Source organism: Aeromicrobium terrae (assembly GCF_008039565.1).
Taxonomy (GTDB): domain Bacteria; phylum Actinomycetota; class Actinomycetes; order Propionibacteriales; family Nocardioidaceae; genus Aeromicrobium; species Aeromicrobium terrae.
Map to the genome: position 1 here is coordinate 1 of NZ_VDUX01000003.1, position 56,167 is coordinate 56,167.

Sequence of the window (56,167 nt, forward strand, 5' to 3'; positions counted from 1 at the left end):
GCCCTGACGGGCGGCGGGACGACCGGCCAGGCCGGACTGCTTGGGCATCATCGCCGGGTTGGGCCGCGGCATGCCCGGGCGTCCGGGTGCCGGGGCGCCGCCCTCACGGGCAGCCGGCGGACGCGGCGGGCGGTCCTGCTGCATGCCCTGCCGCGACGAGAACGGGTTGTTGCCCGGACGGGCGCCGCCCGGACGGGGGCCGGGACGCGGGCCCGGCGCAGGCTTGGGTGCCGGGGCCTCCTCGGCCGCGGGGGCCTCGGGCTCGGCGGGAGCCTCCGCCTCGGCCGCGGGGGCCGGTGCCTCGACGACGGGCTCGGGGGCCTCGGCGACGGGCTCGGGCTGCGGGGCCTCCTCGACGGGCTCCGCCGGTGCGGCGGCGGCCTTCTTGGCCGGCGCCTTCTTGGCGGTCTTCTTCTCGCCCTGCTTGCGCAGCGCGTCGCCGTGCTCCTCGTTGAGGCGTCGGACGACGGGCGCCTCGACGGTGGACGAGGCCGACTTCACGTACTCACCCATGTCTTGCAGGGTGGCGAGGATGACCTTGCTCTGAACTCCGAACTCTTTGGCGAGCTCGTGGACTCTGACTGCCACTCTTCTCCTTCAGGGGGGTCCGACCCTGAAGAAGGATCAGACCACTAGTTGACGAACGGGCTCATGGGGACGTACTCATCGAGTGCTCATGAGCGGGTGCTCCGATTCCGGTCGTGGGACTGTCGTCCCGGGTGTGGTCCTGCTGGTCTGTCTGTGCTGATCACTCCGGACTGTTCCAGGTCTCGGCGAGGGCGTCGAGCGGCCCTGTGTCGAGCGGCCCCTCCACACGGAGGGCCCGGCCGAAGGCCCGGCGACGTCGCGCCTGCTCCAGGCACCGGGGATCGGGATGCAGGTGAGCACCTCGTCCCGGCAGCGATCCGCGTTCATCGGGGGTGACGACCCAGGCACTGGGTCCCCCGGTGGCCACGAGCCGCACCAGAGTGGTCTTGTCCGCACGTGATCGGCAGCCGATGCACGTGCGAAGCACCGCCATCGAGTCTACCCCGTCGGCGAAGCCGGATCGTCCACCGGTTCGGTGTCCGGCCGGATGTCGATCCGCCATCCGGTGAGCTTCGCGGCGAGCCGGGCGTTCTGCCCCTCCTTGCCGATGGCGAGCGACAGCTGGAAGTCCGGGACGATCACACGGGCGGCCCGAGCGTTGGGGTCGACGAGCGTGACGCCCTTGACCTGTGAGGGCGACAGCGCGTGCGCGATGAACTCGGCCGGGTCCTCGCTGAAGTCGACGATGTCGATCTTCTCGCCGTGCAGCTCGTGCATGACGTTGCGGACCCGCTGGCCCATCGGGCCGATGCACGCGCCCTTGGCGTTGACGCCCGGCACGGTGGCGCGCACCGCGATCTTGCTGCGATGACCGGCCTCGCGGGCGATGGCGGCGATCTCGACGGACCCGTCGGCGATCTCCGGAGCCTCGAGCGCGAACAGCAGCTTCACCAGGTTGGGGTGCGTGCGCGAGACCTTGACCCGCGGGCCGCGCATCCCCTTCTCCACCTCGTACACGTAGGCCTTGAGGCGCTCGCCGTGCGCGTACTTCTCCTCGGCGACGCGCTCGGCCGCCGGCAGCAGGGCCTCGACCTTCCCGAGGTCGAGCATGACGTCGCCGGGCCGACTCCCCTGCTGGATGACGCCGGAGACGATGTCACCCACCTTCCCGGAGAACTCGCCGTACTTCTGCTCGTCCTCGGCGTCGCGCAGGCGCTGCATGATGAGCTGGCGCGCGATGGCGGCGGCGAAGCGGCCGAAGTCGGCCGGCGTGTGGTCGAACTCCTCACCGTAGCGCGGTGCGGGCGGCTCGTCGTCCTCCTCCGCGCCGGGCTCGGACTCCTCGTCCGCGAGACGCTCCCGCGCCCACACCGTGACGTGGCCGGTCTTCTTGTCCAGCTCGACCCTCGCCTGGGCCAGGGCGCCCGGCGTCTTGTGGTACGCGGACAGCAGGGCCGTCTCGATGGCCTCCACCACGACGTCGAAGGAGATGTCCTTCTCGTGCTCCAGCTCGCGGAGGGCCTTGATGTCGATGTCCATGTCAGGCGTCCTTGGTCGTGGGCGGTTTGAGCTCGGCCTCGATGCGCGCGGTGGCGACGTCGGCGAGCGGGATCTGACGGCTCGTGCCGTCGACGGTGACCTCGACGGAGTCGTCGTGGGCCGCGGCGATGCGGCCGGTCAGCCTCGAGTCGTCGTTCAGCGTGATCTTCGCCAGCCGGCCGACGTTGCGCCGCCAGTGCCGCGGCAGCGTGAGGGGCCGGTCGAGGCCCCGCGACGTGACCTCGAGCGTGTACGGCTGCGAGCCCATGACGTCGGTGGCGTCGAGGGCACGGGAGAGCTCGCGGGACGTCTCGGCGATGGTGTCGATCGACACGCCGTCGTCGGCGTCGACGGCCACGCGGAGCACGCGACGAGCACCGGCCTTCGAGAGGTCCAGCGCCTCGAGGTCGAGCCCGAGCTCGGAGACACACTGCTCGACGAGCTGCTCGAGCGGGCCGTCCACCGGGTTCGTCATGGTCGGCCCTCCTCTTCTGTTGTCGGCACTGTGTCGCGGTCGGGGTGCAGTGTCCGGACCAGCGTAGCGAACGGCTGTCGTAGCCTTCCCGGTGTGATGAGCCGCCGGACGCTGCTGACCGCCGGGATCGTCGTGGCGGCCGCGGGAGGCGCGGCGGCGATCGGCCGGGCCACCAGCACGCTCGACGACGTCCTCCGCGCTCTCGGCGCCCAGCCGCACCCCGAGCCGGACCCGGGTGACATGGAGCGGGTCTCCCGCGCCGCGCGCGACCAGGCGGTGATCGTCGCGACCCTCAGCGCGGTGGCTGAACAACACCGTGACGCATCGGCCCAGGTCAAGCCGCTGATCACGCTGGCGAACGACCAGCTCGACGCTGTCGGCGGCAGCACCGCGAACACCGACGTCGCCGCGCCGGAAGGCGATCGGGGCACGGCTCTCACCGCAGTCGCGCGGCTCGCGGCGCGATCGGCCCGCGCCCGCGAGCAGGACGCCGTCACCGCGGAGTCGCCGGAGGTCGCACGGCTGCTGGCCTCGATGGCCGGCGGGTTGGCCCAGCTCGCCCGGACGCTCAGGCTCGCCGCGTGAAGCCCGAGGAGCAGCAGGCCCTTCAGACCTGGCTGGCGCTGGAGCACGAGGCGGTGTGGCTCTACGGACAGGTCGGCGCCCGTGTCCGCGACCTGGCCGGAGCGGCCCGGGCCTCGTACGACGCGCACCGCACCGAGCGCGACCACCTGCTCACCACGCTGCACGCCGCCGGAGCCACGCCGGTCGGGCCCCAGCTCACCTACGGCGACGAGCTCGTCAGCAACGTCAGGCAGGCTCGGGCGGCGGCTGCCGACCTGGAGCACCGGATCTGCGCGGCGTGCGTGACGGTCGTCGGCCTCGCGGGACGCGCTGGGCGCACGCGGGCCGTCGCCGGTCTGCGCGCCGCCGCTCTGGCCGCGATCGACTGGGACGCGGACCCCCAAGCCTTCCCCGGCTTGCGCTGAATCTCCCGCCCAACGGCCCGGCACCCCCTCCGGGCGCCGGCTAGCGGCAGATGCCGCGCACGTGCTCGGCCACCTGGGCGACCGGGACGTCGGAGCGCTCCCCCGTGGCCCGGTCCTTGACCTCGACCACGCCGTCCGCGAGCCCCTTGCCCACCACGACGATCGTGGGCATGCCCAGCAGCTCGGCGTCCTTGAACTTCACACCCGGGGACACCTTGGGCCGGTCGTCGTAGAGCACCTCGACGCCGGACGCGACGAGCTCGTCGTACAGCTGGTCGGCCGCGGTGAAGACGGCCTCGTCCTTGCCGGTGGCGACGAGGTGGACGTCGTACGGCGCGAGCTCGCGCGGCCAGACGATGCCCAGCTCGTCGTACGTGTTCTCCACGACGGCCGCGACGGCGCGGGAGACGCCGACGCCGTACGAGCCCATCGTGACCGTGACGAGCTTGCCGTTCTCGTCGAGCACCTGGAGGCCGAGCGCCTCGGCGTACTTGCGGCCGAGCTGGAAGATGTGGCCCATCTCGATGCCGCGGGCGAGCTCCAGCGGTCCCGAGCCGTCCGGCGCAGGATCACCGGCGCGCACCTCGGCGGCCTCGATCGTGCCGTCGGCGGTGAAGTCGCGGCCGGCGACGAGGTCGATCACGTGCGAGCCCTCGACGTTCGCCCCGGTGACCCAGCGCGTGCCCTCGACGACCCTGGGGTCCAGCAGGTAACGGATGCCGGAGTCGGACTCCGTGCCCAGGACCGCCGGCCCGATGTAGCCCTTCACCAGGGCCGGGTGGGCGGCGAAGTCCTTCTCCTCGAACGCGTGCACCTCGGCGGGCGAGACCTGCGCCTCGAGCCGCTTGGCGTCGACCTCGCGGTCGCCCGGGACGCCGATGGCGAGTGGCTCCCGCGTGCCGTCCGGGTGCTCCAGGATCACGAGGACGTTCTTGAGCGTGTCGGCGGCCGTCCACGGGCGGTCGTCCCGGGGGAACTGCTCGTTCAGGTGGTCGACGAGCGTGTCGATCGTGGGGGTGTCCGGTGTCTTCTCGGCGTGCGCGGCGGGCGCGTCGTCGAAGGGCACCGGATCGGGCGCGACGGTGCTGACGGCCTCGACGTTCGCGGCGTAGCCACCGGGCGAGCGGACGAACGTGTCCTCACCGGTCTCCGCGACGGCGAGGAACTCCTCGCTCGCCGATCCGCCCATGGCGCCCGACGTGGCCTGGACGATGACGTACTCGAAGCCCAGCCGGTCGAAGATGCGGATGTAGGCCTCGCGGTACGCCTGGTAGGACTTCTCGAGCCCGGCGTCGTCGACGTCGAAGGAGTACGAGTCCTTCATCACGAACTCGCGGCCGCGCAGGATGCCGGCGCGGGGCCGCGCCTCGTCCCGGTACTTCGTCTGGATCTGGTACAGGTGCAGCGGCAGGTCCTTGTACGACGAGCACAGGTCCTTCACGAGCAGCGTGAACATCTCCTCGTGCGTGGGGCCGAGGAGGTAGTCGTTCTCCTTGCGGTCCTTGAGCCGGAAGATGTTGGGTCCGTAGTCGGTCCAGCGGCCGCTGGCGTCGTAGGGCTCGCGCGGCAGCAGGGCGGGGAACCGCACCTCCTGCGAGCCGATCGCGTCCATCTCCTCGCGGACGATCTGCTCGACCTTGCCCAGGACCTTCAGCCCGAGCGGCAGCCACGAGTAGATGCCGGGGGCGACGCGGCGCACGTAGCCGGCGCGCACGAGCAGCCGGTGGCTCGGCACCTCGGCGTCCGCGGGATCGTCTCGCAGGGTTCGCAGGAAGAGCCGGGACATGCGCATGCCCGAAACCCTATCCGTCACAACAGGAACGACGAGAACGTGCCGGCCTCCTCGAAACCGACCGTCGCGTACGTCCGCCGGGCCGCGACGTTGTGGTCGTTGACGTACAGCGTGGTCACCGGCGCGATGCTGGCGCGGACCTCGCGCACCACGGCGGCGAGCGCCGGGACGGCCAGGCCCTGCCCCCGCAGGTCCGGGCGCACCCACACGCCCTGCAGCTGGGTGGCGTGCGCGGTGGCTGCGCCGACCTCGGTCTTGAACAGCACCTCGCCGTCCTCGATGATCGCGAACGCCCAGCCGAGCGTGATGAGCTGCGCGACCCGCGCGCGGTACCCCGCGGCGCCCGACGTCTCCGGATGGACGCCCACCTCCTCGGTGAACATGTCCACGCAGGCCGGGTAGAGCACGTCGAACTCGCCGATGGTGACTCGGCGGACCCTCGGGTCGGTGGGCACGGTCGGGTCGCGGTCCATCGTGAGGAACGGCTGGCAGGCGCGGGCCGAGCGGGCCGGACCCCAGCGCCCCTCGAGGCGCTTCCAGAGGGCGGTGGCCGTCTCGCGGGGGCCGACGACGGACGTGGGCCGCACGCCGGTGCGGAGCAGCTGCTCGGCGAACGCGTCGATGGCCGCCCGGGTCGCCTGCACCGGCACGACGTTCGCGCCCGCGTGGCAGGCGGACACCAGCTCGTCGTGCTCGAAGTAGCCCCAGACGCAGCCGCCCATCACGCGCTCCTCGAGGCCGGTGACGTCGACCCGGTGCCGCACGAAGACGTTGACCAGAGGGTCGCGGTCGAGCAGCTCCCGGAGGGCGGGCAGGTCGGCGGACCCGAGAGCGCGGACGTGCGTGGTGCCGAGCACGGTCACCTCCTGCCGGTATTGAGGACAGAGTAGGGCGTGTCTCCCCATCCGCGTGAAAGCGAGCACGACATCCGCGCCCGATCCGGCAAGGCAGAGGAGGGAGGCGCACCGGGGTTGTGCGTCGACCGACGAGAACGCCGCCGGTCGGGATGCGGGGGCGGGCTCGCGCCGCGGGGATGGGGAGGCGCGCCCTGCGGCCAGGCGCTCAGCTGACGCTCACTTCTGCGGATGCTCCCTCGGTGGTCTCCATGCCCTCGGCGATGCGCATGGCCTCCGCGATCAGGGTCTCGACGATCTTGCTCTCCGGCACGGTCTTGATGACCTCCCCCTTCACGAAGATCTGGCCCTTGCCGTTGCCCGACGCCACGCCGAGGTCGGCCTCGCGCGCCTCGCCCGGACCGTTCACGACGCAGCCCATGACGGCGACGCGCAGCGGCACCTCGAGTCCGTCGAGCCCGGCGGTGACCTCCTCGGCCAGCGTGTAGACGTCGACCTGGGCGCGGCCGCACGACGGGCAGGAGACGATCTCGAGCTTGCGCTCACGCAGGTTCAGCGACTGCAGGATCTGCAGGCCGACCTTGACCTCCTCGACCGGCGGAGCGGACAGGGACACGCGGATGGTGTCGCCGATGCCCTTGGCGAGCAGGTGGCCGAATGCCACCGAGCTCTTGATCGTGCCCTGGAACGCCGGGCCGGCCTCGGTGACGCCGAGGTGCAGCGGCCAGTCGCCGCGCTCGGCGAGCATCTCGTACGCCTGCACCATCACGACCGGGTCGTTGTGCTTCACCGAGATCTTGAAGTCGTGGAAGTCGTGCTCCTCGAACAGCGACGCCTCCCAGACGGCCGACTCGACGAGCGCCTCCGGCGTGGCCTTGCCGTACTTCTCCAGCAGTCGCTTGTCGAGCGAGCCGGCGTTCACGCCGATGCGCAGCGAGACGCCCGCGTCGGCCGCCGCCTTGGCGATGGCGCCGACCTGGTCGTCGAACTTGCGGATGTTGCCCGGATTGACGCGCACGGCGGCGCAGCCGGCGTCGATGGCCGCGAAGACGTACTTGGGCTGGAAGTGGATGTCGGCGATGACCGGGATCTGCGAGTGCTGGGCGATCTCCGGCAGGGCGTCGGCGTCGTCCTGGCTCGGGCAGGCGACGCGGACGATGTCGCAGCCCGCCGCGGTGAGCTCGGCGATCTGCTGCAGCGTGCTGTTCACGTCGCTGGTGAGCGTGGTGGTCATCGACTGCACCGAGACGGGGGCGTCGCCGCCGACGTCGACGGTGCCGACCTTGATCTTGCGGCTCTTGCGGCGCGGTGCGAGCACCGGCGGCGGCATGGCGGGAAGTCCGAGATCCGTCATTTCGGGGCCCCCGCGAAAGCGCGAGCGCGAGCCTCGACCGGCATCTTTGCTGAGACCAGGCAAGCGGTTTTGTGGGGTGAAATCATGAAAGCCTCACTGGGTTGACGATGTCGGCGTAGATCAGGACGACGCTCATGACGATGAGCACCGCCCCCACGCCGTAGGCGACGGGCAGCATGCGGGCGACGTCGACGTAGCCGGGGTCGGGCGCTCCACGCACCTTGGCCCAGCCGCGACGCAGCGCCTCCCACAGGGCGCCGGCGATGTGGCCGCCGTCGAGCGGCAGCAGCGGGATGAAGTTGAACAGCGCCAGGAACAGGTTCAGCGACGCGAGCAGGGTGAGCAGCCGGGAGGCCCGCTCCCCCCACGTGGGCTCGTCGACGGTGACGAGCTCGCCGGCCACGCGGCTGGCGCCGACGACGCTGATCGGGCCGTCGGCCGGGCGGTCGGCACCGAACGCGGCCTTCGTGACCTCGACCATCCGGTTGGGCAGGTGCCAGATTGCGGACGCCGTGGCGGAGATCTGGTCTCCCATGACGTCCACGACCGTGCCCGGACCCTCACGCTGGTACCGCTGCTCCGGCTCGACGCCGAGGAAGCCGACCTTCTCGGTCCGCTGCGGGTCGTCGAGCGACGCGCGGGCGATGACCGACGTCGCGACCCGGGACTCGACCCTGCGGCCGTCGCGGTCGACGACGATGTCGGCCTCGCGGTCGCCGTTCGCGCGGATCAGCCGGGTGAGCTGGTCCCAGGAGGTGATCTCGGTGCCGTTGAACGAGACGAACTCGTCACCGCGCTGGAGGCCGATCTTGCTGGCCGGGGTCTGCGGGTCGTCCGCGGTGCACGCCCGACCAGCCTCGGCGTCGCTGATGGCGCAGTCGGAGACGCCCTGGACGGTGGTGGTGGGCTTGAGCACCCCGAAGCCGACGATCACGATCGTGAACAGCACGACTGCGATGGCCACGTTCACCATGGGGCCGCCGGCCATGACGATGAGCTTCTGCCACCACGGCTTGCGGTAGAACAGCCGGTCCATGTCCTCGTCGCCGACGTGCTCGTACTCGGCGTGGCGGGCGTCCGCGACGAGCTGCGTGAACAGGCCGGTGTTGGTGGCGCGGACCTCGTGCGGGTCTCCGGCCTTCTCCGGCGGGAGCATGCCGACGAGCTTCACGTAGCCGCCGAGCGGGATGGACTTGATCCCGTACTCGGTCTCGCCCCGCTTGACGGACCAGATGGTGTTGCCGAACCCGACGAAGTACTGGGTGACCTTCACGCCGAACTTCTTGGCCGGGTACATGTGCCCGACCTCGTGCAGCGCGATGGAGACGGCGACCCCGATGACGAACAGGACCACGCCCAGGGCGTAGATCGCAGCGTTCATCTCGGTCCTCTCCCGCCCAGGGCCCGGGACCCCTGCCGGGATTCCACCAGGTCTCGGGCCCGCTCACGCGCTCGGGCATCGGCCCCGAGCACGCCGGCGAGCGTCAGCTCGGCGTGGGCGACGTCGGGATCCGACGTGTGCTCCTCCAGCACGGCTCCCACCGTGTCCACGATGCCAAGGAAGTCCAAATCCCCGGCCACGAACGCGTCGACGCACACTTCGTTGGCGGCGTTGAACACCGCGGGGGCCGTGCGGCCGAACTCCCCGGCCTGCCGGGCCAGCCGAACGGCCGGGAACGCGGAGTCGTCGAGCGGGAAGAACTCCCAGGTGGCGGGCTGGGTCCAGTCGCACGCCTGGGCGGCGCCGGGGACGCGCTCCGGCCAGGCCAGGCCGAGCGCGATCGGCAGCCGCATGTCCGGCGGGGACGCCTGCACCATGGTGGAGCCGTCGACGAACTCGACCATCGAGTGGACGACCGACGACGGGTGCACGACGACGTCGATGCGGTCGAAGGGGATGTCGAACAGCAGGTGCGCCTCGATGACCTCGAGTCCCTTGTTCACCAGCGTGGCCGAGTTGATGGTGATCACCGGCCCCATGTCCCACGTGGGGTGCGCCATCGCCTGCTCCGGCGTGACGTCGGCGAGCTCCTCGCGGGTGCGGCCGCGGAACGGTCCACCGCTGGCCGTGACCAGCAGGCGGCGGACGTCGTCGATGCTCTCGCCGCGCAGCGCCTGGGCAAGGGCGGAGTGCTCGGAGTCCACCGGGACGAGCTGACCGGGCTTCGCGGCACCGGTGACGAGCTCACCGCCGATGATCAGCGACTCCTTGTTGGCCAGCGCGAGGGTGGCGCCGGTGTCCAGGGCGGCGAGCGTGGGCTCGAGCCCCACTGCGCCGGTCATGCCGTTGAGGACGACGTCGCACGGCGCCCGTGCGGCCTCGACCGCGGCGTCCGGACCCGCCACCAGGCGAGGCAGCCGGTGGTCGCCCTCGGACCAGCCGCGCTTCTGCGCCTCCGCGTACAGGGCCAGCTGGACGTCCTGGGCCGCGCTCGCCTTGGCCACCGCGACGACCTCGACGTCGTGCTCGAGTGCCTGTCGTGCGAGCAGGGCGGGATCGCTCCCGCCGGTGGCGAGAGCGACGACCTCGAAGCGGTCGGGATTGGCCGCCACCACGTCCAGCGCCTGGGTCCCGATGGACCCGGTGGAGCCGAGAATGGCGGCACGCTTGCGCATGCCGCCATTCTCTCCTACCCGGTGTCGGGCGTCCCCCCAAGGCACCCTGCGCACCGGCAGGTCTTTACTTCACCTCCGACCTCAGCACGGCCCAGATGCCGATGGCCATCGGGATGATCAACCAGATGACCCCTGACACGCCGATCTGGGCCCACTGCTCGCCGGACGGTCCCGCGTCCTCGAACAGCGGGGTCTGGGCGAAGTTGAAGTCGATCCAGGGCTGGATCTTCTCGAACCAGTCCTGGGTGGCCGCCAGGAAGCCGAAGATGCCCGGCAGCACGAGCGAGTAGACGAAGTAGCCGACGATCGCTCCGGCGGAGTTCCGGATCAGGACGCCGAGCATGAAGCCCACGAGCAGGCCCAGGACGTTGGCGAGGATGATCTTCAGCAGGTCGCCCAGCGACGTGTCCCAGCGGATGTCGACGCCGGCGATCGACGATCCGACGACGTTGCCGACGGCGCCGATCGCGAACGCCACGAGCATGCCGGCGATGCCGACCGAGACGGCGGCGATCACCTTGGCCGTGATCACCTGCGTGCGGTGCGGCAGCAGCGTGAACGTGACCAGGCCCGTGCGCTGGCTCCACTCCCCGGTGACCGCGAGGATCGCGATGATCGGCAGCAGGACGGCCATGGGGACGCCGATGGCGGTGCCGAAGGCGCCGAAGCCGAAGTTGTCGTCAGGCAGGAACAGGATGACGCCGATCGTGGCCAGGAGGGCGGCGATCGCGATGCTCGTCATCAGCCAGAACCCGGAACGGGTGTCGAACATCTTGCGCAGCTCGACCTTGACGATCCGCGAGAGCGGGACGGTGGGTGCGGACAGGTCGAGGGTCGCGGTGGTGGCGCTCATGCCTGGGCTCCTTCGGTGCCGGTGTTCTCGCGCTGGGTGTCGGCCGTGAGCTCGAGGAACATCTCCTCGAGGCCGGCGCCGTCGGCGGGGCGCAGCTCGACGAGGGCGACCCCCGCGACTGCGGCGGCCTTGCCGACCTCCTCGGCGGGTGCGTCGGTGGAGAATCCCTCGCCGGACGGCGAGGCGGTGATGCCCGCGGTGGCGAGGGCGTTCGCGAGGGCGGACACGTCGCCGGCCTTCACGAACGTGCCGGCGGACTGCAACAGCTCGGCCTTGGTGCCCTGGGCCACGATCCTGCCCTGCCCGATGACGATGATCTCGTCGGCGATGACCTCGATCTCGTGCAGCAGGTGCGACGAGAGCAGGACGGTGCCGCCGCGGTTGGCGTACTCGCGGAGCAGGCTGCGCATCCAGTGGATGCCCGCCGGGTCGAGGCCGTTGGCCGGCTCGTCCAGGATCAGGATCTTCGGGTCGCCGATGAGCGCGGCGGCGATGCCGAGGCGCTGGCGCATGCCGAGCGAGTAGTTGCGCACCCGGCGCTTGGCCTCTGACTGGCTCAGGCTGACGAGGTCGAGCATCTCGTCGACGCGCGACGACGGGAGGCCCATCGTCATCGCGGTGAGCGTGAGCACCTCGCGGCCGGTGCGGCCGGCGTGCTGCGCCGACGCGTCGAGCAGGACGCCCACCTGGGTGCCCGGGTTCGGGATGTCGCGGAACTGCACGCCGCCAACGAGGGCCGTGCCGCTCGTGGCCGGGGTGAGACCCGCCATCACGCGCATCGTGGTGGTCTTGCCGGCGCCGTTCGGTCCAAGGAAGCCGGTGACGGCCCCGGGGCGGCACGTGAACGAGACGTCGTCCACGGCGCGGAAGCCGCCGTAGGTCTTCGTGAGGTGTTCGACCGTGATCATGGCCCCAGCCTGCCCGAACGAGGGGCACTGGCCCATCGGCCGACTGTCCAGAACCGGTAGCCGAAAGTCGCATCCCGCGATCGACCGGCGGCGGTGGCCCGCCACGGTGGCGCGACCCTAGCCTTGGTGCGTGTCGTCGACCCCCGACTACCAGCCCCCGCTGACGCGGTGGAGCCACGCCTGGCGCACGCTGCTGATGCTCGTCATCTCGGGGTTCGGCTGGGGCGAGCTCGCCGGCTGGCAGTGGAACCACGACCGCGGCTGGTTCGCGCTCGACCTCGGGCTTGGGGTGGTCGCGTTCGTGCTGGTCACCCGGCGACGCGAGCACCCGATGACCGTGGCGGTGCTGACGAACCTGATGGGTGCGGTGTCCGGGGCGTCGTCGGGGCCGGCCGTGCTCGCGATCGTCTCCGTCGCGACCCGGCGACGGTGGCGCGAGATCATCCCGATCTCGATCGTCTCGTTCGCCACCGGTCTCGTGCTCGAGGGCATCAACCCGGCGACAGAGACCATCTGGGCGCTGACCATCCCGATCATCGTCGCGATCACGGCCGTGGCCGTCGGCTGGGGCATGTACATCGGCTCACGGCGAGAGCTGCTCTCCACCCTGCGCTGGCGGGCCGAGGCGGCCGAGAGCGAGCAGGCCGCGCGCGTCATGCAGGCGCGCACCGCCGAGCGCGGCCGGATCGCCCGCGAGATGCACGACGTGCTGGCCCACCGCATCTCCCTGGTGACCATGCACGCCGGGGCCCTCACCTACCGCGATGACCTGACGCCGGAGCAGATGCGCGAGACCGCGCGGATCATCCAGGACGGATCGCACCAGGCGCTCGTCGAGCTGCGGGAAGTTCTCGGTGTCCTCCGGGAGGACCCGGGCGACGCCGACCCCGAGCGCCCCCAGCCGTCGGCGGCCGACATCCCCGCGCTCGTCGAGGAGGCCCGCGAGTCGGGCATGAACATCAACAGCGTCGTCGCGCTCGCGGACGGTGTGCCCGAGCTGATCGGCCGCGCCACGTACCGCATCGTCCAGGAGGCCCTCACCAACGCCCGCAAGCACGCACCGGACACCCTCGTGGAGGTCCGCGTGACCGGCGAGCCGCAGTCCGGCATCTCGCTGTCCGTCAGCAACCCCCTGCGGGTCGGTGCGAAGTCCACGACGCCGGACTCCGGGCTCGGCCTGCTCGGTCTTACCGAGCGGGCGGCACTCGCGGGGGGACGACTGCGGCACCAGGTCACGTCCGACCACCGGTTCGTGCTGTCCGCGTGGCTACCGTGGCAGGCATGACCCGAGTCCTGATCACCGACGACGACGCGTTGGTGCGGGCGGGCCTGGCCCTGATGCTCGGCGGCTCCCCCGACGTCGAGGTCGTCGGCGAGGCGTCGAACGGCGCCGAGGCGGTGGAGGCCGCGAAGGCCGGTGGCGTCGACATCGTGCTCATGGACCTGCGCATGCCCGTGATGGACGGCATCGCGGCCACCACGGCCATCACCGCGCTCGAGGACGCGCCTCGCGTCATCGTGCTGACGACGTTCGACGCCGACGAGTACGTCGTCCGTGCGCTGGCCGCCGGCGCGAACGGCTTCCTCCTCAAGGACACCCCGCCGGCCGAGATCGTCGACGCCATCGCGCGGGTGCAGGCCGGCGAGCCGATGCTGTCGCCCACCATCACCGAGCAGCTCATCCGTCAGGTCACGGACTCCACGCCGCACGACCGTCAAGCGTCGGCGGCGCTGATCAACGAGCTGCTCACCGAGCGCGAGCAGGAGGTCGCCCGCGCCGTGGGTGCCGGCTCGTCGAACGCGGAGATCGCGGCGGAGCTGCACATGAGCGTCGCGACCGTGAAGGCCCACATCTCGCACATCTTCACCAAGCTGGACGCGACCAACCGCGTCCAGGTGGCCATCCGGATGCACGACGCCGGGCTGCTCTGAGCCGGCTCAGGTGACGGGGCGGCCCTCCAGCAGCGCGCCGACGACGTCCGGGTGGGCGGCGCGCATCTCCTCGGCGTAGCCGGGCGGGTCGGCGGCGAGGGACGGAGCCGGGTCGCCGCCACCGGCCTTGATCATGACGGCGATCGACAGCTCGCCGTCCGGCTCGATCACCACGGCGCCCTCGGAGGCGGGCCGGGCCCCGAGCCGGGCGCACGCGCACACGGCGGTGACGCGGTCCACGCCCTCGACCCGCACCGCGACGTCGTGACCGGGCTCCACGCCGAGCGCCTTCAGCGCTCCGCCCAGGGCGGCGCTGCGCTCCAGCAGCTGCGCGAACGACAGGGCTCCGTCGTCGATGGAGCAGGCGAGCTCGTCGCCGCGGCCGTCGACGACGTGCCGGTCGAGCATCTCGAAGCCCAGCGACGCCATCAGCGGCCCTCGAAGACCGGCGGACGCTTCTCCGCGCGAGCCTCGGCCGCCTCGCGGACGTCGCGGCTCGCCCAGACGGCGCCGAAGGACTCCTGGATCTGCGCGTCGTCGGCGAAGCCGTTGAGGACGAGCTTGTTGTAGCCGACGGTCAGCGGCGCGAGGGCGGCGATCTCGTGCGCCCACGCGATGGCGTCGTCGAGCGTGCCGGCGCGGTCGGCGAGTCCGCACTGCAGGGCCTCGTCGCGGCGGACGGCCTCGGCGGCGAGCATCACGCGACGCGCCCGACCCGTGCCGGCCAGGGCCGCCAGCGTGCGGATCGTCCACGCGTCGACCGCCATGCCGTTCTTGGCGGTGGGCACCGCGAACTGGGCGGTCTCGTCGGCGACGCGCAGGTCGCAGGCGATGGCCAGCTGCGTGCCGGCGCCGATGGCCGGGCCGTTCACCGCCGCGATGATCGGCAGCGGCGCCTGTGCGAGGCGGTGCAGCATCCCGTAGAGCGCCTCGAGGAACTCCGGGCCGTACACGCCGCCGAGGTCGGCACCGGAGCAGAACACCGATCCCTGCCCAGTGATCACGACGGCACGCGCTCCCGCGTCCACCGCCTCGTCGACAGCTGCGTGGATCCGCTCGCAGAGCTCCAGGTTGAGGGCGTTGCGACGCTCCTCCCGCTGCAGCTCCAGCACCACGACGTCGCCGTCCCGCGTCACCTTCAGCACGCCGCAAAGGCTACCGGGGACCGCGTCGGCCAAATCGCCCCCGGCCGCCGATCGTCGGGAGTAGCCTCGGGCCACGCCATCCAGGTTGGAGACTCCCATGCCCTTGTCCCGTCGTGACCTCATCCGCTCCTCTGCCGTCATCGGCGGAGCAGTCGCCCTCACCGGAGCGCCGGCCTTCACGTGGCCGTCGACCGCTGACGTCGTGGCGCCGCAGTTCACGACCCTCGAGGCGACCCTGGTTCGTGGCCCGGCGGGTCCGCTCGGATACACCCCGGTGGTGACCGGTCCGGGCCAGGAGCACGTGGTCCGTGAGCAGATCTTCGCGAGCGCGGGCGCCAACCGTGCGATCGGCCGCACCACCATGCTGGCGTTCGCCCAGCTCACCGACGTGCACATCGTCGACCCGGAGTCGCCGCTGCGCCTGGAGTACGTCGACCGGCTCGACGACACGTACGGCGGCGGCCCGACCACCGGTGGCCTGCTCACCTCCAGCTACCGCGCCCAGGAGCTCACCACCACGCACGTCGCCGACTCGATGGTGCAGGCGATCAACCGGGTGGGTGTCGGCCCGGTCACCGGCGCCAACCTGTCGTTCGCCATCCAGACCGGCGACAACTCCGACAACTGCCAGTTCAACGAGGTGCGCTGGAACATCGACGTCCTCGACGGCAAGAAGATCACCCCGGCGTCGGGCAACAAGAGCACGTACGAGGGCGTCATGGACGCCAAGAACAAGGACCGCCACTACTGGAAGCCGGTGACGCCGGCCGGGCAGCAGCCCGACTTCTACAAGAGCAAGTACGGCTTCCCGGACGCCGCCGGCCTGATCGAGGCGTCGCAGCAGACGTACACGCCCGAGGGACTGAACATCCCGTGGTACGCGGCGTTCGGCAACCACGACGGGCTCGTGCAGGGCAACTTCCCGCTCGGCATCGCGCTGCGCGCCGTGTCCACCGGCCGGCTCAAGGTCGACGCCCTGCCGCCCGGCCTCTCCGAGGCCGACGTGTTCTCCGCGCTCAACCAGGGCAAGATCGACCCGCTCCTCGGCGCGATCTCGCCGGCGTCGGCCCGCATCGTCACCCGCGACCACAACCGGCGGCAGCTCACCCGCCGCCAGGTGGTCAACGAGCACTTCAACACCACCGGCACGCCGAAGGGCCACGGCTTCACGGCGAAGAACCGGCTGCACGGCACGGCGTACTACACGTTCGACGCCGGGCCGATCCGCTGCATCGTCATGGACACGGTGAACCCGAACGGCTACTACGAGGGGTCGCTCGACCAGGCGCAGTTCGGCTGGCTGAAGGGCGTGCTGGCGCTGTCGAAGACCAAGTACGTCATGGTCTTCAGCCACCACACCGCCGAGAGCATGGTGAACCCGATCATCGGCACCGGCCTCAACGCCCAGCCGCGCGTCCTCGGCGGCGCGGTCGTCGACCTGTTCCTCGCGAACCCGAACGTCATCGCCTGGGTCAACGGCCACACGCACCGCAACCAGGTGACGCCGCACAAGGCGCCGAACGGGCACAGCGGCTTCTGGGAGATCAACACCGCGTCGCACATCGACTTCCCGCAGCAGTCGCGTCTCATCGAGGTGTGCAAGAACGGCGACGACACGCTGTCGCTGTTCGGCACCATGCTCGACCACGCGGCGCCGTTGTCGCACGGCGGCAGCTTCGCGACCTCGCTGCACATGGCGGCGCTGTCCCGCGAGCTGTCGGCGAACGACCCTCAGCTCGACGTGGCCACCGCGCGCGGCGCGGACGGCGACCGCAACGTCGAGCTGCTGCTCAACGACCCGTTCGCGTAGGTCGGTCCACCGGCCTCACGCGTCGAGGGCGGCCAGCTGGCCGCAGGCACCGTCGATGTCGCTGCCGCGGGTGTCGCGCACCGTGGTGGGCACGCCCTTGGCGACGAGGCGGCGGACGAACTCCTGCTCGTCCTCGCGACGGGACGCCGTCCACGGCGAGCCCGGTGTGGGGTTGAGCGGGATGAGGTTGACGTGCACCCAGCCCCAGTCGCCGTACGACAGCAGGACGTCGGCGAGGAGGTCGGCGCGCCAGGCCTGGTCGTTGATGTCGCGCATCATGGCGTACTCGATCGAGACGCGGCGCTTGGTGGTCCGGGCGTACTCCCAGGCCGCCTCGACGGCCTGGTGCACCGACCAGCGGGTGTTGATCGGCACGAGCTCGTTGCGCAGCTCGTCGTCGGGCGCGTGCAGCGAGAGCGCGAGCGTGACCGGGATGCCCTCGGTGGCGAGCTGGTTGATCCGCGGCACGAGACCGACGGTGCTCACCGTGATGTTGCGCGCGGACATGCCGAGGCCGTCGGGCGCCGGGGCGACCATCTGCCGCACCGCCCCGATGACGGCCTTGTAGTTGGCCATCGGCTCGCCCATGCCCATGAACACGACGTTCGAGAGGCGTCCGGGACCGCCGGGCACCTCGCCGCGTGCCATGACGCCGGCGGCGTCGACGACCTGCTCGACGATCTCGGCCGTGCTCATGTTGCGCTGCAGGCCGCCCTGGCCGGTGGCGCAGAACGGGCACGCCATGCCGCAGCCGGCCTGGCTGGACACGCAGATGGTGGCGCGGTCCGGGTACCGCATCAGCACCGACTCGACGAGCGCGCCGTCGAACAGCCGCCACAGCGTCTTGCGCGTGGTGCCGCGGTCGGCCTCCAGCGTGCGGACCGGGTCGAGGAGCGTCGGCAGCAGGTCGGCGACGATCTTGTCGCGGGTGGCCGCCGGCAGGTCCGTCATCAGGGCCGGGTCGCGGACGAGCCGGCCGAAGTAGTGGGTGGCCACCTGCTTGACCCGGTACGCCGGCTCCCCCAGCGCCTCCGCAGCCGCGGCGCGCTCGTCGCGCGTCAGGTCGGCCAGGTGGCGAGGCGGCTTGGCCCGGCCGCGCGGCTGCTCCATGACGAGCGGCAACGGCTTGCGGGAAGGGCCGGTGGTCATCCGTCCATGGTCGCAGACGCGCCCTGACGGATCACCCGGGCGACGAGGTCGAGCTTGTCGAGCACCGTCGGAGCCAGGACGAACGGGTAGAGGTCGCCGGCGCCCATGCTGCGGTTGATCTGGTTCAGCGCCGTGCTCATCGGCACCCAGACCCCGGTGACGAGGTCGCGGAACGACGAGAAGGCCGACCGGTCGACGGTGGACAGGCCGTACGCCCGGGCGGTGTCGACGGTGTCGCTGATGTGCATGACGTGCGCGAACGTCTCGGCGAAGTCCTCGAACGGGTGCATCGTGGCGTAGGCGGAGATGTACGACTCCTCCCACCCCTCCGGCGGCCCCTCGGCGTAGTGCCGGTCGATCGCGGCCTGGTAGTCGACGGAGTCGTCGCCGAACAGGGCGCGGACGTCGTCGAGCAGCTCGCCCTCGACGAGAACGGACTCGTAGTAATGGCCGATCTCGTGCCGGAAGTGGCCGAGCATCGTGCGGTACGGCTCGGCCATCTCGGCGCGGACCCGCTCACGGTGCGCGTCGTCGCCCTCGGCGAGGTCGATCGTGATGATGCCGTCGGCGTGACCGATGACGACGTTCTCCCCCACGCTGGACAGCAGGTCGAACGCGAGGCCGCCCTCCGGGTCGTCCTGGCGCGTGACGATCGGCAGGCCCAGCACGTCCAGCTCCACCACGAGCCGTCGCTTGGCCGCCTCGGCGACCGGGAACTGCGCGATGCCCTGGAGGTCCTCGTCGGACGGCCGTGTGCGGGTCAGCGAGCAGCTGAAGCACTCACCGCCCGGCTCGCTCGCGAGCCACGTGCAGCCGGACAGCAGGCGGTTGCTGCACGGCTCCCAGACCGTGCCCGACGCGTCGCGGTACCGGCCGTCGTCGAGCGGGACGATCTCCTTCTCCGTGCGGGAGAACGCCAGCGGGGTCTGGCACGACACGCAGACCGAGTTCTCGAAGTACAGCGGGTGCGAGCACACCCGGCATGTGAAAGCACGCACGGTCCAACCTCAGGAGACGTCGACGAGGTAGTGCAGGATCAGCCAGGCCACGGGCGCGACCGCGATCAGCGAGTCGAGCCGGTCCATGAGGCCGCCGTGACCGGGGAGCAGGTCACCCATGTCCTTGATGCCGAGGTCGCGCTTGATGAGCGATTCCGACAGGTCGCCGAGGGTCGCGAAGACCACGCCGGCGACGCCGAGGATCGCCCCGGCCCACCAGTCGCCGTCGAGCGCGAGGGTGACGGTGAGGATGCCGGCGGCGATGCCGACGACGAGCGACCCGGCGAAGCCCTCCCAGGACTTCTTCGGGCTGATGGTGGGCGCCATCGGGTGCTTGCCGAACAGCACGCCCGCGATGTACCCGCCGATGTCCGAGGCGATGGTGGCGACGATGAACGCCACGACGCGCCACGCCCCGTCGTCCTCGACCAGCATGAGCATGACGAAGACGCCCATCAGGTACAGGTACGACAGCGCAAAGATGCCGGCACTGGTGTCGCGGACGAACCCGTCGGCGCCCTCGGAGAGCCGCCACACCAGGGTGGCGACCACCGTGAGGGCCATGGCGACGGCCGCGTCCTCCATGCCCCCGTAGAACGCCGTGGCCAGCATGACTGTGCCGCCGGTGAGGACGGGCAGCACCGGGATGGCGATGCCGGCCGTGGTGAACGCACGACCGAGCTCCCACAGGCCGACGCCGAGGGCGACGACCACCACGACGACGAACAGGTCCTTGACGAAGAACAGCGTCAGCACGACCAGCAGGCCGAGACCGACGCCGACGCCGATCGCCGCGGGCAGGTTGCGGCCGGCGCGGCTGGTCTTCTCCAGCTCCTGCGGCGGATCAGCCGGCTCGGACGGCGCCGCGTCGGCGTCGTCAGACCTCAAGGAGCTCGGCTTCCTTGTTCTTCAGCAGCTCGTCGATCGTGTCGACGTGCTTCTTGGTGAGCCCGTCGAGGCGCTTCTCGGCGCCGACGTTCTCGTCCTTGCTGATCTCGGAGTCCTTCTCGGCCTTGTCGAGCGCCTGCTTGGCGGCACGACGCAGGTTGCGCACGGAGACGCGGCCCTCCTCGGCCTTCGACTTCGCGAGCTTGATGTACTCCTTGCGCCGCTCCTCGGTGAGCTCGGGCAGCGTCACGCGCAGCACCTTGCCGTCGTCGCTGGGGTTGACGCCCAGGTCGGACTCGCGGATGGCCTTCTCGATGGCCCCCTTGGCATTGGCGTCGTAGGGGCTGATGATCACGGTGCGCGGCTCCGGGACCTGGAAGCCGGCCAGCTGCTGCAGGGGCGTCTGCTGCCCGTAGTACTCGGCGGTGATCTGGCTGAACATCGCCGGGTGCGCGCGACCGGTGCGGATCGCGGCGAACTCCTCGCGGGCGTGCTCCACGGCCTTGGCCATCTTGCCGTCGGCCTCGCGCAGCGTCTCGTCGATCACGACTGGTCTCCTCCTACTGGGTCGGTCCGGCGTGGACCAGGGTTCCGATCTTCTCACCACGGAGGACGCGGGCGATGTTGCCCTCGCCCTCCATGCCGAAGACGACCATGGGCAGCCGGTTCTCCATGCAGAGCGCGAACGCGGCGGCGTCGACGACCTTCAGGCCGAGGCGCAGGGCCTCCGAGAACGTGATCTCGTCGAACCGGATGGCGTCGGGATCGACGCGCGGGTCCGCGGAGTAGACCGCGTCGACGCCGCTCTTGCTCATCAGCACCGCGTCGGCCTTGATCTCCAGGGCACGCTGCGCGGAGACGGTGTCGGTGGAGAAGTACGGCATGCCGGCGCCGGCGCCGAAGATCACGACGCGGCCCTTCTCGAGGTGCCGGATGGCCCGCCGCGGGATGTACGGCTCGGCGACCTGGCCCATCGTGATGGCCGACTGCACGCGCGTCTCGACACCCTGCTTCTCGCAGAAGTCCTGCAGCGCGAGGGCGTTCATGACGGTGCCCAGCATGCCGATGTAGTCGGCGCGCGACCGCTCCATGCCGCGCTGGCTCAGCTCGGCCCCGCGGAAGAAGTTGCCGCCGCCCACGACGATCGCCACCTGGACGCCCTCACGGACGGCCTCGGCCACCTGCTTCGCGATGCCGTTGACGACGTCGGGGTCGATGCCCGTGCGGCCACCGCCGAAGACCTCGCCGGACAGCTTCAGCAGGACGCGCTTGACGTCCGGACCATCGTTCGCCGACTCGGTCTCCACGATGATCCGGTCCCTCCTGCTGGGCTCGTACGGGCTGGTCAGGCGCCGATCTCGATGTGGGCGAAGCGGGTGATGGCCACGCCGGCGTCGTCGAGGATCGCCTTGACCGTCTTCTTATTGTCCTGAACCGACGGCTGGTCGAGCAAGACGACGTCCTTGAAGAAGCCGTTGACGCGACCCTCCACGATCTTGGGCAGCGCCTGCTCGGGCTTGCCCTCCTCGCGGGCCGTGGCCTCGGCGATCTCGCGCTCCTTGGCGACGATGTCGGCCGGCACGTCCTCACGGGTGAGGTAGCGCGGACGCATCGCGGCGATCTGCATGGCGGCGCCGCGGGCGGCGTCCAGGTCGTCGCCGGTGTACTCGACGAGCACGCCGACGGCCGGCGGGAGGTCGCTGGCACGACGGTGCAGGTACGTGGCGACCTGGCCGTCGAAGCTGGCGACGCGGCCGAGCTCGAGCTTCTCGCCGATGACCGCGGCGAGGGCCGAGATGGCCTCGCTGACCGTCTGGCCGCTGGGCAGCGTCGTGGACGCGAACTCCTCGGCGTCGGCCGGCTTGGACTCGTCGGCGGCCTTGGCCAGCTCCTCGGCGAGCGCGATGAACTGCTCGTTCTTGGCGACGAAGTCGGTCTCGCTGTTGAGCTCGACGATCGCGGTGCCGGAGCTCGCGACGAGCCCGGACGACGCCTCACGCTCGGCACCCCGCTTGGCCGCCTTGGCGGCACCGGAGATGCGCAGCAGCTCGACGGCCTTGTCGAAGTCGCCGTCGGCCTCGGTGAGCGCCTTCTTGGCGTCCATCATCCCGGCGCCGGTGGCGTCGCGGAGCTTCTTGACGTCTGCGGCAGTGATTGCCATCTGTGTTCTCTCGCTTCTCAGGTAGTGGTGTGGCGCGTCACTCGGCGGAGTCGGCGTCAGCCTTCTCGTCAGCCGGGGCGTCGGCCTTGTCCTCAGCCTTCTCGGCGGCCTTCTTCGCGGGCGCCTTCTTGGCGGTGGCCTTCTTGGCCGGCGCCTTCTTCGCGGCCGCCTTCTTGGCCGGGGCCTCGTCGGTGGTCTCGGCGGCCGGCGCCTCGGTCTCGGCGGCGGCGTCCTCGACGGTCACCGCGGCCTCGGCAGCATCGGTGGCAGCGTTGGCGTCGGCCTGGGCCGGCGTCTCGGTGCCGCCCTGGGCCGCAGCGGTGCCAGGTGAAGGCGCCGCCGCGCCGGGCTGCTCGAGCAGCTCACGCTCCCACTCGGCCATCGGCTCGTCGGAGCCGAGCTCGGAGCCGGCCTCCTCCTCGCCGGTCTTGCTGCCGCCGCGCGACAGCAGGCCCTCGGCCACGGCGTCGGCGACGACGCGGGTCAGCAGGCTGACGGAGCGGATGGCGTCGTCGTTGCCCGGGATCGGGTAGTCGACGTCGTCGGGGTCGCAGTTGGTGTCGAGGATCGCGACGATCGGGATGTTGAGCTTCTTCGCCTCGTCGACCGCAAGGTGCTCCTTCTTGGTGTCGACGATCCAGACGGCGGACGGCGTGCGCGACATGTCACGGACACCACCGAGGGTGCGCGAGAGCTTGTCGTACTCGCGACGCATCTGCAGGAGCTCCTTCTTCGTGCGACCGGAGCCGGCCACGTCGTCGAAGTCGATCTCCTCGAGCTCCTTCATGCGCTGCAGGCGCTGGTGCATGGTCTGGAAGTTCGTGAGCATGCCGCCCAGCCAGCGCTGGTTCACGTAGGGCATGCCGACGCGCTTGGCCTGCTCCTCGATCGGCTCCTGCGCCTGGCGCTTGGTGCCGACGAACAGGATCGTGCCGCCGCGGGCGACGGTGTTCTTGACGAACTCGTAGCCGGCGTCGATGTAGGCGAGCGACTGCTGCAGGTCGATGATGTAGATGCCGTTGCGCTCGGTGAAGATGAAACGCTTCATCTTGGGGTTCCAGCGACGGGTCTGGTGCCCGAAGTGGACGCCGCTCTCGAGCAGCTGGCGCATGGTGACGACGGCCATGGTCGTGTTCTCCTGGTTTCCTGGTTTGACGCACCACCGGTCGGCGATGCCCTGGTGCTCGTTGCACACGGGCCACCTCCGCAGAGGACCAGGACCGTGCCTGTGTTCGGTGACGACACGTCACACAGGAGACGAGCACGCGAATTTCACGTCCGAGGACGTGATGGTGACAGTCTACGGCACCCTCCCGTGCTGAACGAAATCCACAGGCGTGCCGGGGCCGACGCTCGTGCACAGACCTCCGCGAGGACCCTCCCGAGGCTGCATTCGGCCGGATTCGCTGGACGCATGACTCCCCGCGTCCTGGTCCTGGCTCTGCTGATCGTCCTCGTCGCGCCCGCTGCCTCTGCCGACGAGACGGTCTGGCAGTGGCCGCTCGGCGACCGCCGGGTGAGCGGGGCGTTCGACCTGCCGGACGAGCCCTACGCCGCAGGACACCGCGGGATCGACCTCCCCGGGGCGGTCGGCGGCGCCGTGCGGGCCGTCGCGCCGGGCCGGGTGACCTTCGCCGGGACGATCGCCGGCGTCGGAGTCGTCACCGTGGACCACGGCGGCGAGCGGTCCACCTACCAGCCCGTCCGGGCGAGTGTTCGTCGCGGCGACGCCCTCGAGGCGGGTGACCTTCTGGGCCGACTGGTCGGTCACGGGTCGCACTGCGCGTCCGCGTGCCTGCACCTCGGCCGCCTGCGCGGGAAGGACTACCTGGACCCGCTCGAGCGGCTGGACCACACCGCGCGGTTCCGGCTGGTCGACCCTGACGGGCCGCCACCCCACCCGCCGACGGGCGGCGACGGGTCGTTGCGCCGTCCGGTCGGCGGCCCGGTCACCTCGCCGCTCGGCACGCGGGTGCACCCGGTCACCGGCGTGCGGAAGCTGCACGACGGCACCGACTTCGGCGCGGCCTGCGGCACGCCGGTCCGTGCCGCGGCGGACGGCGTGGTGGTGGGCGTGCCGTCGGACCGCGCCTACGGCAACCGCGTCGTGATCCGGCACGGCGGTGGCCTGGAGACCAGCTACAACCACCTGTCGCGGCAGAGCGTCCGGGTCGGTCAGCACGTCACCCCGAGCATCACGGTCGGCCGGGTCGGGCGGACCGGCCTGGCCACCGGCTGCCACCTGCACTTCATGGTCACGAGGGGCGGACGGCCCACCGATCCGATGAGTCTCCTCTAAGCCAGGTCTAGGCGCGCGGGTGCGCGAGACGATAGGCGGCGCGCAGCCGCTCGTTGCTCACGTGCGTGTAGATCTGCGTCGTGCCGAGCGACGCATGGCCGAGGATCTCCTGCACGCTGCGCAGGTCGGCACCGCCCTCGAGCAGGTGGGTGGCGGCCGTGTGCCGCAGGCCGTGCGGACCGACGTCGGGCGCGCCGTCCACGGCGGCGAGGCGCTGGTGCACGACCCGGCGCACCGCGCGCTGATCCATCCGGCCGCCACGTGCGCCGAGGAAGACGGCGGAACCGCTGCCGTCCGCGGCCAGAGCGGGCCGGCCACGCCACAGCCACTGCTCGACGGCCTCGGCCGCCGGCTGCCCGTACGGGACGGCGCGCTCCTTGCTGCCCTTGCCGAGCACCCGGACGACCCGTCGCTCACGGTCGAGGTCGTCGATGTCGAGGCCGCAGAGCTCACCGACCCGGATGCCGGTGGCGTAGAGGAGCTCCAGCACGGCGAGGTCGCGCAGGCCGATCGGGCCGTCGTCGGCCACCGACGCGGCTGTCGCGTCGAGAAGACCGCGGATGTCGTCATGACCGAGCGCCACAGGAAGCTCGCGGCGTGACTTCGGGCTGGCGAGCAGCGCCCCCGCGTCGGACGACGCCCGACCGCTGGTGGCGAGCCACGCGGTGAAGGACCGGGTGGACGTCGCGCGCCGGGCCAGCGTGGTGCGGGCGCGACCGAGCGTCTGCTGGGTGGCGAGGTGGCTGCGCAGCGCGCGGAGCGTGAGGTCGGCCGGGTCGTCGATGCCCAGCCGGATGGCGTGCTCGGCCAACCGGGTCAGGTCGGTGACGTAGGCCCGGACCGAGTGCTCGCTGAGGTTCCGCTCCGCGGCGAGGTGGTGCTCGAAGTCGGCCAGCGCCGACGCCCACGCCTCACTCATCGTGTCCACCACCGTCCCACTGTCCGCCCTCGCGGCGAGCGCTCCAACGAGGCGCGCCGTCACCCCATCCGCTTCATGCCGGTCCACAGCAGGTTCATCGCGGCGTCGACGACCTCGCTGCGAGGGACGTCCGGGAACTCGCGGCGCCACTCCCCTGCGCCGGCGGACAGCGCGCCGACCAGCATCTCCACGATCAGGTCGGCGCGGGGCGTGCCGGCGTCCGCGCCGATGTCGTCGGCGAGCATCTCGGCCACGGCCGCCGACCGGCTGCGACGGGATTCCCGCCAGGCAGCGTCGACGTCAGGGTCACCGTGCACGTCGTTCTTGTAGAGCAGGGCCCAGGCGGCAGGATGCCGCTCGGCGAAGCTGAGGACGGCGTCGACCGTGCCCCGCATGCGCTCCCGCGGCGACCCGTCGCCGGCGATGTGCGCCCCGACGTGGCCGAGGAAGATCGCGCTCTGCTCGTTGAGCGCGGAGATGAACAGGTCGCGCTTCGACGAGAAGTGGTCGTAGAGCACTGCGCGGGTGACGCCGGCCTCGGCCGCGATCTCGGCCATCCCCGGCGATCCGTAGCCGCGCGCCCCGAAGACGTCCACGGCCGCGCGCAGGATCCCGGCACGTCGCGCCGGCGCTGCGAGGCGGCGGCGCGGCGGCGTGACATCCATCGTCTCAACCGACACACCTGCAGGATAGCCCGCCGGAAGGCGCCAGCACGAGCGCGAATCGCGGTCGTTGACTACCGACAGACGTGTCGGTAACTTGCGGTTACCGGTCTCGAGACAAGGACACGCGCATGGAGAACGAGCGACCCACCGCGAACCACGACACGTCGGGCGTCTCCCGCCGGACCCTGCTCGGCGCCACCGGGCTGGCGGTCGCCGCCACCGGCCTCTCCCTCGGACCGAGCGGCCCGGCCCTCGGCGCATCGGCCAAGCGACGCGTGGCGGTCCTCGGCGGCGGCATGGCCGGCCTCGCCGCCGCGCACGAGCTCGCGGAGCGCGGCTTCAGCGTCACGGTGTACGAGCGCAAGGAGCTCGGCGGCAAGGCGCGCAGCATCCCGGTCGACGGAACCGCCGGACCCGGCCACCGTGACCTGCCGGGCGAGCACGGCTTCCGGTTCTTCCCGGGCTTCTACCACCACGTGCCCGACTCCATGAGCCGCATCCCGTTCGCCGGCAACGCCAACGGCGTCAAGGACAACCTGGTCAACACGATCCTGTCCGACAGCTGGTTCTACCGCGCCAACGGCCGAGCCGACGGCACCCTGTTCGGCGCCATCCCGCACCCGGCCGGAGCTTTCACGCCCGGCGGGCTGCAGCGGATCCTCGTGCAGGAGATCCTCAAGCACAAGATGGTGCGCCCACTCGAGGCAGCCTTCTTCGTCACCAAGCTGGTCGCGTTCTTCACCAGCTCCGACGAGCGCCGACTGGGTCAGTGGGAGAAGGTCCCGTGGTGGGACTTCGTCCAGGCCGACCGGTTCTCGACCGAGTACCAGACGGTGTTGGCCCGCGGTCTCACCAAGTCGCTCGTGGCGGCGAAGGCCGAGACCGCCAGCACGCGCACGATCGGCAACATGGCCGAGGCGTTCATCTACAACATCATGGGCCGCGGCAACGACGGCGCGCTCGACCGCGTGCTCAACGGCCCCACCACCGAGGTCTGGATCGACCCGTGGGTCACCTACCTCCGGTCGATCGGCGTGCAGTTCCGCGTCGGCCAGAGCGTGGAGGCCCTCGAGACGTCGGGCGGCTCCATCTCCTCGGCGCGGGTCCGTGACACGGCCGGCAACGTCACGAACGTCGAGGCTGACTGGTTCGTGTGCGCGATGCCGGCCGAGAAGGCACGTGAGCTCTGGAGCAACGACGTCCTGTCGCTCGATCCGAGCCTCGAGGGGATGAACGAGCTGGTCGTGGACTGGATGAACGGCATCCAGTTCTTCCTGCGCGACTCGGCGGACATCGGGAGCGGCCACGCGACCTTCATCGACTCGCCCTGGGCGCTCACCGGTCTCACGCAGGCGCAGTTCTGGCGCGAGGACTTCGCGAAGACCTACGGCGACGGCACGGCTGTCGACTGCCTCTCCGTGGACGTCTCCAACTGGGACACCCCGGGCATCCTCTACGGCAAGCCGGCGAACCGGTGCACGGCCGAGGAGGTCAAGAACGAGGTCTGGGCGCAGATCAAGGCCCACGTGGAGGACAACGGCGAGAACGTGCTGCCGGACGGCATCCTGCACTCCTGGTTCCTGGACCCGGCGATCAAGTGGAACCCGGCCACGGGCACGAACTCCAACGACGAGCCGCTGCTCATCAACACGGTCGGCTCGTGGGACCTGCGCCCGGAGGCCAGGACCGCGATCCCGAACCTGTTCCTCGCCGGCGACTACGTGAAGACGGACATCGACCTGGCCACCATGGAGGGCGCGAACGAGTCCGGCCGCGCCGCGACGAACGCCATCCTGGACGCCGCGGACTCCAACGCCGAGCGGGCCACGATGTACAAGCTCTACGACCCGCCGGAGTTCAAGGCGCTGAAGAAGATCGACGCCCAGCGGTACAAGCGCGGCCTGCGCAACCTGTTCCAGGGCGGCGCCTGACCTACACGTCGGCCCGGCGCTCGAGCAGCCACCGCTCCCCCACGCGCGTCGCGAGACCACGGCGCTCGAGGAGGGCGAGCGCCGGCGCCGTCTGGTGCGGTCCGATGCCGGCGAGGTCGGCCACCTCCCGGGACGAGCGCGGCTGGTGCCACTCCAGGGCGTCGAGCGCACGCTGCGCGGGCGTGGGCAGCCGGTCGAACTCCGAGCTGTCGCCGCCCGTGGACGCGTCCTCGACGACGCCCGGGCCGGCCAGCTCGGCCAGCACCTCGGCGCCGTTGGTGACCAGCACCGCCTTGCCGTCGCGCACGGCCTGGTGCGTGCCGCCGGACTGCTGCGAGAGCACCGGTCCGGGGACCGCCATGGTGGGTCGGCCGAGCCGGTCGGCCCAGTGGAGGGTGTTGAGCGACCCGCTCCGCCGGCGCGCCTCGACGACCACCGTGCCACTCGCCAGCCCGGCGATGATCCGGTTGCGCGAGAGGAACCGCGCCTTCGTGGGCGTCTGGCCCGGCGCCTGCTCGCTGACGACCAGGCCCACCTCGGCCACTCGGCTGAGCAGCGCAGCGTGCGCCTTCGGATAGTCGACGTCGGCACCGCAGGCCAGCACGGCAACGGTGGACCGGTCGAGAGCCAGGGCGCCGCGGTGCCCGGCGGCGTCGATGCCGAACGCCGCCCCGCTGACGACCGTGACGCCGGCATCTGCCGCGTCAGCGGCGATCTCGGAGGCGACCTCGGCCCCGTACGGCGTGCAGTCGCGTGCGCCGACCACGGCGAGGCTCGTGCGGCGCAGGCTGCCCGTGCCGCCACGTCCGCGCAGCCACAGTCCGAGCGGTGCGCCAGTGACGCCGTGGAGCGGCTCCACGTGGTCGAGGTCGTCGAGCTGGTGCGGCCATCCCGGATGGCCGGGGTGGATCCACCGCAGCCCGGCGGCGTCGGCCGACTCCATGGCCCGCTCGACCCGAGCGTCAACGGTGCGGGCGCGCTCGAGCCACGCGTCCGGCCAGGACGGTGCCCCCGGGAGGCGCCGGCCGCGCTGCACGGCGGTCAGCACCGCCACCGGGTCGTGGTCGGCCAGCAGCCCGGGTACACGGGCGTCACCGGGTTCGCAGACGAGGCTCAGGCCGAGCCGGGCGCGAGCCGTGGACCTCACGAGGTGGTCACCAGCTCGCGCAGCTCGTGCCCGATGGGCGAGCCGCAGCGCAGAGCGAGGGCGAGCGCGACGTCCTCGGCGTCCGGCTCGTCGTGCGACCGCAGGTCGGCGACGCTCCAGGCCAGCCGCAGGGTCCGGTCCGCTGAGCGTGCCGAGAGCTTCTGCGTGCGCAGCTGAGCGTCGAGCACGCCGCGCGCGTCCGCGGTGACCGGCCACCGCTTGCGGAGCTCGACCCCGGGGACGTCGGTGTTGAGACGCCACGGCGTGCCGTCATACCGCGCGGCCTGGCGCTCGCGTGCCTGCGCGACGAGCTCGGCGAGCTCGGTGCTCGATCGTGCCCGCGTGATGGCACGCGCGAGCTCGGGACGGCTCGGCGCGGTAAGCACGCGGTGGATGTCGATGCGGTCGCGGACCGGGCCGGAGATGCGGTCGCGGTAGCGACGCCGCATCAGCGGCGTGCACTCGCACTGGTCGGAGACCGAGCCGCCCTGGCCGCACGGGCACGGGTTGGCGGCCAGGACCAGCTGGAATCTCGCCGGGAACACAGCGGTCTGCGTGGCTCGGGACACCACCACGTGCCCGCTCTCCAGCGGTTGGCGCAGGGCGTCGAGGACGTTCGATGCGAACTCCGGCGCCTCGTCCATGAACAGGACCCCGCGGTGCGCGAGCGACAGCGCACCCGGCCGGATGGACCGGCTGCCGCCACCGACGACGGCCACGGCGCTCGCGGTGTGGTGCGGGTCGACGAAGGGAGGCCGGCGGATCAGCGGCGCGTCGGAGGGCAACGTGCCGGCGAGCGAGTGGACGGCACTCACCTCGAGCGCCGCGGTGTGGTCGAGCTCCGGCAGCAGGCTCGGCAGGCGTTGGGCGAGCATCGTCTTGCCGATGCCCGGCGGCCCGGTCATGAACAGGTGGTGCCCGCCGGCGGCCGCCACGAGCAGGGCGGTGCGCGACTCCTCCTGACCTGCGACGTCGGCGACGTCGAGGTGCGTGAGCTGCTCGCTCCCGCCCCAGGAGGTGCCGCCACCCTCGTCGAGCGGGGGCACGGGCGGCTCGTCCGGCAGCTCGGCGCCGGTGAGCATCGCGACCGTCTGGCGGACCGACCGCGTGCCCACCACCTGGACGCCGGGCACCAGGGCGGCCTCGGCGACGTTCGACTCTGGGACGACGACGCGCTCGAAGCCGGCCTCCGCTGCCGCGAGCGTGGCCGGCAGCACGCCACGGACCGCCCGCAGCCGGCCGTCCAGCGCGACCTCGCCGAGAAACACCGTGTCCTGGAGCCGCTCGACGGGGACCAGCTTCTTGGCCGCGAACACCGCGAGGGCGATGGCGAGGTCGTAGTGCGAGCCGGACTTCGGCAGCGAGCTCGGCGCCAAGTTGATGGTGACCCGCTGGTCGGGCCACGACGTGCCCGAGTTCACCACGGCCGCCCGTACCCGGTCGCGGGCCTCGTTCACGATCGTGTCCGCGAGGCCGACAACAACGGTTGCGGGCATCCCGTTGCTGATGTCGACCTCGACCTCCACGGGCCGTCCGGTCAGCCCGTCGAGCGTCACCGAGTGCGTCGCCGCCATCAGGCGACCCCCGCCACGCGCTCGACGACCGGCGCGCCCTTGCTCGGCACGACGACCGAGATGACGTCGATGCGCACCGCCGGCGGCTCGACGCCGTGCACCTCCAGCCAGTACGCGGCGAGCCGACGCAGCCGGGTGGCCTTGTGCCCCGTCACCGCCTCGAGCGGAGACCCGTGCCGTGTGTCGAGCCGGGTCTTGACCTCGCAGATCACCAGCGTGGAGCCGTCGCGCGCCACCAGGTCGATCTCGCCGTACCGGCAGCGCCAGTTCCGGGCCAGCACGACCATGCCGAGCTCGCGCAGGTGCCGCTCCGCCACCCGCTCGCCGTACTCACCGATGGACTGGTTGCGCGCGTACGTCATGCATCCACCCTCGCGACGTCAGCCCGCCGGGACCCCCGGGAGCGACTCGGGTGTGGACATCGCGACCGGGCTTTCCTGCTGTGGATGGTCTAGCCTCGCGCCATGTTCCGACGCACCGATGCGGCCGTCAGCCCGACGGCGCTCTACACCGGCACGGTGTGGCGGCGGAACGGTCTGTCGCACCCGGCGTTCGCCACCACCGCGGGCCAGGCGCTGTGGGCGAGCCTGGCAGGACCGCGGCACCTGGCGAGCGCGATCGGAGCCCCCGACCTCGACGCCCTGCTGCTCGCGCGGCACCACGCGATCGACACGCTGCTCGAGCGGGCCATCGAGGCCGGCGAGGTCTCGCAGGTCGTGGAGATCGCGTCGGGACTGTCGCCACGCGGCTGGCGGTTCGCCACGCGTCATCCCGACCTCACCTACGTCGAGACCGACCTCCCGGACATGGCGCGCCGCAAGGAGCGGATCCTCCGCGACGCCGACCTGCTGCGTCCCGGCCACCGCGTCCGCGTCCTCGACGCCTTCGCCACGGACGGGCCGGACTCCCTCCCCGCACTCGCCGAGGAGCTCGACCCCACCCGCGGCACGGCGGTCATCACCGAGGGGCTGATCAACTACTTCCCGATGGACCACGTTCGCACGCTGTGGGACAACGTCGGCACCGCCCTTCGGGGGTTCCCGCGCGGGCTCTACCTGTCCGACATCCACCTGGACCACTCGCCGGGCCTGACGACGGCGGTCAGCAAGGCGCTGATCACGGTGTTCGTGCGCGGCGAGGTCTACCTGCACTTCGCCGACGAGGCCGAGGCCGTGGAGGCGCTGAAGGCGTCCGGCTTCGACCACGCCCAGCTGCTGCGGCCGAGCTCGTTCGAGTCGCCCACCAGCGACCGACGGGGCGTCGACCGCAACCTGATCATCAGGGCGTCGTCGGGGGCAGCTTGACGTCGGAGTCCTGAAGCTCCTCGACGTTGACGTCCTTGAACGTGAGCACCTTGACGTTCTTGGCAAACCGCGCTGGGCGGTAGATGTCCCACACCCACGCGTCAGTGAGCGTGACCTCGAAGTAGGCGTCGCCGGTCTCCGAGCGCACCTTCACGTCGACGGCGTTGCACAGGTAGAACCGGCGGTCCGTCTCGACGACGTACTTGAAGATCTTCACGACGTCGCGGTACTCGCGGTAGAGCGCGAGCTCCATGTCCGACTCGTAGCGCTCGAGGTCTTCAGTGCTCATGTCGGCCCTCCATGGCGGCTCGGACGTTGACGAAGGAGAGCCGGTGCTCGGCGCACGGCCCGTGGTCGCGGAGCAGCTCGTCGTGCCGCTCCGTGACGTAGCCCTTGTGGGTGGCGAAGTCGTAGATCGGGTAGCGGTCGTGCAGCTCGGTCATGATGCGGTCGCGCGTCACCTTGGCCACCACGGACGCGGCGGCGATGGACGCGGACACCTGGTCACCCTTCCAGACCGCCAGGCCCGGGACGCCGAGGCCGTCGACCGGGAAGCCGTCGGTGAGCACGTAGCCGGGCCGCACCTCCAGGCGCGCGAGGGCGCGGCGGAGGGCGGCGATGTTGGCGCGGTGCAGGCCGATGCGGTCGCAGTCGGGTGCCTCCACCACGACGACGGCCATGTCGACCGCGCGCTTGCAGATCAGCTCGTAGCAGGCCTCGCGACGCTTCTCGGTGAGCAGCTTGGAGTCGGCCAGCCCGGCGATGGGGCGGTCGAGCACCACGGCCGCCGCGACCAGCGGTCCGGCACACGCCCCGCGACCGGCCTCGTCGACGCCGGCGACCGGCACGAGGCCACGGCGTTCCAGGGCGCGCTCATAGCCGTACAGCCCGGCGTCGCGCCGGACGGTGGTGCCGGAGGCGAACGACGTCATGGCTGCTCAGCGGTCCTTGATGTGGTCGAACGTGTCGGGATGGTCCATGAAGCCCATGCGCTTGAGCGGCCAGACGCGCAACCAGGCCTTGCCGACGACGGCGTCCTCGTCGATGAATCCGCCACCGGGATCGCCCTGGTGCATGCGGGAGTCGGCGGAGTTGCCGCGGTTGTCGCCCATCACCCACAGGTGGCCCTTGGGCACGACGACGTCGAACCGCTGGTCGTCGTTGGCCTGCGGGTCGAGCAGGTAGGGCTCGTCGAGCGCGGTGCCGTTGACCGTGATGTGGCCGGTGTCGTCGCAGCAGGCGACCTCGTCGCCCCCGACGCCGATCACCCGCTTGATCAGGTGCCCGCCCGTGGGGAACAGGCCGACCGTCTCGAGCGCCTTCTGGACCGGGTTCGAGGCGCGCCGGGACTCGGCCTCGCTGAGCCAGCCGCCGGGATCGTCGAAGACGACGATGTCACCGCGCTCCGGAGAGCCCGTCCAGTACGAGATCTTCTGCACGAGGATCTTGTCGTTGACGAGCATCGTCGGTTCCATCGACTCCGACGGGATGTAGAACGCCTGGATGAAGAACGCCTTGACGATGACGGCCATCACCATGGCGATCACCACGAGGAGGATCGTCTCCTGCCAGACGGGCAGCTGACGCTTCGCGGTGTCGCTCACCCGACGAGCCTACCCAGCCAGGGTCGACGCCGAACGCCGGACACTTCGCGACGAGATGAGAAGTCGCGAAGAAGGTTCCGGGGAACCTCAGTCCTCGCGCTTCTCGCGAATCTTGGCGGCCTTGCCGCGCAGGTTGCGGAGGTAGTAGAGCTTGGCCCGGCGGACGTCACCGCGCGTCGCGACCTCGATCGTCTCGATGATCGGGGTGTGCAGCGGGAAGGTGCGCTCGACACCGACGCCGAAGCTGACCTTGCGGACCGTGAAGGTGCGGCCGATGCCGGACCCCTGGACCTTGATGCAGACGCCCTGGAACACCTGGACGCGAGAGCGGTTGCCCTCGACGACCTTGACATGCACCTTGAGCGTGTCGCCCGCACGGAACTCGGGAAGGTCGGTGCGCAGGGACTCGCTCGCCACCTGGTCGACGACGTTGGTCATGATCTACTCCTCGCCGGTGCCACAGGTCACCCACGGATGGTCACGTGAAGTTTGGATGTCGGCGCTTCTCGGCGGCTCCCCTGTGGCAGGGCCGTCCCGCGCCAAGGATCTAGTCTGCCACAGGTGTCAGTGCGTCCCGAAATCGCCGTCCCGGACGCAAGAATCGACGTGATGCCCGTAGGTCCGCCGTCACGTCGATTCGTTCGTCAATGACAGCCGCGGTGGAGCTGCGCCGGTGTCCACAGCGACGGAAACGCCGCTCCCCGGTCGCGCCGTGGACCGCTGGCATGGATGCATGCAGACGGTCCTCACCTACGCCGACGCCGTATCGGCATTCGGCCGCGCTCGGGTGCGTCGCGCCGTGGCCGCCGGACTCTGGCAGCACCCGACGGCCAACGTGTACGTCTCGCACAACGGGCCACTCACGAGTCTGGAACGCCTCGAGGTCGCGAGGCTGGCAGGCGGCACGCGCGCCGTCCTCGGCGGGCTGTCCGCCCTCGGCCTCGACGGTTTCGACGGGCCCGAGCCGTCTCGTCCTGTGGTGGTCATGCCGATCGGGGCCCGACGACCCACGTACACCGACGCGACACCGCACTGGTCGAGCGAGCTGACGTCGGCGGACGTGCACCCCCTGCGCATGCCGCCACGGACGCGTCCCGCGCGCAGTCTCGTCGACGCCGCTTCCTGGGCCGCCAGCGACGTCGCGGCCCGGCGGATCGTCATCGCCGGGGTGCAGCAGGGACTGGCATCGACGCGATCACTGCGCGAGGCACTCACGCGACGCGGGACGTGTCGTCGGCGGGCCCTCGTCGTGGAGTCGATCCTCGACGCGGCCGGCGGTGTGCAGTCACTGCCCGAACGCGACTTCGGCCGGATCATCGCGCGCCACGGGCTGCCGGCCCCGACGCGACAGGCCAGAGTGCGCGGGCCCGACGGCCGCTACTACCTCGACGCGGACTGGACCGGACTCGGAGTCGCGGTCGAGATTCATGGCATTCCTCATCTCGAGGTGAGGAGCTGGGACGACGACCTACGCCGGGGCAACGAGCTGGTGATCGAGGGCCGACGTGTGGCGCAGTTCAGCTCGTTCGGCATACGCCACCGCCAGGACGACGTCGCAGACCAGCTTCGACGGCTGCTACGGAGCGCCGGGTGGACGGACGAATCGGCCTGACGGTCCATATGAGGGCACGGCGTCGATTCTCTCGTCTACCCGTGTCCGCGAGTGACGCATGAATCGACGTCAGGGCGCGGATACGGGCCTCAGGTCGATTCTTCCGTGGTCCCCGGCGGCAGGAGGTCAGGGCGGCGCTCCGCGGTGCGGGCCTCCGCCTGCGCGCGGCGCCAGGCCGCGACGTTTCCGTGGTGACCGGAGAGCAGGACGTCGGGGACGCCGAGGCCGCGCCACGAGGCGGGCTTGGTGTACACGGGGTACTCGAGCAGGCCGTCGGCGCCGTGGGACTCCTCGGTGAGCGACTCGGGGTTGCCCATGAAGCCCGGCAGCAGGCGGACGACGGCCTCGATGATCGCCAGCGCGGCGACCTCGCCGCCGTTCAGGACGAAGTCGCCGAGCGAGACCTCCTCGACCCGCCACCGGGTGACGGCGTGGTCGACGACGCGCTGGTCGATGCCCTCGTACCGGCCGCAGGCGAAGACCAGGTGCTGCTCGCCGGCGAGCCGCTCGGCGTCGGCCTGGGTGAACGGCACGCCGGACGGCGTGGGCACGACGATGACGCACTCGTCGGTGGCGACGGCGTCGAGCGCCTCGCCCCACGGCTCGGGCTTCATCACCATGCCGGCACCCCCGCCGTACGGGGTGTCGTCGACGGTGCGGTGGACGTCGTGGGTGAAGTCGCGCAGGTCGTGCGTGGCGACCTGCAGCAGGCCGGTCTCCTGCGCCTTGCCCGGCAGGGACAGGCGGAGCGGCGCCAGGTAGTCGGGGAAGATCGTCACGACGTCGATGCGCATCATGCGGCTCCCTCCGGGTCGAGCAGGCCGGGAACGTCGCTCAGGCGGACGTGGCCCGCGGTGAGGTCGACCTCCGGGACCAGCGCCTCGACGAACGGCACGATCACCTCGCGACCGTCGACGTCGACGACGAGCGAGTCCTGCTCGGGCAGGTGCAGGACCGACGTGACGGTGCCGACGACGGTGCCGTCGGCCGCCTGGACCTGCAGGTCGACGAGCTGGTGGTCGTAGAACTCCTCGGGGTCGTCAGGGAGCTCCGACGGGTCGATCTCCGCCTCCAGGAGGTTGCCGGTCAGCTGCTCGGCCGCCGTGCGGTCGGGGACCTCCTCGAACGCCACCAGCAACCGGCCGGAGTGGTGGCGGCTCGACCGGACCGTCAGTGTGCGACCGCCGCAGACGAGCGACGAGCCCGGCGCAAACCTGCGCTCGGGCTCGTCGGTACGTACGGTGACCGCGATCTCGCCACGAATCCCGTGGGCTCGGGACAATCGCCCGACCACGACCAACATCAGCTAGCGCTGACGGTCGACGTCCACGAAGTCGATCCGGGCGCCACCGGAACCGGCGATGGCTCCGGCGACCTTGCGGATCGCGGTGGCGGTACGGCCCTGACGGCCGATCACCTTGCCGAGGTCGCTCGGGTTGACCCGGACCTCGAACAGGTCGCCACGGCGCGTCTGCTTGGCACGCACCTCGACGTCGTCCGGGTGCTCGACGATGCCGGACACCAGGTGCTCGACGACCTCCACCAGCGGCGCGGCCATGCTCAGGCCTCGGACTTCTCGTCCGCGTCGTCAGCCGTGGGCTCCTCGGCGGGAGTCTCCTCGGCCTTGGCCTCCTCGGCGGGCGCCTCGTCAGCCTTGGGCTCCTCAGCCGGGGTCTCCTCGGCCTTGGGCTCCTCAGCCGGGGTCTCCTCGGCCTTGGGCTCCTCGGCGGGCGCCTCGTCAGCCTGGGGCTCCTCGGCCTTCTTCTCCGCCTTCTTGGCCGGCATCTTCTTGACCTTGGGCTCGGCGTGGAGCTCCTTGAGAGCGGCGTCGAAGAGCGCGGCCTTGTCGGCCTTGGGCTCCGGCTCCTTGAGCGACGCCTTGCCACCGATGTCGCCGGTGAGCTTCAGGATCGCGGCGACGGCCTCGGTGGGCTGGGCGCCGACGCCGAGCCAGTACTGGGCCCGCTCCGACTTCACGGAGATGGTCGACGGCTCGGTCTTGGGGTTGTAGGTACCGATCTCCTCGATCACACGACCGTCGCGCTTGGTGCGCGAGTCGGCGACGACGATGCGGTAGTAGGGCGTGCGGATCTTGCCCATGCGCTTCAGGCGAATCTTGACGGCCACGAGTGTGGTGTCTCCTCAGATGTTCGTGATGGTGACGTGCCGGGCCGTGTGGGGACGCGGCCGGCGAAGCCGGTTGGGCCGGTCGGTGCGGGAGAGAGGGCCCTCACACGTCCGGACGCAAGTGACCATTCTGCCAGAACGGTTCCGGAGCGACCAAACCGGTCAGAACGCGCCGTGACGGCCCGCGCCCTCGACGAATCGCTGCGCGCCGTCGGCACCTTCCGCCATGACGACAGGCACGCCGGCCGCACCCTCCTGGCGCAGGGCGGCGTCGAGCGGGAGGTCCCACTGGCTGAACACGGACGCGCGGTCCGTGCGCATGCAGAGCTGCGGGAACTCGGCCAGCTGCTCGGCGAGCGCGTGCGCGGCGGTCAGCGACTGGCCCACCGGGACGACCCGGTTGGCCAGCCCCATCGCCAGCGCCTCGTGCGCGTCGACCGGCCGGCCGGTGAGGATCATGTCGAGCGCGCGACCTTGGCCGACGATGCGCGGCAGGCGGACCGTGCCGCCGTCGATGAGCGGCACGCCCCAGCGTCGGCAGAAGACGCCGAAGATCGCGTCCTCCTCGACGACCCGGAGGTCGGCGAGCAGGGCCAGCTCGAGGCCGCCGGCGACCGCGTAACCGGCGACCGCGGCGATCACGGGCTTGGACAGCGCGATGCGGCTCGGGCCCATCGGCCCGTCGCCGCCCCCAGTCGCGTCGAGCTCGTGGCGGCGCTCCGGGTCGGTGACGGCGCTCAGGTCGGCGCCCGCGCAGAACGTGCCACCGGCGCCGTGCAGCACGGCGACGGCCAACGAGTCGTCGGCCTCGAACGCGTGGAACGCCTCCTTCAGCTCGGCGGCCATCGGGCCGTCGACGGCGTTGCGCCGCTCGGGGCGGTCGAGCGTGATGGTGCAGACGGCGTCGTCGACGTCGTAACGAACCGAGTCCATGCGGCTCAGTCAACCACCGTCAGGTGGTGGCCCCGGCGAACTGTGCGGCATACAGGCGCTCGTACGCTCCCCCGCCGTGGACCAGCGACTCGTGGTTCCCCTGCTCGACGATGCGGCCGTCCTCCATCACGACGATGTGGTCGGCGTCGCGGATCGTGGAGAGCCGGTGGGCGATCACGAAGCTGGTGCGTCCGGACCGCAGCTGCTCCATGGCCTGCTGGACCAGCGCCTCCGTGCGGGTGTCGACGGAGCTGGTGGCCTCGTCGAGCACGAGGATCGCCGGATCGGCCAGGAAGGCGCGCGCGATCGTCAGGAGCTGGCGTTGACCCGCGCTGACGCCTTGCCCCTCCTCGTCGATGACGGTGTCGTAGCCGTCGGGCAGCGTGCGCACGAAGTGGTCGACGTGCGCGGCCTCGGCCGCCCGCTGCACCTCCTCGTCGCTCGCGCGGTGCGCCCCGTACGCGATGTTGTCGCGGATGGTGCCCTTGAACAGCCAGGTGTCCTGCAGCACGACGCCGAAGTTCTCGCGCAGCTCGCCGCGCGACATGTCCGCGACGTCGACGCCGTCGAGCGTGATCCGGCCGCCCTGCAGGTCGTAGAAGCGCAGCACGAGGTTGGTGAGCGTGGTCTTGCCGGCGCCGGTGGGGCCGACGATCGCGATCGTCTCCCCCGGCTCGGCCACCAGGTCCAGGTGCTCGATGAGCGGGCTGTCGGAGTAGGAGAACGTGACGTCGGAGAACTCGACGCGGCCGCGCAGCGGGTCCGGGAAGGGGGCGTCGGCGCGATCGGGCCGCTCCTCCTCCTCGTCGAGCAGCTGGAAGACGCGCTCGGCCGAGGCCATGCCGGACTGCAGCAGGTTGATCATGCCCGCGAGCTGCGCGAGCGGCTGCGTGAACTGGCGCGAGTACTGGATGAACGCCTGCACCTCGCCGATGCTCAGCGAGCCCGACGCCACGCGCAGCGCGCCGACGACGGCGACCGCGACGTAGTTGAGGTTGGACATGAACATCATCACCGGCTGGATGACGCCGGAGATGAACTGCGCCTTGAACGCCGCGCCGAACAGGGCGTCGTTGCGGCGGTCGAACTCCTCGCGCGCCGTGGCCTGCTGACCGAACACCTTGACGACCTGGTGGCCGGTGAAGACCTCTTCGATGTGGCCGTTGACCTTGCCGGTGGCGGCCCACTGCCCGACGAACTGCGGCTGCGAGCGCTGCGTGATCTGCCGGGTCAGGACGATCGCCAGCGGCAGCGTGACCAGCGCGATCAGCGCCAGGAGCGGCGAGATCCACAGCATCATCGAGAGCGTCCCGACGACCATCAGCAGCGACGAGATCATCTGGCTGATGGTCTGCTGCAGCGACTGGGCGATGTTGTCGATGTCGTTGGTGGTGCGCGACATCAGCTCGCCGCGCTCGTGGGTGTCGAGGTACTTCAGCGGGAGCCGGTTGACCTTCTCCTCGACCTCGTCGCGCAGGCCCGCGACCATGCGCTGCACCACGACGGTGGTGAGCCGGCCCTGCGTCCACATCAGCAGCGACGCCACGACGTACAGCGCGATGGCGCCGGTGAGCACCCAGCCGAGAGCGGTGAAGTCGATGCCGGCGCCGGGGTGGAGATCGGTGCTGCGGATCAGGTCGGCGACCCGGTCGTCGCCGCTGCGCTCGAGCGAGTCGATGACCTGCTGCTTCGTCATGCCCTCCGGGAACTGGTCCGAGAGATAGCCGGTGAAGACGATGTCGGTGGCGTGGCCCAGGATCCGCGGTCCGATGACGGACATGGCCGTGGCGAGCACCGCGAAGCCGGCCACGGTGTAGCAGAGCAGCCGGTCGACGAGGAGGCGGTCGAGCATGCGGCGGAACGTGCCCTTGAAGTTGCTCGCCTTCTCGTGGTTCATCGCGCCGCCCCACGCGCCGGGTCCGCGGCCGCTCATGACGAGGCCTCCTCGAGGGTGAGCTGGGACAGGACGATCTCCCGGTACACCTCGCATGACTCCATCAGCTCGTCGTGCGTGCCGGTGCCGACGACGCGGCCGACGTCGAGGACGACGATGCGGTCGGCGCGGCGGATGGTGCTGATGCGCTGGGCGACGATGACGACGGCCGCGTCCTGCGTGACCGGACGCAGGGCGGCGCGCAGCGCGGCGTCCGTGGCGTAGTCGAGCGCGGAGAACGAGTCGTCGAACAGGTAGATGCGCGGCCGCTTGACGACGGCGCGGGCGATGGCGAGACGCTGGCGCTGGCCGCCGGACACGTTGGTACCGCCCTGCGTGATGGGCGCCTCCAGGCCGCCGGGCATCGCCTCGACGAAGTCGCGAGCCTGGGCGATCTCCAGGGCCGCCCAGAGCTCCTCGTCGGTGGCGTCGGTGCGGCCGTACCGGAGGTTCGTGGCGACGGTGCCCGCGAACAGGAACGCCTTCTGCGGCACCAGGCCGATGGACTCCCAGAGCCGGTCGGGGACGAGCGAGCGGACGTCCGTGCCGTCGACGCGCACCGAACCCTCCGTCACGTCGAAGAGTCGCGGCACGAGGTTGAGCAGCGTCGACTTGCCGCTGCCGGTGGAGCCGACGATGGCGGTGGTCTCCCCCGGTCGCGCCACGAGGTCGATGCCGTGGAGCACGGGCTCCTCCGCCCCGGGATAGGCGTACGAGGCGCCGACGACGTCGACGTCGCCGCGCCGGATCGGGACGTCCACCGCGTCCGCGGAAGCCACGACGCTGAGCTCGGTCTCGAGCACCTCGGTGATGCGCTCGGCGGACACCTCGGCGCGCGGCCACAGCATGAGCATGAAGGTGGCCATCATGACCGCCATCAGGATCTGCACCAGGTAGTTCTGGAACGCCGTCAGGGTGCCGACCTGCAGGTCGCCGGACGCGATGCGGAAGCCGCCGAACCACGTGGCGAGCACGACGCTGATGTTCATGATCCCCATGACGGTGGGGAACATCATCGACATCACCCGGCCGGCGGCGATCGAGACGTCCATGTTGGCGCGGTTGGCCTCGCCGAACCGCTCGGCCTCGTGCCGCTCCTTCACGAAGGCGCGGATGACGCGGACGCCCTGGATCTGCTCGCGGCTGACGTCGTTGAGGCCGTCGATGCGCTCCTGCATCTCGCGGAACAGCGGACGCATCTGCCGGATGATCAGGCTGATCGAGATGACCAGGGCCGGGATGACGAGCAGGAGCACGGCGGAGAGCTCGACGTCCTGGCGAAGCGCCATGATGACGCCACCGACGCCCATGATCGGCGCGACGACGAGCATCGTCAGGGTCATGAAGACGAACAGCTGCACCTGCTGGACGTCGTTGGTACAGCGGGTGATGAGCGTGGGCGCGCCGTACTGGGCCATCTCGCGGGCGGCGAAGCCCTCGACCGACGAGAAGACGCCGGCGCGCAGGTCGCGGCCGACCGCCATCGCCGTGCGGGCGCCGACATAGACCGCCACGACCGTGCACGCCATCTGCAGCACGGTGACCGCGAGCATCATCCCGCCGGTGCTCCAGATGTAGCCGATGTCACCGGTGACGATGCCCCGGTCGATGATGTCGGCGTTCAGGCCTGGCAGGTAGAGACTCGCGATGGTCTGGACGAGCTGGAACGCGACGACCACGAGGAGTGGACCGCGGTAGGGAGCCAGGTACCTGCGAAGCAGGGGTATCAGCACCGTTGCAGGTTACAAGCGCTTTCCAACGGTTTCGTCAGTCGAAGGTCTACTCCGGGAGGTCGACCTTCGGCTGTCACATCAGGTCGCGCAGCTCCTTGGGGAGCTCGAACTCCTGGTCGCCCTGATCGAAGCCGAACGCGCTCGCGCCACCGGCACCCCCGGACTTGCCCGCTGCGGCGGCCTTCTCCTCGGCGGCACGCTTGGCCGGGTTGCCCGAGCCGCGCTTGCCCTTCTTCTTCTGCTGCGGCTTCTGCTTGGCACCGGCACGCTTGCCCGGACCCATGCCCGGCATCCCGCCCAGGTTCGGCATGCCCGGCATGCCTCCGCCCTTGGCCATCTGCTGCATCATCTTCTGCGCGGCGAAGAACCGCTCGACGAGCTGGTTGACGTCGCTGACCTGCGTGCCGGAGCCGGCGGCGATACGAGCCCGACGGGAGCCGTCGATCATCTTGGGCTGGTTGCGCTCGGCCGGGGTCATCGACAGGATGATCGCCTTGATCTTGTCGACCTCGCGGTCGTCGAAGTCGGCCAGCTGGTCCTTGATCTGGCCCATCCCCGGCAGCATGCCGAGGATCTTCGTCATCGAGCCCATCTTCGACATGGCCTCGATCTGCTTCAGGAAGTCCTGGAGCGTGAACGAGCCGCCCATGATCTTCTCGGCGTCTGCGGCGGCCTGCTCGGCGTCGAACGCCTTCTCGGCCTGCTCGATGAGCGTCATGACGTCGCCCATGTCGAGGATGCGCGAGGCCATGCGGTCGGGGTGGAAGACGTCGAAGTCGGTGAGCTTCTCGCCCGTGGAGGCGAACATGATCGGCCGGCCGGTGACCGAGCGGACCGACAGCGCGGCACCGCCGCGGGCGTCGCCGTCGAGCTTCGACAGCACGACGCCGGTGAAGTCGACGCCCTCGAGGAACGCCTCGGCGGTCTGCACGGCGTCCTGGCCGATCATCGCGTCGATGACGAACAGCACCTCGTCGGGCTGGACGGCGTCGCGGATGTCGGAGGCCTGCTTCATCAGCTCGGCGTCGATGCCGAGGCGGCCGGCGGTGTCGACGACGACGACGTCGTGCAGCGTGCGGGTGGCCTCGCTGATCGCGTCGCGCGCGACCTTCACGGGGTCGCCCACACCGTTACCGGCCTCGGGGGCGAAGACGGTGACGCCTGCCTGCTCGCCGACGACCTGCAGCTGCGTGACGGCGTTGGGGCGCTGGAGGTCCGCGGCGACGAGCATCGGGCTCTTGCCCTGCTCCTTCAGCCAGCGGCCGAGCTTGCCGGCGAGCGTCGTCTTACCAGCGCCCTGGAGTCCGGCCAGCATGATGACGGTGGGCGGGTTCTTGGCGAACCGGATGCGCCGGGTCTCGCCGCCGAGGATGCCGACGAGCTCCTCGTTGACGATCTTGATGACCTGCTGAGCCGGGTTGAGGGCGCCGCTGACCTCGGATCCTGTGGCCCGCTCCTTGATCCGCGCGATGAAGTCGCGGACGACGGGCACCGCAACGTCGGCGTCGAGCAGGGCGACGCGGATCTCGCGCGCGGTGGCGTCGATGTCGGCCTCGGAGAGCCGGCCCTTGCCGCGCAGGTTCTTGAACGCGGACTGCAGGCGGTCTTGCAGGGTGTCGAACATGGGCTGGCGGGATCCTCAGATGGCTGGAAGGGCGACCTCCCAAGCCTAACGTCCCACTAGGTGAGCGCAGCGGCGACGGCGGCCCGGAGCTGCTCCGCCGCGGTCTCGTCCAGCGGGCGGGCGTCGGCGTCGACGACGTAGAACACGTCGCGGGCCTCGGCGCCGTACGTGGACAGGTGGGCCGAGCGGATCGAGTGGCCGAGCTCCCGGATGGCGCGGCAGACCGTCCAGACCAGGCCGCGCCGGTCCTGGGCGCGCACCTCGACGAGCGTCGCGGTCTCCGAGCGCTGGTGCAGCAGGGTCACCCGCGGGGGCACGGCGTCGGGCGACGGGCTGAGGGCGAGACGGGCGGCCAGGTCGACCTCCCCGGCCAGGATCGGCTTCAGCCGCTCGCGCACCTTGGTCACGTCGACGTCGGCCCGGGTGACCTCCCACATCGACGCCGCCGCGTCGCCGATCGTGACGGTGCGGGCGGACCGGATCTCCAGCCCGAGCACGGCGAGGCCGCCGGCGATCGACTCCATCAGGCCGGGGCGGTCGAGCGTCACGAAGGTCAGCAGCGAGCCCCCGCGGTGGTTCTCCACCTCCAGCGACAGGTCGGTGAGGCTCTGCGAGCCCCAGTCCGGGATCGGCACGTGGGCCGGCCAGCCCTCGTAGGCCTCGGCGTCCGCGGAGGTGGTGCCGTCGAGGCTCGCGCGCACCTTGGCCACCAGGCCGTGCACCAGGCCGCGTCGCCACGACGACCACGCCGACGCACTGGTGGCTCGGGCGTCGGCCTGCGTGAGCGCGGCGAGCAGGTCCAGGAACGACTCGCTCTCGACGTACTCCGCGACGTTGACGGCGGTGGACGGGTCCTCGATGTCGCGCCGTGTTGCGATGTTCGGGAGCAGCAGGTGCCACCGCACCAGGCGGGCGACCACGCGCGCGTCGGCCGCGGAGAAGCCCCAGCGCAGCGCGATCTCCTCGGCCATCGACTCCCCCACCTCGCTGTGGTCGCCGTCGCGGCCCTTGCCGATGTCGTGCAGGAGGGCCGCCACGGCGAGGAGGTCCGGACGGTCGACGTCGCGCGCCACCTCGGCGGCCAGGACGCAGGTCTCGACGCTGTGCCGGTCGACCGTGTAGCGGTGCACGGGCGACGACGAGCCACGCAGCCGGATGTCCGCCCACTCGGGCACCCACCGGTCGGTGACGCCGGCGTAGTCGAGCTCGTCCCACACCGCGACGAGGCCCGGGCCGGCGGTGAGCAGGTCGACCAGGGCGCGCTGGGCGCTCGCCGGCCAGGGCTCCGGGATGTCGCCGAGCGTGCGCGCCAGGTGCTGCGCCGTGCTCGATCCGATCGGCAGCCCGTGCCGGGCGGCCGCGGCCGCGGCACGCAGCGCGATCTCCGGATCCTCGGCCGGGTCGACGCCCTGCAGCACGATGACCTCGTCGTCGAGGCGGCCGACGCCGTCGTCGAGCGGGGCGACGACCGGGCCGGTGGACGTGATCGCGGTCGGCCGCGTCTCCAGGACGTCGTCGACCCGCCGCCACGCCAGCGACGACAGGTGCGCGACCCGCCGGCCGATGTTCCGGGTGTGGTGCTCCAGCTCGTGGGTGTCCCGGTCCAGCAGCCGCGCGACGTCGACGAGGTGCTCGCCGTCGAGCTTCTCCATCCGACGGCCGGACGTCTCGTGCAGGGCGTCGCGGACGTCGAGGAGCGCGGATCGCAGCGCCTCAGCCTCGCCCCGCGGCACGTCGACGAGCCAGGTGGCGACCATCGCCCGCAGCACGACACCGTCGCGGAGCCCGCCGCCGGACTCCTTGAGGTCGGGCACGGCGGCGTGCGCGAGCCAGCCCGATCGCTCGATCCGCGCCTCCCGGGCCTCCCGCACCTCGACCAGCCGCTTCCGGGCGTCCCGCCGCCAGTCGGTCAGCACCTCGGACCGCAAGGCGAGCACCAGCCCGGAGTCGCCGGCCACCGGACGGGCGTCGAGCATGCCCATCGCGGCGCGGTGGTCCTCCAGGGCCGCCTCACGCATCTGCACCGTGTTGCGCACCGAGTGGTCGAGCGCGACCCCCTGGTCCCACAGCGGGTACCAGATGGCCTCGGCGATCTCGCGGATCCGCTCCTCGCCCACCGACGGGTCGTGCAGCAGGACCACGTCGAGGTCGCTCGCCGGCGACAGCTCGGACCGCCCGTACCCGCCGACGGCGACCAGGGCGACGCCCTGTCCCTGCCGCGGGTCGTCGGCCGACCCGACGGCGCCGGCGAACAGCCCACGCAGCAGCCGGTCCGCCTCGAGCGCTCGCGCGCGGCGCCGGTCGCCGAACGCGTCGCCGGAGGGGTCCACTTCGTCCTAGAGGGCAGCTTCGTCGGTCTCGCCGGTGCGGACGCGCACGACCGACTCGACGGGGACGACCCAGACCTTGCCGTCGCCGATCTTGCCGGTGCGCGCGGCGGACGCGATGGCCGAGACCACCGTGTCGGCGTCGGCGTCGTCGACCACGACCTCGCAGCGGATCTTGGGCACCAGCGTCACCTCGTACTCGGCGCCGCGGTAGACCTCGGTGTGGCCCTTCTGCTGGCCGTGGCCGCTGGCCTCGGTGACGGTCATGCCGGCGATGCCGGCCCCGGCGAGCGCCTCGCGGACGTCCTCCCACTTGTGCGGCTTGATGACCGCGGTCACGAGCTTCATGTCATGCCTCCCGTGAAAGGGCGGACCCGCCGCCGATGTTGTCGTACGCCGTCTCGAGGTGCTCGGCCTGGTCGATGCCGGCGACCTCGATCTCTTCGTCGATGCGGAACCCGATCGCCTTGTCGATCACGGTACCGATGATCCACGTGACCACGAACGCGTACGCGCCGACCGCGACCACCGCCACGACCTGCCGTCCGAGCTGGTCGAGCCCACCGCCGTAGAAGAGGCCCGACGACCCGAAGCCGAGGTTCTTCACCGCGGCGTCGCTGGCCAGCAGGCCGATCAGGATCGTGCCCACGACGCCGCCGACGAAGTGGACGCCCACGACGTCGAGCGAGTCGTCGTAGTCGAAGCGGTACTTCAGGCCGACCGCGCAGGCGCACACGGCGCCCGCGGCGAGGCCGATGACCAGGGAGCCGAGCGGCGAGACGCTGCCGCACGACGGGGTGGCCGCCACGAGACCCGCGACCGCACCGGACGCCGCACCGAAGCTGGTGGCGCGGCGGTCGCGCACGACCTCCACCGCGAGCCAGCCGAGCACCGCGGCCGTGGCGGTGCCGGTCGTGTTGATCAGGGCGAGGGCAGCGGTGCCGTTCGCCCCGAGCGCCGACCCGGCGTTGAACCCGTACCAGCCGAACCACAGCAGCCCGGCGCCGAGGAGGACCGCCGGCAGGCTGTGCGGCCGGAACGGGTCGCGCTTCCAGCCGACGCGCCGGCCCACCACGATCGCCAGCGCCAGTGCGGACATGCCGGAGTTGACCTCGACCGCCGTGCCGCCGGCGAAGTCGAACGCCTTGAGGTCGTTGGCGATCCAGCCGCCGCGGATGCCGTCGCCGTCGAACGCGAAGACCCAGTGCGCGACCGGCACGTAGACGATCGTCAGCCAGACCGGCACGAAGACCGCCCAGGCGACGAACTTGGCCCGGTCGGCCACCGCGCCGCTGATCAGCGCGACCGTGATGACGCCGAACAGCATCTGGAAGATCACGAAGATGTACGTCGGGAACGTGCCGGTGAGCGTGTCGGTGCCGATGTTCTTGAGACCGAGGAAGTCGCCGCCGCCGAAGAGGCCGCCGACGGAGTCGCCGAACGCGCCGCTGTAGCCCCAGAGGAACCACACGATGGGCGCGACCGCCAGCGCGTAGAACGTCATCATCATCATGTTGAGGACGCTCTTCGCGCGGACCATGCCGCCGTAGAAGAACGCCAGCCCGGGGGCCATGAGCAGGACGAGGGCCGTCGAGGCCAGCATCCAGGCGGTGTCGCCGGTGTCCATGTGGGTCTCCGATCGTGCGTGCGCACAGCGCTGCGCCCGGACACTACCGTCGCCGAATGCGAGGTGGTGCCCGGACGCAGGCTTTTCTTACAGTGCGGCTTCGTCGGTCTCCCCGGTACGGACCCGCACCACGGACTCCACCGGCACGACCCACACCTTGCCGTCGCCGATCTTCCCGGTCTGCGCGGCGCCGGTGATCGTGGAGACCACGCTGTCCACGTCGGCGTCGTCGACGACGACCTCCAGGCGGATCTTCGGCACCAGCGACACGTCGTACTCGGCGCCGCGGTAGACCTCGGTGTGGCCCTTCTGCTGGCCGTACCCGCTGGCCTCGGTGACCGTCATGCCGGCCACGCCGGCCGCGGCGAGGGCCTCGCGGACCTCTTCCCACTTGTGCGGCTTGATGACCGCTGTGACGAGCTTCATCTGTACTCCGTTCCTCAGAGGTGGGAGCCGGACGAGCCGGCCAGGTCGTAGGCGGACTCACCGTGCTCGGCGAAGTCGATGCTCTCGACCTCGTCTTCCTCGCTGACCCGCCAGCCGATCGTGTACTTGATGGCGAGGGCGATGATCGTCGTCAGCACGCCGGTCCAGAGGATCGCGAAGCCCGCGGCCGCCGCCTGGTCACCCAGCGAGGACCAGCCGCCGCCGTAGAAGAGGCCGTCGATGCCGCCCGGCGCCTTCGCGGTGGAGAACAGGCCGATCAGGACGGTGCCGAGGATGCCGCCGACGAGGTGGACACCCACGACGTCGAGCGAGTCGTCGAGGCCGAGCTTGTACTTCAGGCCGACCGCGTAGGCGCAGCCCGCACCGGCGATGGCGCCGATCGCGATGGCGCCGACGGTGTTGACCGCTCCACAGGACGGCGTGATCGCGACGAGGCCGGACACGATGCCCGACGCCGCGCCGAGGGCGCTCGCCTTGCCGTGCAGCAGCCGCTCCACGAGCAGCCAGGCCAGCATCGCGGCCATGGTGGCGACCGTGGTGTTCAGGAACGTCACGCCCGTCTCCGTCATGAACTGGGCGATGTCCTTCTTGCCGCCGTCACCCTCGACGAAGACGATCGAGCCGACGTTGAAGCCGTACCAGCCGAACCACAGCAGGCCGGCGCCCATCATCGTGAGCGTCAGGTTGTGCGGGCGCATCGGGTCCTTGCCGAAGCCGAGGCGCGAGCCGATGATCAGCGCGAGCACGCCGCCGGCCACACCGGCGTTGATGTGCACGACCGTGCCGCCCGCGTAGTCCTGCGGAGCCCAGTGCTCGGAGATGAAGCCGCCACCCCAGACCATGTGCGCGAGCGGGAAGTAGCAGAGCGTCACCCAGATCGGCAGGAAGACGACCCAGGACGACAGCTTGACGCGGTCGGCGATGGCGCCGGAGATGAGTGCCGCCGTGATCACGGCGAACGTCATCTGGAAGCACACGGCGATGTAGGAGTCCCACCCCACACCGTCCAGTCCGAACAGGTCGAAGGGGTTGGCGAACAGTCCACCGGCCAGCTCCTTGGAGCTGAACGACTCCGACCATCCCCAGAGCACGTAGACGATGCCGACGACGCCCATGGCGACGTACGACATCATCATCATGTTGAGCACGGACTTCGAGCGAGACATGCCGCCGTAGAACAGGGCGAGTGCCGGCGTGGTCATCATCAGGACCAGGGCTGTCGCCACGAGCATCCAGGCGTAATAGCCGTCCATCGGGCCTCCAGATCATTGCGGTTCACGAGCGACCGGGGGGTCCCGTCTCGGGCTGGTCGCCGTCTTGGCGTTCCGCACAGTAGGAGGCGCAGATTTCGACGGCACGCGTCGCGTGTTACGGCCGGTTGTCGAGTTCCGGCTGCGTGTTACGTCTGTGTGACGTGCCGATCAGGCCAGCAGGGCGTCGACGAACTCGGCGGCGTCGAACGGCGCGAGGTCGTCCGCTCCCTCGCCGAGGCCGACGAACTTCACCGGGACGCCGAGCTCGCGCTGCACGGCGACGACGATGCCGCCCTTGGCCGTGCCGTCGAGCTTGGTGAGCACGATGCCGGTGACGTCGACGACCTCACCGAACACGCGCGCCTGGGTGAGGCCGTTCTGGCCCGTGGTGGCGTCGATGACGAGCAGCACCTCGGTGACCTCGGCCTGCTTCTCCACGACACGCTTCACCTTGCCGAGCTCGTCCATCAGGCCGGCCTTGGTGTGCAGGCGGCCGGCGGTGTCGACGAGCACGACGTCGGCGCCGTCGGCGATGCCGCGCTGGACGGCCTCGAACCCGACGCTCGCCGGGTCGCCGCCCTCGGGACCGCGGACCGTGTCGACGCCCACCCGCTCCCCCCAGGTCTGCAGCTGGTCGGCGGCCGCGGCACGGAACGTGTCGGCGGCGCCCAGGACGACGCGCTTGTCCTCGGCCACGAGCACGCGCGCGAGCCGTCCGACGGTGGTGGTCTTGCCGGTGCCGTTCACGCCCACGACCAGGACGACGCCCGGCTTGCCGTCGGCGCCGTCAGCCGAGAGCGATCGGTCCAGCTCGGGGTCGACGAGACGGATGAGCTCCTCGCGGAGCGCGGCCCTGGCTCGCTCGGGCTCGTTGATGCCTTCCACGCGGACCCGCGTGCGCAGCGCCTCGACGAGCTCCGCGGTGGGGCCGACGCCGACGTCGGCGGCGAGCAGCGTGTCCTCGAGCTCCTCCCACGCGGCGTCGTCCAGGTCGGCCCGGCCGAGCACGGCCAGCAGGCCCTTGCCGAGCGACCCCTGCGAGCGGGCGAGCCTGGCGCGCAGGCGGACCAGCCGGCCCTGCGGCGCCTCGGGACGCTCGAGCGTGGCGGTGGACGCGCCGGGTGACGCCGGTTCGTCCTCGTCCTCGAGGTGCGGCTCCGGGTGCTCCGGGTGGTCGATGACCTCCTCGGTGATGCGGTCGAGGTCGGCGGGCGACGGCATCGTGCCGCCCCCACGACGGCCGACGACGAGCGCGATGCCCGCCCCCAGGATGACGACGGCGACGACGATGGCGATGAGCAGCAGAGTCACGCGTCAACCCTAGGTGAGCGGGGTCAGGACCTCACGGATGACGTCCGGCACGGGTGTCACCGTGCGGTCGGCGCCGCTGACGTAGACGTGCACGAAGCGGCCGGTGGCCGCGGGCTCGTCCTCGTCGCCCTGGAACAGGCCGATCTCGTAGACCACGCTCGACGTGCCCAGCTTCTCCACGCGCAGGCCGGCGTGCACCTCCCCCGGGAACCGGAGCTCGCGGTGGAACACGCAGCCCGTCTCGGCGACGATCCCGTACGCGTCGAGCTTCCGGATGTCGGTGCCGGTGGCCTCGATCAGGTAGCCGTTCACCGCGGTGTCGAAGAACGAGTAGTAGACGACGTTGTTGACGTGGCCGTAGACGTCCTCGTCCTCCCAGCGCGTGGTGATCGTGTACCGCGCGGGGTAGGAGAAGAGAGCAGTCACGCGCTCTCTTCCTCGCGCAGTCGCTGGCTGATGACGGCCGAGACGCCGTCGCCGCGCATGGAGACGCCGTACAGCGCGTCGGCGACCTCCATCGTGCGCTTCTGGTGCGTGATGACGACGAGCTGGGAGTTGTCGCGGAGCTCCTCGTAGATCTCCAGGAGGCGGCCCAGGTTGGTGTCGTCGAGGGCGGCCTCGACCTCGTCGAGGATGTAGAACGGGCTCGGCCGGGCCTTGAACAGCGCCACCAGGAACGCGACGGCCACCAGAGAGCGCTCGCCGCCGGAGAGCAGCGAGAGCCGCTTGACCTTCTTGCCGGGTGGGCGGGCCTCGACGTCGATGCCCGTGGTGAGCATGTCCTGCGGGTCGGTGAGCACGAGACGGCCCTCGCCACCGGGGAACAGCCGCGAGAAGACGTCCGCGAACTCGGCCTCGACGTCGTTCCAGGCCTCGGTGAAGACCTGCTCGACCTTGGCGTCGACGTCCTCGACGATGTCGAGGAGGTCCTGGCGGGTCTTGCGGAGGTCGTCGAGCTGCTCGGAGAGGAACTGGTGCCGCTCCTCGAGCGCGCTGAACTCCTCCAGCGCGAGCGGGTTGACCTTGCCGAGCATGGCCAGCGACCGCTCGGCGGTGCGGAGACGCTTGACCTGCTCCTCGCGCACGTAGGGCACCGGATCGCTCGGGGCATCCACGGGCTGGCCGTCGTCGTCGAGCAGCTCGACGGGCGGCACGAGCTGGTCCGGGCCGAACTCGGCGACGAGGGTCTCGACCTCGAGCCCGAGCTCCTCCAGGGCCTTCGCCTCGAGCGACTCCAGGCGGAGCCGCAGCTCAGCGCGCGCCATCTCGTCCTTGTGCACCGAGTCGGTGAGTCCGTCGAGCTCGGTGCCGAGGTCACGAAGGCGGGCGCGCGTCTCGCGCAGCGCCTCCTCACGACCGGACCGGGACTCCTCGATCTCGGTGCGGCGACGGGAGGCGAGCTCGATGGACGTCTCGAGCCGCGCCATCACGGCGTCACCGACGGCGATGACCGCGCGGGCCGCCTCGGCCTCGCGGAGCTGGCGCTCGCGACGCTCGCGGGCGCGGATCCGCTCCTCGCGCTCGGTGGCGGCCGCCTCGAGCAGGGCAGTCACCTGGCCGTCGAGCGCGCGGGCGCGCTCCTCGTTGGTGCGCAGGGCGAGCCGGGCGTCGGTCTCCTGGCGGCGAGCGGCCGACGCCTCCTCGGCGAGCCGTTCGAGCTCGGTGGTGTCGGGCTCCTCCTCGGGGGCGTTCTCGGCCTGGGCGAGCCGCTCCTCGAGCTCGGCGAGGCCGGCGAGGTCGCGCTCGTGGGCGGTCTCGGCCTCGGTGATGGCGGCGGCGAGACGCTCCGCCTCACCGCGGGCGGCGCGTGCCGTGGACCCGAGGTGTCCGAGCTGCTCGGCGACCGCAGCCATCTCGGCGTCGGACTCGTGCAGACGGGCGAGCGCGGCGTCGACTCGCTCCTGCAGCTCGGCGCGCTCGGCCTCGGCGGCCTGCTGCTCGAACCGCACGGTCTCGATGACGTGGGAGGCGGACGCGAGGTCGGACTCGGCCTCCTCGATGGCGGCCTTGACCTCGATGAGGCTCGGGGCGCTCGACGAGCCGCCGGACGCGAAGTACGCGCCCAGCAGGTCGCCCTCGAGGGTCACGGCCGTGACGTCGGGCGCCTGGGCGACGAGCGCCCGGGCCTGTGAGAGGTCGTCGACGACGGCGACCTTGAACAGCAGACGACGCAGCGCTCCGGTGAGGGACTCGGGACCGTCGATCACGTCGACGGCGTAGGTGGCGCCGTCAGGGAGTCCGGGCCAGGCGGTGTCGTCGACGGCGTCGCCCGCGGAGCCGAGCAGCATGCCGGCGCGACCGAGGTCCTCGGACTTCAGCTTCTCGAGCGCGGCGACGGCGGTGTCGAGACGGTCGACGGCCACGGCGTCGGCCGCCGAGCCGAGCGCGGACGCGACCGCGGACTCGAAGCCAGACCGAACGGTGAGCAGGGCGGCGACGGAGCCGAGCAGTCCGCTGACCTGGTCGGTGGCGGCGAGCAGCGCGCCGGCGCCGTCCTTGCGGGACAGCCCGAGCTCGAGCGCCTCCTTGCGGGCCGTGAGGGCGGCGTGCCGGCGTTCGGCGTCCTGCGCCCGTGCAGCGAGGGCGCTCAGCCGCTCGACGACTCCGGCGAGGGCGGCTTCCGCCGACTCGAGGTCGGCGTCCAGGCCGGACTCCCCCGCGTTCAGGCCGGCGATCTCGGTCTCCTGCGCGGTGAACGCGCGTTGGGCTTCCGTGGCGCGGCGCTCGGCCTCGTCGCGGGCCGCGGTGAGTCGGCCGATCTCGTCGTCGGCGGCGGACGCGCGCGACTTCAGCGCGTTGACCTGCCCGTGCAGACGGGCGAGCCCCTCACGCTGGTCGGCGGCGGCACGGAGGAGGCCGGCGACCCGGCGCTCCTCGGTGGCGTGGGCGGCCTCGGCCTCGTCGCGGCGGACGACGGCCTGCTCGAGCGCCGTGGTGGCCTCGGTGACGGCGGCGGCCATGCGCTCGTGCTGCTCCCGGACGCGTCCGGCCTCGGCCTCGAGCTCCTCGGGGTCGCGGCCGTGCCGGCGGTCCTCGGCCTCGACGGCGGCGAGGCGGACGCGCTCGGTGGCGAGTCCGGCCGTGCCGCGCAGGCGCTCGCGCAGGCCGGACAACGAGTACCAGGTCTCCTGAGCGGCGGAGAGCCGCGGGGAGTCGCTGCGGAGGTGGTCCTCCAGCTCGGTCTCGGTCGCGCGCGCCTCGGCGATGGCGGCCTCGACGGCGGCGCGACGCTCCTTCAGCGCCGTCTCGTCGGCGAGCTCCTCCTCGATGACCTTCGTGGCGGCGACGACGTCGTCGGCCAGGAGGCGGGCACGGGCGTCGCGGGCGTCGGCCTGGATCACGGCGGCGCGACGAGCGACCTCGGCCTGGCGGCCCAGCGGCTTGAGCTGGCGACGCAGCTCGTTGAGGACGTCCTGCAGGCGCGTGAGGTTGCCCTGCGTGGCATCGAGCTTGCGGAGCGCCTTCTCCTTGCGCTTGCGGTGCTTGAGGACGCCCGCGGCCTCCTCGATGAAGCCGCGGCGCTCCTCGGGCGTGGCCCGGAGCACCGAGTCGAGCTGGCCCTGGCCGACGATCACGTGCATCTCGCGGCCGATGCCGGAGTCGCTCAGGAGCTCCTGGACGTCGAGCAAGCGGCAGGTGCTGCCGTTGATGGCGTACTCGGAGCCGCCGTTGCGGAACATGGTCCGCGAGATGGTGACCTCGGAGTACTCGATCGGCAGGGCGCCGTCGGTGTTGTCGATCGTGAGCACGACCTCGGCACGTCCGAGCGGCGGACGGCCGGCGGTGCCGGCGAAGATGACGTCCTCCATCTTGCCGCCGCGCAGCGTCTTGGCACCCTGCTCGCCCATGACCCAGGACAGCGCGTCGACGACGTTCGACTTGCCGGAGCCGTTGGGGCCGACGACGCACGTGATGCCCGGCTCCAGCTGGAGCGTGGTGGAGGAGGCGAAGGACTTGAACCCACGGAGCGTGAGGCTCTTCAGGTACACCGGATGCTCTCCTCGTGACGGGCGGCGGGGAAGCCTGAAACCACCCTAGAGGACAGGGTCGGCGAATCGACGGACCGACCTCGTCGGTCCGGGGGGCGCGTCAGGTCAGTGCGCGAGGGGCTCGAGGAGGTCGCCGGCCGTGACGTGGTCGACGCGCTCGCTGAGGGTCTTCAGCAGACCCTCGTTCTCGATCTTCAGGCGCAGCACCTCCGACTCGAGGTCGGTGATGCGCTGACGTAGACGGGCCGTCTCACGGAGCTGGTCGGTGGTGGGACCGCCGACATAACCGAGGAGAGCCTTGGCCATGGAGTTCCTCCCAGAACTGGCACTGGCGATGAGGGGTGTGCAGTCGACGACTGCGTCTCTTAGTGTCCCACCGTGAGCCGAGCCGGGTCAACCTGCCCTGGGTAGGGTCGGCAGCGTGAGCGACGCCCTGTTCGACCCACCGGGAACCACCTGGACGAGGGTGTCGCCGGCGCTCACAACGGTGCGCCGCATCCTCCTCGTGCCGCCCCTCGTCGTCGTCGCGATCGCGCTGGTCGGGGCCGCCTTGCTGTGGGCCGACGGACCCTGGCCGGTCGTCCTGCTCGCGCTCGCGGTCGTCGCGCTCGGGGCCGCGGCGTGGACGTGGCGCTGGGCCGCTCGGAACACGGCCAGCTGGGGCTACGCCGAGCAGGAGGACGACCTCCTGGTCACCGGCGGCGTGCTGTTCCGCCGCCTCGTGGCCGTGCCGTACGGCCGGATGCAGTTCGTCGACGTGCAGGCCGGACCGGTCGACCGCCGGTTCGGCATCGCCACCGTCACCCTGCACACCGCGAGCACGGAGACCGCCGCCGACATCCCCGGGCTCCCGGCCGAGGAGGCCCGCCGCCTGCGCAACCGCCTCACCGAGCTCGGCGAGAGCCATGGCGCCGGACTCTGACGCGGGGCAGGAGTCCCAGGGCTCACGCACCCATCCGCTGACCGGTCTGGTCCAGGGCACGCTGTGGGCCGGCGCGGCCGTGGCCGGTCTGGTGGGTCAGCTGGTCAGTGGCGACGGCTGGGGCGAGCTGCCGATCTGGCTGAGCCTCGTGGCCGCGGTGGGTGGAGGCCTGCTCATCGGCGTCGGGTTCGGCTTTCTCACCTGGTACTTCACGCGCTACGTCATCGACGGAACCGAGCTGCGGATCAGCAGTGGCGTGCTGCAGAAGTCGTCGCGCCGCATCCCGTACGAGCGGATCCAGAGCGTCGACGTGGCGGAGCCGTTCCTGGCCCGGGTGCTCGGCCTGGCCGAGCTGCGCATCGAGATGGCGGGCGGCAAGAACGCCCGGACGTCGCTGCGCTTCGTGTCGCTCGACGACGCCCGCCGGCTGCGCGGCATCCTGCTCGCCCGAGCGCAGGGCCGGGAGGTGACCGACGACCACCACGAGCAGGAGGAGCTCGACGTCATCGCGCACGTCTCGCCCGAACGTGTCGTCATCGGCACCCTGCTCTCCCTCGACTTCCTCGCCGCCGTGCTCGGCACGATCGCGGCCGCGGTGGCTGCCGTGTGGTTCGGGCAGGTGCTCGCGTTCCTCGGCGGTCTCGTGCCGCTGGGCACCTGGGTGGTGCAGATCGTCGGGCGACGGGTCCTGCAGCAGTGGGACTTCACGCTGTACCGCAGCGCCACCGGCTTCCGGATCGAGCGCGGTCTGCTCTCCCGGACGTCGCAGAGCATCCCGTTCGCCCGCGTCCAGGGCGTCGCGATCGAGGAGCCGTACGTCTGGCGCCGGCTGGGATGGCAGCGGCTCGAGGTCGACGTCGCCGGCCAGGCCGCTCACGACGGCGACGACTCCTCC

At 71.2% G+C, this 56,167-nt stretch carries 57 protein-coding genes (1 of these 57 cut by a window edge); 11 read left to right on the top strand and 46 right to left on the bottom strand.

Annotated features, from left to right (window positions below):
- From FHP06_RS06640 to rimP, 4 genes are all read right to left on the bottom strand, one after another.
- Positions 1-588 (bottom strand): translation initiation factor IF-2 N-terminal domain-containing protein (locus FHP06_RS06640; RefSeq protein WP_187271822.1); only part of this gene is annotated, 588 nt, incomplete at its 3' end.
- 160 nt (positions 589-748) lie between these two features.
- On the bottom strand, positions 749-1,090 hold the full coding sequence (locus tag FHP06_RS06645; protein ID WP_330999611.1) for a YlxR family protein: 342 nt from the start codon (positions 1,088-1,090) through the stop codon (positions 749-751).
- Positions 1,027-2,067: a transcription termination factor NusA gene (gene nusA / locus FHP06_RS06650; RefSeq protein ID WP_147685104.1), complete on the bottom strand. Its 1,041-nt coding sequence runs from the start codon at positions 2,065-2,067 to the stop codon at positions 1,027-1,029. Before nusA ends, FHP06_RS06645 begins: the two co-directional genes overlap by 64 nt.
- Before the next feature lies 1 nt (position 2,068).
- Positions 2,069-2,542 carry a ribosome maturation factor RimP gene (gene rimP, locus FHP06_RS06655; protein ID WP_147685107.1) on the bottom strand — a complete coding sequence of 158 codons (474 nt, stop codon included), beginning with the start codon at positions 2,540-2,542 and terminating at the stop codon, positions 2,069-2,071.
- Between the two features lie 96 nt (positions 2,543-2,638).
- Here rimP and FHP06_RS15940 point away from each other — a divergent pair, with 96 nt between their 5' ends.
- Both FHP06_RS15940 and FHP06_RS15945 read left to right on the top strand, forming a co-directional pair.
- Positions 2,639-3,127, top strand: a complete 489-nt coding sequence (locus FHP06_RS15940; protein ID WP_187271823.1) for a hypothetical protein — start codon at positions 2,639-2,641, stop codon at positions 3,125-3,127.
- On the top strand, positions 3,124-3,531 hold the full coding sequence (locus tag FHP06_RS15945) for a DUF4439 domain-containing protein (protein WP_187271824.1): 408 nt from the start codon (positions 3,124-3,126) through the stop codon (positions 3,529-3,531). Before FHP06_RS15940 ends, FHP06_RS15945 begins: the two co-directional genes overlap by 4 nt.
- 40 nt (positions 3,532-3,571) lie before the next feature.
- Here the strand turns inward: FHP06_RS15945 and FHP06_RS06665 are convergent, their stop codons facing one another.
- From FHP06_RS06665 to FHP06_RS06695, 7 genes are all read right to left on the bottom strand, one after another.
- Positions 3,572-5,317: a proline--tRNA ligase gene (locus FHP06_RS06665; RefSeq protein ID WP_187271857.1), complete on the bottom strand. Its 1,746-nt coding sequence runs from the start codon at positions 5,315-5,317 to the stop codon at positions 3,572-3,574.
- A 23-nt stretch (positions 5,318-5,340) separates the two neighbouring features.
- Positions 5,341-6,180 (bottom strand): GNAT family N-acetyltransferase, encoded by an 840-nt coding sequence (locus FHP06_RS06670; protein WP_222706396.1) that lies wholly within the window; start codon positions 6,178-6,180, stop codon positions 5,341-5,343.
- A 205-nt stretch (positions 6,181-6,385) separates the two neighbouring features.
- A complete protein-coding gene (gene ispG, locus FHP06_RS06675; protein ID WP_147685117.1) occupies positions 6,386-7,531 on the bottom strand; it encodes a flavodoxin-dependent (E)-4-hydroxy-3-methylbut-2-enyl-diphosphate synthase in 1,146 nt (381 codons plus the stop codon).
- Positions 7,532-7,613: 82 nt separating this feature from the next.
- A complete protein-coding gene (locus tag FHP06_RS06680; RefSeq protein ID WP_147685119.1) occupies positions 7,614-8,912 on the bottom strand; it encodes a M50 family metallopeptidase in 1,299 nt (432 codons plus the stop codon).
- The gene (gene dxr / locus FHP06_RS06685; protein ID WP_147685122.1) at positions 8,909-10,147 is read right to left on the bottom strand and encodes a 1-deoxy-D-xylulose-5-phosphate reductoisomerase; all 1,239 of its coding nucleotides are present in this window, start codon (positions 10,145-10,147) and stop codon (positions 8,909-8,911) included. Before dxr ends, FHP06_RS06680 begins: the two co-directional genes overlap by 4 nt.
- Before the next feature lie 64 nt (positions 10,148-10,211).
- Positions 10,212-11,000: an ABC transporter permease gene (locus tag FHP06_RS06690; protein ID WP_147685125.1), complete on the bottom strand. Its 789-nt coding sequence runs from the start codon at positions 10,998-11,000 to the stop codon at positions 10,212-10,214.
- Positions 10,997-11,908 (bottom strand): ABC transporter ATP-binding protein, encoded by a 912-nt coding sequence (locus FHP06_RS06695; protein ID WP_147685128.1) that lies wholly within the window; start codon positions 11,906-11,908, stop codon positions 10,997-10,999. The genes FHP06_RS06690 and FHP06_RS06695 overlap by 4 nt, the downstream gene beginning before the upstream one ends.
- A gap of 130 nt (positions 11,909-12,038) precedes the next feature.
- Between FHP06_RS06695 and FHP06_RS06700 the strand changes: the two genes are divergently transcribed.
- Both FHP06_RS06700 and FHP06_RS06705 read left to right on the top strand, forming a co-directional pair.
- A complete protein-coding gene (locus FHP06_RS06700; protein WP_230973434.1) occupies positions 12,039-13,193 on the top strand; it encodes a sensor histidine kinase in 1,155 nt (384 codons plus the stop codon).
- Complete coding sequence (locus FHP06_RS06705) at positions 13,190-13,840, top strand: response regulator (protein ID WP_147685131.1); 651 nt, start codon at positions 13,190-13,192, stop codon at positions 13,838-13,840. Before FHP06_RS06700 ends, FHP06_RS06705 begins: the two co-directional genes overlap by 4 nt.
- Before the next feature lie 6 nt (positions 13,841-13,846).
- Here FHP06_RS06705 and FHP06_RS06710 read toward each other — a convergent pair whose 3' ends face one another.
- Both FHP06_RS06710 and FHP06_RS06715 read right to left on the bottom strand, forming a co-directional pair.
- Complete coding sequence (locus tag FHP06_RS06710) at positions 13,847-14,269, bottom strand: AMP-binding protein (RefSeq protein WP_147685134.1); 423 nt, start codon at positions 14,267-14,269, stop codon at positions 13,847-13,849.
- A complete protein-coding gene (locus FHP06_RS06715; RefSeq protein WP_187271825.1) occupies positions 14,269-14,985 on the bottom strand; it encodes an enoyl-CoA hydratase in 717 nt (238 codons plus the stop codon). The genes FHP06_RS06710 and FHP06_RS06715 overlap by 1 nt, the downstream gene beginning before the upstream one ends.
- A gap of 97 nt (positions 14,986-15,082) precedes the next feature.
- Here FHP06_RS06715 and FHP06_RS06720 point away from each other — a divergent pair, with 97 nt between their 5' ends.
- Positions 15,083-16,795: a TIGR03767 family metallophosphoesterase gene (locus FHP06_RS06720; RefSeq protein WP_147685136.1), complete on the top strand. Its 1,713-nt coding sequence runs from the start codon at positions 15,083-15,085 to the stop codon at positions 16,793-16,795.
- A gap of 15 nt (positions 16,796-16,810) precedes the next feature.
- Here the strand turns inward: FHP06_RS06720 and rlmN are convergent, their stop codons facing one another.
- From rlmN to rpsB, 7 genes are read right to left on the bottom strand one after another with little or no spacing between them, the layout of a single operon-like run.
- A complete protein-coding gene (rlmN, locus tag FHP06_RS06725; RefSeq protein ID WP_147685139.1) occupies positions 16,811-17,944 on the bottom strand; it encodes a 23S rRNA (adenine(2503)-C(2))-methyltransferase RlmN in 1,134 nt (377 codons plus the stop codon).
- On the bottom strand, positions 17,941-18,942 hold the full coding sequence (locus FHP06_RS06730) for a zinc-binding metallopeptidase family protein (protein ID WP_147685142.1): 1,002 nt from the start codon (positions 18,940-18,942) through the stop codon (positions 17,941-17,943). The genes rlmN and FHP06_RS06730 overlap by 4 nt, the downstream gene beginning before the upstream one ends.
- A 9-nt stretch (positions 18,943-18,951) precedes the next feature.
- A complete protein-coding gene (locus tag FHP06_RS06735) occupies positions 18,952-19,830 on the bottom strand; it encodes a phosphatidate cytidylyltransferase (RefSeq protein WP_147685145.1) in 879 nt (292 codons plus the stop codon).
- On the bottom strand, positions 19,820-20,374 hold the full coding sequence (gene frr / locus FHP06_RS06740; protein WP_187271858.1) for a ribosome recycling factor: 555 nt from the start codon (positions 20,372-20,374) through the stop codon (positions 19,820-19,822). Before frr ends, FHP06_RS06735 begins: the two co-directional genes overlap by 11 nt.
- A gap of 16 nt (positions 20,375-20,390) precedes the next feature.
- Positions 20,391-21,143 carry a UMP kinase gene (pyrH, locus tag FHP06_RS06745; protein WP_407921284.1) on the bottom strand — a complete coding sequence of 251 codons (753 nt, stop codon included), beginning with the start codon at positions 21,141-21,143 and terminating at the stop codon, positions 20,391-20,393.
- A 32-nt stretch (positions 21,144-21,175) separates the two neighbouring features.
- Complete coding sequence (tsf, locus tag FHP06_RS06750; protein ID WP_147685150.1) at positions 21,176-21,991, bottom strand: translation elongation factor Ts; 816 nt, start codon at positions 21,989-21,991, stop codon at positions 21,176-21,178.
- A gap of 37 nt (positions 21,992-22,028) precedes the next feature.
- A complete protein-coding gene (rpsB, locus tag FHP06_RS06755; protein ID WP_147685152.1) occupies positions 22,029-23,117 on the bottom strand; it encodes a 30S ribosomal protein S2 in 1,089 nt (362 codons plus the stop codon).
- A gap of 288 nt (positions 23,118-23,405) precedes the next feature.
- On the opposite strand from rpsB, the gene FHP06_RS16105 reads away from it, so the two are divergent.
- Positions 23,406-24,290, top strand: coding sequence for a peptidoglycan DD-metalloendopeptidase family protein (locus FHP06_RS16105; RefSeq protein ID WP_222706397.1), 885 nt, complete (start codon positions 23,406-23,408; stop codon positions 24,288-24,290).
- Between the two features lie 7 nt (positions 24,291-24,297).
- Here FHP06_RS16105 and FHP06_RS06765 read toward each other — a convergent pair whose 3' ends face one another.
- Complete coding sequence (locus tag FHP06_RS06765) at positions 24,298-25,209, bottom strand: tyrosine recombinase XerC (RefSeq protein ID WP_147685154.1); 912 nt, start codon at positions 25,207-25,209, stop codon at positions 24,298-24,300.
- Between the two features lie 59 nt (positions 25,210-25,268).
- Positions 25,269-25,889, bottom strand: coding sequence for a TetR/AcrR family transcriptional regulator (locus FHP06_RS06770; RefSeq protein ID WP_222706398.1), 621 nt, complete (start codon positions 25,887-25,889; stop codon positions 25,269-25,271).
- 113 nt (positions 25,890-26,002) lie between these two features.
- Here FHP06_RS06770 and FHP06_RS06775 point away from each other — a divergent pair, with 113 nt between their 5' ends.
- Entirely contained in the window at positions 26,003-27,805 is a 1,803-nt protein-coding gene (locus FHP06_RS06775) for a hydroxysqualene dehydroxylase (protein WP_147685156.1), read from the top strand.
- 1 nt (position 27,806) lies between these two features.
- Here FHP06_RS06775 and FHP06_RS06780 read toward each other — a convergent pair whose 3' ends face one another.
- The 3 genes from FHP06_RS06780 to FHP06_RS06790 are packed head-to-tail and all read right to left on the bottom strand — an operon-like array spanning position 27,807 to position 30,888.
- Complete coding sequence (locus FHP06_RS06780) at positions 27,807-28,952, bottom strand: DNA-processing protein DprA (RefSeq protein WP_222706399.1); 1,146 nt, start codon at positions 28,950-28,952, stop codon at positions 27,807-27,809.
- A complete protein-coding gene (locus FHP06_RS06785; RefSeq protein WP_147685157.1) occupies positions 28,949-30,526 on the bottom strand; it encodes a YifB family Mg chelatase-like AAA ATPase in 1,578 nt (525 codons plus the stop codon). The genes FHP06_RS06780 and FHP06_RS06785 overlap by 4 nt, the downstream gene beginning before the upstream one ends.
- Entirely contained in the window at positions 30,526-30,888 is a 363-nt protein-coding gene (locus FHP06_RS06790; protein WP_147685159.1) for a YraN family protein, read from the bottom strand. Before FHP06_RS06790 ends, FHP06_RS06785 begins: the two co-directional genes overlap by 1 nt.
- 102 nt (positions 30,889-30,990) lie before the next feature.
- On the opposite strand from FHP06_RS06790, the gene FHP06_RS06795 reads away from it, so the two are divergent.
- Positions 30,991-31,830, top strand: coding sequence for a class I SAM-dependent methyltransferase (locus FHP06_RS06795; RefSeq protein ID WP_147685161.1), 840 nt, complete (start codon positions 30,991-30,993; stop codon positions 31,828-31,830).
- On the opposite strand, the gene FHP06_RS06800 is transcribed toward FHP06_RS06795, so the two are convergent.
- From FHP06_RS06800 to rplS, 4 genes are all read right to left on the bottom strand, one after another.
- The gene (locus FHP06_RS06800) at positions 31,805-32,119 is read right to left on the bottom strand and encodes a DUF2469 domain-containing protein (RefSeq protein WP_147685163.1); all 315 of its coding nucleotides are present in this window, start codon (positions 32,117-32,119) and stop codon (positions 31,805-31,807) included. The two genes, FHP06_RS06795 and FHP06_RS06800, sit on opposite strands and share 26 nt — an antisense overlap.
- A complete protein-coding gene (locus FHP06_RS06805; RefSeq protein ID WP_147685165.1) occupies positions 32,109-32,762 on the bottom strand; it encodes a ribonuclease HII in 654 nt (217 codons plus the stop codon). The genes FHP06_RS06800 and FHP06_RS06805 overlap by 11 nt, the downstream gene beginning before the upstream one ends.
- A gap of 6 nt (positions 32,763-32,768) precedes the next feature.
- Positions 32,769-33,434: a signal peptidase I gene (lepB, locus tag FHP06_RS06810; protein ID WP_147685167.1), complete on the bottom strand. Its 666-nt coding sequence runs from the start codon at positions 33,432-33,434 to the stop codon at positions 32,769-32,771.
- Between the two features lie 87 nt (positions 33,435-33,521).
- Positions 33,522-33,872 carry a 50S ribosomal protein L19 gene (gene rplS / locus FHP06_RS06815; RefSeq protein WP_147685169.1) on the bottom strand — a complete coding sequence of 117 codons (351 nt, stop codon included), beginning with the start codon at positions 33,870-33,872 and terminating at the stop codon, positions 33,522-33,524.
- 295 nt (positions 33,873-34,167) lie between these two features.
- Here rplS and FHP06_RS06820 point away from each other — a divergent pair, with 295 nt between their 5' ends.
- The gene (locus tag FHP06_RS06820; RefSeq protein WP_147685171.1) at positions 34,168-35,046 is read left to right on the top strand and encodes a hypothetical protein; all 879 of its coding nucleotides are present in this window, start codon (positions 34,168-34,170) and stop codon (positions 35,044-35,046) included.
- A gap of 89 nt (positions 35,047-35,135) precedes the next feature.
- Here FHP06_RS06820 and trmD read toward each other — a convergent pair whose 3' ends face one another.
- The 17 genes from trmD to FHP06_RS06905 form a co-directional block, all read right to left on the bottom strand.
- Positions 35,136-35,840 (bottom strand): tRNA (guanosine(37)-N1)-methyltransferase TrmD, encoded by a 705-nt coding sequence (gene trmD, locus FHP06_RS06825; protein ID WP_147685941.1) that lies wholly within the window; start codon positions 35,838-35,840, stop codon positions 35,136-35,138.
- Positions 35,840-36,349, bottom strand: a complete 510-nt coding sequence (rimM, locus tag FHP06_RS06830) for a ribosome maturation factor RimM (protein ID WP_147685173.1) — start codon at positions 36,347-36,349, stop codon at positions 35,840-35,842. Before rimM ends, trmD begins: the two co-directional genes overlap by 1 nt.
- A 3-nt stretch (positions 36,350-36,352) precedes the next feature.
- Complete coding sequence (locus FHP06_RS06835; RefSeq protein WP_147685175.1) at positions 36,353-36,604, bottom strand: RNA-binding protein; 252 nt, start codon at positions 36,602-36,604, stop codon at positions 36,353-36,355.
- A 2-nt stretch (positions 36,605-36,606) separates the two neighbouring features.
- Entirely contained in the window at positions 36,607-37,173 is a 567-nt protein-coding gene (rpsP, locus tag FHP06_RS06840) for a 30S ribosomal protein S16 (RefSeq protein WP_147685177.1), read from the bottom strand.
- Positions 37,174-37,335: 162 nt separating this feature from the next.
- Positions 37,336-38,106 carry a crotonase/enoyl-CoA hydratase family protein gene (locus tag FHP06_RS06845; RefSeq protein ID WP_147685178.1) on the bottom strand — a complete coding sequence of 257 codons (771 nt, stop codon included), beginning with the start codon at positions 38,104-38,106 and terminating at the stop codon, positions 37,336-37,338.
- A gap of 19 nt (positions 38,107-38,125) precedes the next feature.
- Positions 38,126-40,039, bottom strand: a complete 1,914-nt coding sequence (locus tag FHP06_RS06850; protein WP_222706400.1) for an ABC transporter ATP-binding protein — start codon at positions 40,037-40,039, stop codon at positions 38,126-38,128.
- Entirely contained in the window at positions 40,036-41,772 is a 1,737-nt protein-coding gene (locus tag FHP06_RS06855) for an ABC transporter ATP-binding protein (protein WP_147685180.1), read from the bottom strand. Before FHP06_RS06855 ends, FHP06_RS06850 begins: the two co-directional genes overlap by 4 nt.
- A gap of 73 nt (positions 41,773-41,845) precedes the next feature.
- Positions 41,846-43,396 carry a signal recognition particle protein gene (gene ffh, locus FHP06_RS06860; protein ID WP_147685182.1) on the bottom strand — a complete coding sequence of 517 codons (1,551 nt, stop codon included), beginning with the start codon at positions 43,394-43,396 and terminating at the stop codon, positions 41,846-41,848.
- Between the two features lie 56 nt (positions 43,397-43,452).
- Positions 43,453-45,726, bottom strand: a complete 2,274-nt coding sequence (locus tag FHP06_RS06865; protein ID WP_147685184.1) for a [protein-PII] uridylyltransferase — start codon at positions 45,724-45,726, stop codon at positions 43,453-43,455.
- 6 nt (positions 45,727-45,732) lie between these two features.
- The gene (locus FHP06_RS06870; RefSeq protein ID WP_147685186.1) at positions 45,733-46,071 is read right to left on the bottom strand and encodes a P-II family nitrogen regulator; all 339 of its coding nucleotides are present in this window, start codon (positions 46,069-46,071) and stop codon (positions 45,733-45,735) included.
- Between the two features lies 1 nt (position 46,072).
- Positions 46,073-47,350: an ammonium transporter gene (locus tag FHP06_RS06875; protein ID WP_147685188.1), complete on the bottom strand. Its 1,278-nt coding sequence runs from the start codon at positions 47,348-47,350 to the stop codon at positions 46,073-46,075.
- A gap of 87 nt (positions 47,351-47,437) precedes the next feature.
- On the bottom strand, positions 47,438-47,776 hold the full coding sequence (locus FHP06_RS06880; RefSeq protein ID WP_147685189.1) for a P-II family nitrogen regulator: 339 nt from the start codon (positions 47,774-47,776) through the stop codon (positions 47,438-47,440).
- Positions 47,777-47,790: 14 nt separating this feature from the next.
- Positions 47,791-49,050: an ammonium transporter gene (locus FHP06_RS06885; RefSeq protein WP_147685191.1), complete on the bottom strand. Its 1,260-nt coding sequence runs from the start codon at positions 49,048-49,050 to the stop codon at positions 47,791-47,793.
- Positions 49,051-49,218: 168 nt separating this feature from the next.
- The gene (gene ftsY, locus FHP06_RS06890; protein WP_147685193.1) at positions 49,219-50,361 is read right to left on the bottom strand and encodes a signal recognition particle-docking protein FtsY; all 1,143 of its coding nucleotides are present in this window, start codon (positions 50,359-50,361) and stop codon (positions 49,219-49,221) included.
- A gap of 9 nt (positions 50,362-50,370) precedes the next feature.
- On the bottom strand, positions 50,371-50,787 hold the full coding sequence (locus tag FHP06_RS06895; protein WP_147685195.1) for an acyl-CoA thioesterase: 417 nt from the start codon (positions 50,785-50,787) through the stop codon (positions 50,371-50,373).
- The gene (gene smc, locus FHP06_RS06900; protein WP_147685197.1) at positions 50,784-54,350 is read right to left on the bottom strand and encodes a chromosome segregation protein SMC; all 3,567 of its coding nucleotides are present in this window, start codon (positions 54,348-54,350) and stop codon (positions 50,784-50,786) included. Before smc ends, FHP06_RS06895 begins: the two co-directional genes overlap by 4 nt.
- 105 nt (positions 54,351-54,455) lie before the next feature.
- Positions 54,456-54,656 (bottom strand): hypothetical protein, encoded by a 201-nt coding sequence (locus FHP06_RS06905; protein WP_147685199.1) that lies wholly within the window; start codon positions 54,654-54,656, stop codon positions 54,456-54,458.
- A 115-nt stretch (positions 54,657-54,771) separates the two neighbouring features.
- On the opposite strand from FHP06_RS06905, the gene FHP06_RS06910 reads away from it, so the two are divergent.
- Together FHP06_RS06910 and FHP06_RS06915 are read left to right on the top strand one after the other, a co-directional pair.
- The gene (locus tag FHP06_RS06910; RefSeq protein ID WP_230973435.1) at positions 54,772-55,272 is read left to right on the top strand and encodes a PH domain-containing protein; all 501 of its coding nucleotides are present in this window, start codon (positions 54,772-54,774) and stop codon (positions 55,270-55,272) included.
- Positions 55,256-56,167, top strand: partial view of a PH domain-containing protein gene (locus FHP06_RS06915; RefSeq protein WP_147685201.1) — the 5' portion only. Its footprint extends 414 nt past the window's final position; 912 of the gene's 1,326 nt are visible here — the first part of the coding sequence; the start codon lies at positions 55,256-55,258; its stop codon lies off the right edge, out of view. Before FHP06_RS06910 ends, FHP06_RS06915 begins: the two co-directional genes overlap by 17 nt.

Excerpts from the sequence above, each read along its gene's own strand:
- FHP06_RS06645 (WP_330999611.1), bottom strand. The coding sequence starts at position 1,090 with ATGGCGGATCGACATCCGGCCGGACACCGAACCGGTGGACGATCCGGC.
- nusA (WP_147685104.1), bottom strand. The coding sequence starts at position 2,067 with ATGGACATCGACATCAAGGCCCTCCGCGAGCTGGAGCACGAGAAGGAC.
- rimP (WP_147685107.1), bottom strand. The coding sequence starts at position 2,542 with ATGACGAACCCGGTGGACGGCCCGCTCGAGCAGCTCGTCGAGCAGTGT.
- FHP06_RS15940 (WP_187271823.1), top strand. The coding sequence starts at position 2,639 with ATGAGCCGCCGGACGCTGCTGACCGCCGGGATCGTCGTGGCGGCCGCG.
- FHP06_RS06665 (WP_187271857.1), bottom strand. The coding sequence starts at position 5,317 with ATGTCCCGGCTCTTCCTGCGAACCCTGCGAGACGATCCCGCGGACGCC.
- ispG (WP_147685117.1), bottom strand. The coding sequence starts at position 7,531 with ATGACGGATCTCGGACTTCCCGCCATGCCGCCGCCGGTGCTCGCACCG.
- FHP06_RS06680 (WP_147685119.1), bottom strand. The coding sequence starts at position 8,912 with ATGAACGCTGCGATCTACGCCCTGGGCGTGGTCCTGTTCGTCATCGGG.
- dxr (WP_147685122.1), bottom strand. The coding sequence starts at position 10,147 with ATGCGCAAGCGTGCCGCCATTCTCGGCTCCACCGGGTCCATCGGGACC.
- FHP06_RS06690 (WP_147685125.1), bottom strand. The coding sequence starts at position 11,000 with ATGAGCGCCACCACCGCGACCCTCGACCTGTCCGCACCCACCGTCCCG.
- FHP06_RS06695 (WP_147685128.1), bottom strand. The coding sequence starts at position 11,908 with ATGATCACGGTCGAACACCTCACGAAGACCTACGGCGGCTTCCGCGCC.
- FHP06_RS06705 (WP_147685131.1), top strand. The coding sequence starts at position 13,190 with ATGACCCGAGTCCTGATCACCGACGACGACGCGTTGGTGCGGGCGGGC.
- FHP06_RS06710 (WP_147685134.1), bottom strand. The coding sequence starts at position 14,269 with ATGGCGTCGCTGGGCTTCGAGATGCTCGACCGGCACGTCGTCGACGGC.
- FHP06_RS06720 (WP_147685136.1), top strand. The coding sequence starts at position 15,083 with ATGCCCTTGTCCCGTCGTGACCTCATCCGCTCCTCTGCCGTCATCGGC.
- rlmN (WP_147685139.1), bottom strand. The coding sequence starts at position 17,944 with ATGACCACCGGCCCTTCCCGCAAGCCGTTGCCGCTCGTCATGGAGCAG.
- tsf (WP_147685150.1), bottom strand. The coding sequence starts at position 21,991 with ATGGCAATCACTGCCGCAGACGTCAAGAAGCTCCGCGACGCCACCGGC.
- rpsB (WP_147685152.1), bottom strand. The coding sequence starts at position 23,117 with ATGGCCGTCGTCACCATGCGCCAGCTGCTCGAGAGCGGCGTCCACTTC.
- FHP06_RS16105 (WP_222706397.1), top strand. The coding sequence starts at position 23,406 with ATGACTCCCCGCGTCCTGGTCCTGGCTCTGCTGATCGTCCTCGTCGCG.
- FHP06_RS06765 (WP_147685154.1), bottom strand. The coding sequence starts at position 25,209 with ATGAGTGAGGCGTGGGCGTCGGCGCTGGCCGACTTCGAGCACCACCTC.
- FHP06_RS06775 (WP_147685156.1), top strand. The coding sequence starts at position 26,003 with ATGGAGAACGAGCGACCCACCGCGAACCACGACACGTCGGGCGTCTCC.
- FHP06_RS06785 (WP_147685157.1), bottom strand. The coding sequence starts at position 30,526 with ATGGCGGCGACGCACTCGGTGACGCTCGACGGGCTGACCGGACGGCCC.
- FHP06_RS06790 (WP_147685159.1), bottom strand. The coding sequence starts at position 30,888 with ATGACGTACGCGCGCAACCAGTCCATCGGTGAGTACGGCGAGCGGGTG.
- FHP06_RS06795 (WP_147685161.1), top strand. The coding sequence starts at position 30,991 with ATGTTCCGACGCACCGATGCGGCCGTCAGCCCGACGGCGCTCTACACC.
- FHP06_RS06800 (WP_147685163.1), bottom strand. The coding sequence starts at position 32,119 with ATGAGCACTGAAGACCTCGAGCGCTACGAGTCGGACATGGAGCTCGCG.
- FHP06_RS06805 (WP_147685165.1), bottom strand. The coding sequence starts at position 32,762 with ATGACGTCGTTCGCCTCCGGCACCACCGTCCGGCGCGACGCCGGGCTG.
- rplS (WP_147685169.1), bottom strand. The coding sequence starts at position 33,872 with ATGACCAACGTCGTCGACCAGGTGGCGAGCGAGTCCCTGCGCACCGAC.
- FHP06_RS06820 (WP_147685171.1), top strand. The coding sequence starts at position 34,168 with ATGCAGACGGTCCTCACCTACGCCGACGCCGTATCGGCATTCGGCCGC.
- trmD (WP_147685941.1), bottom strand. The coding sequence starts at position 35,840 with ATGCGCATCGACGTCGTGACGATCTTCCCCGACTACCTGGCGCCGCTC.
- rimM (WP_147685173.1), bottom strand. The coding sequence starts at position 36,349 with ATGTTGGTCGTGGTCGGGCGATTGTCCCGAGCCCACGGGATTCGTGGC.
- FHP06_RS06835 (WP_147685175.1), bottom strand. The coding sequence starts at position 36,604 with ATGGCCGCGCCGCTGGTGGAGGTCGTCGAGCACCTGGTGTCCGGCATC.
- FHP06_RS06845 (WP_147685178.1), bottom strand. The coding sequence starts at position 38,106 with ATGGACTCGGTTCGTTACGACGTCGACGACGCCGTCTGCACCATCACG.
- FHP06_RS06850 (WP_222706400.1), bottom strand. The coding sequence starts at position 40,039 with ATGAGCGGCCGCGGACCCGGCGCGTGGGGCGGCGCGATGAACCACGAG.
- ffh (WP_147685182.1), bottom strand. The coding sequence starts at position 43,396 with ATGTTCGACACCCTGCAAGACCGCCTGCAGTCCGCGTTCAAGAACCTG.
- FHP06_RS06870 (WP_147685186.1), bottom strand. The coding sequence starts at position 46,071 with ATGAAGCTCGTGACCGCGGTCATCAAGCCGCACAAGTGGGAGGACGTC.
- FHP06_RS06875 (WP_147685188.1), bottom strand. The coding sequence starts at position 47,350 with ATGGACACCGGCGACACCGCCTGGATGCTGGCCTCGACGGCCCTCGTC.
- FHP06_RS06880 (WP_147685189.1), bottom strand. The coding sequence starts at position 47,776 with ATGAAGCTCGTCACAGCGGTCATCAAGCCGCACAAGTGGGAAGAGGTC.
- FHP06_RS06885 (WP_147685191.1), bottom strand. The coding sequence starts at position 49,050 with ATGGACGGCTATTACGCCTGGATGCTCGTGGCGACAGCCCTGGTCCTG.
- FHP06_RS06905 (WP_147685199.1), bottom strand. The coding sequence starts at position 54,656 with ATGGCCAAGGCTCTCCTCGGTTATGTCGGCGGTCCCACCACCGACCAG.